Genomic DNA, 57,362 nt, shown 5'->3' on the forward strand with positions numbered 1-57,362 from the left:
ATATGGTGCCAGCCGCCGTCGTCGCGCTGAACGCGCTGCCGCTGACCCCCAACGGCAAGCTGGACCACCGCGCGCTGCCGGCTCCCGAGCTCCAGGCCGGCGGCGACCGGCGGCCGCCGCGCAGCGACGCCGAACGTATCCTGGCCGGACTGTACGCCGAGCTGCTGGGCCTGGACGAAGTCGGTCTGGACGACGGCTTCTTCGATCTCGGCGGCGACAGCATCGCCTCCATCCTGCTGGTCAGCCGCGCGCGGCGGCAAGGCTTGCTGCTGAGCCCGCGCGAGGTCTTCCTCCATCCTCGGGTAGAGGCGCTGGCCGCCGTCGCTCGGCCGGTCGCCGCCATCGCGGCCGAGGACACCGCGGAAGGCCCGCTGCCGGCGACGCCCATCATCCGCTGGTGGCTGGAGCGCGGCGGCCCGCAAGGCGGCTTTTACCAATCCATGCTGCTGCAAACCCCCGCCGGACTGGAACAAGCCCATCTGGCGAAGGCGCTGCAAGCCTTGCTGGATAAACACGACGCGCTGCGGATGCGGCTGGACGCCGACGGCGGCCTCAGCGTGCCACCGGTCGGCTCGACATCGGCGCAAGATTGCCTGCGCCGCATCGCGGCGGACGCGCATCTGGAGATCCCGCCGGCCGACATCGCCGCCGCGGCGCGGCAGTTGGACCCCGCCGCCGGCGCCATGCTGCGGGCGTTGTGGCTGGACGCCGGCCCGGACGCGCCGGGCCGGCTGTGGCTCGGCATCCATCACCTGGCGGTGGACGGCGTCTCCTGGCGCATTCTGCTGCCGGACCTGGCCTCCGCCTGGCGCGACGTCCAGGCCGGCCGGCCCATCCAGCTCGATCCGGTGGCCACCTCCTTCCGCCGCTGGGCGCTGCTGCTGAACGAGGACGCCGTCCGCGCCGCCCGCGCGGCCGAAACCCCGATGTGGGCCGCTATCCAAAGCCAGCCCGACCCGCTGTTGTCGCCCTGCCCGCTGGACCCGGCGCTGGACACGGCCGGCACCAGTCGGCGTCTGAGCGTGGGGCTGCCCGCCGCCGTCACCACCGAGCTGCTGACCCGGGTGCCGGCGCTGTTCCACGCCGGCATCAACGACGTGCTGCTCACCGGCTTCGCGCTGGCGGTGGCGCGCTGGCGGCAAGACCAGGGACGGAGCGACGGCACCGTCGTGCGCCTGGAGCTGGAAGGCCATGGCCGCGAAGAGCTGGGCGAGCATTGCGACCTCTCCCGCACCGTGGGCTGGTTCACCAGCCTGTTCCCGGTCTGCCTCGATCCCGGCGTCTCCGCCGCCGCGGCCCTGGACGACGCCGCCGTGCTGGGCGACGCACTGAAACGGGTCAAGGAGCAATTGCGCGCGCTGCCGGACCGGGGCCTGGGTTACGGCTTGCTGCGCTATCTCAATCCAGAGACCGCCGCCCGGCTGAGCGGCGCGCCGCCGGCTCAGCTCGGTTTCAACTACCTGGGACGCTTCGCCACGCCGGCGCGCGGCGACTGGATGCCGGCGCCGGAAGCGGCCGGGCTGGACGGGAACAGCGATCCTTCGGTGCCGCAGTCCCACGCCATCGAGCTCAACGCCGCCACCCACGACGGCCCGGACGGACCGGAACTGGTGGCCACCTGGCTGTGGGCCGGCCGCCTGTTCGACCGGCAGGAGATCGAGAGGCTGGCGGAGGACTGGTTCGACGCGCTGCGCGCCTTGGCCAGGCTGGGCCACGCGCCGGACGTCGGCGGCAGCACGCCGTCCGACCATCCCCTGGCCGGCGGGCTGTCGCAGGAGGAGATAGACCTGATCGAAGCCGGCTTCTAAGAGCCTGTTTACGATCTGCTGCGCGTCGGCGATACGGCGTTGAAACCCGCTTCGAAATGCTCATGTACCACCTGTACATTCCGCTTTCTCAGCGGTTTTCGCCTTGTCTCGCCTTAGCTCGCGAGATCGTAAATACGCTCTTAAGAACCGGTTCCAAATACTTTCCGGGCGGCCGCCAACGGCGACCGCCCATTGCGAGGTTCACGATGTCGAAGATCGCCGAAATCCTGCCGCTGTCGCCATTGCAGCAAGGATTGCTGTTTCACGCGCTGTACGACGAACGCGAGGTGGACGCCTACCATGTCCGCAACCGCTTCGAGCTGCGCGGCGTTCTGGACGCCGACCGGCTCAGGCGCGCGGCCGAGGCGCTGCTGCGTCGCCATCCCAATCTGCGCTCCGCCTTCGTCTACAAGGGGCTGGCGCAGCCGCGCCAGGTGGTGCCCCGCGAGTTTGAACTGGATTGGCGCGAGGAAGACCTGTCCGGCCAGAACGCCGCCGCGCTGGACGCGCTGCTGGAAGCCGACCTGCGCCGCCGCTTCGATCCGGGCAAGCCGCCGCTGCTGCGCTTCATCCTGGTCAAGCTGGACGCCGAGCGCCACCAACTGCTGTGGAGCTTCCACCACCTGCTGTTCGACGGCTGGTCCATGCCCATCCTGATGGACGAGTTGTTCGCGCTCTACCGCCAGGGAGAATCGGCCGCGCTGCCGCCCGCCGCGCCCTACCGCGACTATCTGGCCTGGCTGCAACAACAGGACAAGGCCGCCGCCGCCCGCGCCTGGGCCGCCAGCCTGGAGGCGCTGGACGAGCCGGCCAAACTGGCCGCCGCCGCCGCTGGGGAGCGCCAACTGACGCTGTCCCGGCAAACAGAAACCGCCCCGCTGCAGGCGCGGGCCCGCCAGTTGGGCGTTACCCTCAACACCCTGCTGCAAGCGGCCTGGGCCATCCTGCTCGCCCGCCTCAGCGCCTCAGACGACGTCGTCTTCGGCGTCACCGTCTCCGGACGCCCGCCGGAACTGCCCGGCGTCGAACGCATGGTCGGCCTGCTGATCAACACCGTTCCGCTGCGCCTGCGCCTGCGGCCCGAGGAAACCCTCGCTGCCCTGCTGCAACGCCTGCAGACCCAGCAGGCCGCGCTGATCGAGCATCAGCACCTCAGCCTCGCCGAGATTCAGCAGGCGGCGGGAAGAACGGAGCTGTTCGACACCCTGCTGGTTTTCGAAAGCTATCCGGCGCTGCCCGGCGCGGCCGACGGCAAGGTGGCCGACGGCCTGGCCTTGATTCCGCTCGGCGGCGACGGCGCCGACACCTCGCACTACCCGCTCAGCCTGTGCGCCGTCCCCGGACCCGCACTCGAGCTGCGCTTCGGCTACCGGCCCGACCTCTTCTCCGCCGATGCCGTCGACGGCATCGCCCGGCAACTGCTGGAACTGCTGCGACTGATCGCCGAGCAGCCCGAACTGCCCCTCTCACGCCTCCAGCCGGCCACCCCGGCCCAGCAAGACGCGCTGGCCGCCTGGAACCGCACCGACGCCCCGCTGCCCGCCGCCACCCTGACCCAGTTGCTGGAACGCCAGGCGGAACTCAGCCCCGACGCCGAGGCGCTGCGCTTCGACGACATCGCCCTCAGCTACCGCCAGCTGCATCAGCGCGCCAACCGCCTCGCCCGCCGCCTGCGCGCCGACGGCGTCGGACCCGAGACCCTGGTCGCCGTCGCGCTGCCCCGTTCCGTCGATCTGGTGGTGGCCCTGCTCGCCGTGCTCAAGGCCGGCGGCGCTTATCTGCCGCTCGATCTCGACTATCCGGCCGAGCGTCTCGCCTTCATGCTGGCCGACGCCCAGCCCGCCGTGGTCCTGTCCCGCTCCGAGCTGCTGGCCGGCCTGCCGGTCGAACGCGCGCTGTGCCTGGATCTGATCGACGACGCGCTCGAGACGCTGTCCGACGCGCCGCTGGACCTCCACGACGATGACAGACATCCGGCCTATGTCATCTACACCTCCGGCTCCACCGGCCGCCCCAAGGGCGCCGTCAACAGCCATCGCGCCATCGTCAACCGCCTGCTGTGGATGCAGCACGCCTACCCGCTGGCCGACGACGACGTGGTGCTGCAGAAGACGCCGTCCAGCTTCGATGTCTCGGTCTGGGAATTCTTCTGGCCGCTGCTCGCCGGCGCCTCGCTGCTGCTGGCCCGGCCCGACGGCCATCGCGACCCCGCCTATCTGGCCGAGCTGATCCGCCGCCGCGGCGTCACCACCCTGCATTTCGTGCCGTCCATGCTGGACGCCTTCCTGCTGGAGCCCGCCAGCGCCGGCTGCGCCAGCCTGCGCCGCGTGCTGTGCAGCGGCGAAGCCTTACCCGCGCCGCTGCTGGCCCGCGCCGCCCAAACGCTGCCCTGTCCGCTGCACAATCTCTACGGCCCCACCGAGGCCGCCGTCGACGTCACCGCCTGGACTTGCGACCCGGCGCGCGACAGCCGTTCGGTGCCGATCGGCCGCCCGATCTGGAACACCCAGCTCTTCGTGCTCGATTCCATGCTGCGGCCGCTGCCGCCCGGCATCCCCGGCGAGCTGTACCTCGGCGGCGTCGGCCTGGCGCGCGGCTATCTGCGCCGTCCGGCTCTGACTGCCGAGCGCTTCGTCGCCCATCCCTTCGCCGTCGGCCAGCGGCTGTACCGCACCGGCGACCGCGTCGTCCGCCGCGACGACGGCGCGCTGGAATACCTGGGCCGCCTCGACCACCAGGTCAAGCTGCGCGGCCTGCGCATCGAGCTGGGCGAGATCGAAGCCGCGCTGCTGGACCAGCCCGGCGTCGCCCAGGCCGTGGTGCTGATCCGCGAAGACGCGCCCGGACAGCGCCGGCTGGTCGCTTACGCGGTGCCCACCGCCGGCGCCCAAGCCGACATCTCGCGCTGGCGCGACGCGCTGGCCGCCCGCCTGCCCGACTACATGGTGCCCGCCGCCTGGGTAGCGCTGGACACGCTGCCGCTGACGCCCAACGGCAAGCTGGACCGCCGCGCCTTGCCGGCGCCGGAGCTGACGCTGGCCGAGCACCGCGAGCCGGTCACCGAGAAGGAAAAACTGCTGGCCGAGGCCTTCGCCCAGACCCTGGGCCTAGAACGCGTCGGCCTCGACGACAGCTTTTTCAACCTCGGCGGCGACTCGCTGCTGGCCTTACGGCTGAAGGGCCTGGCGCTCAAGGCCGGTATCTCCTTCGAGCTGGCCAGCCTGTTCGAACACCATAGCGTGGCGCTGCTGGCCGCCCATGCCGAACAGGCGGCGGCGGCCGCCGCCGCGCCGGCCGAACCGTTCTCCCTGCTGGCCCCCGCCGACCGCCGGCGGCTGCCGCCGGACGCGGTGGACGCCTACCCGCTCAGCCAATTGCAACAGGGCATGCTGTTCCACAGCGCCTTCCGCGACGGCTCGACGCTGTACCACAATATCGTCGGGCTGGAGGTGTCCCAGCCTTACGACGCGGCGGCGCTGCGCCGCGCGCTGGACGCACTGTGCCAACGGCACGAGCTGCTGCGCACCCGCTTCGCGCTGGACGGCTATCTGGAGCCCTTGCAACTGGTGTTGGCCGCGGCCGCCATTCCGCTGGGCGAAGGCGACCTCGGCCACTTGCCGCCCGCCGCGCAGCAAGAAAGCCTGGCCGCCTTCATCGCCGCCTGGTCCAAACAAGCCTTCGACCCCGCCGCCGCGCCGCTGCTGCACGCCCACGCCCACCGCTTGGGCGAGCGGCGCTTCCACCTGACGCTGCGCATCCACCACGCCATCCTCGACGGCTGGAGCGACTCGGTCTTCATCGTCGAACTGGCCCAGCTCTACCAGGCCGAGCTGGCCGGCCAGCCGTGCCGGCTGCCGGCGCTGTCCAGCCGCTACCGCGACTACATCGCGCTGGAACGCCAGGCGATGGCCTCGCCGGCCAGCCGGGACTTCTGGCGGGAACAGCTACGCGGCTACGAAGCCGCCCCCGCGCTGCTCGCCCGCGAAGAGAACGCCGCCGCGACGGCAGACGGCCCGCTGCAGATCAACGCCGACATCGCCATAGCCGCCCCGGTGTCGGCGGCGCTGAGCGCGCTGGCGCGCCGCTTGAACGCGCCGCTGAAATCGGTGTTGCTGGCCGCCCACCTGGCCGCGCTGGCCATGCTGACGGGCAAGAGCGGCGCCTGCACCGCGCTGGTCACCAACGGCCGGCCGGAAACCGCCGACGCGGAGCACATGGTGGGCCTGTTCCTGAACTCGGTGCCGCTGCGCATGGAGATCCGGCGCGAATCCTGGACCCGGTTGATAGGCCGCGTGATAGACGCGGAACGGGCGCTGCTGCCGCACCGGCGCTATCCGCTGGCCACCATGCTGCGCGACGCCGGCCTGCGCGACGTCGGCGAGGCCATCTTCAACTACACCCATTTCCAGGCGCTGGAAGCGCTGGCCGACTGGCGTCAGCAAGACAGCGCGATGGACAACAGCTTCGCGCTGCAAGTCAACTTCCGCCCCGACGGCGCGCGCATCGTCGGCAGCCTGAGCGCCCACCGCGACGCCCACGACGCCGACGCGCTGCGGCGCTACGCCGGCTGCTACGCCGCCGTGCTCGCGCAGCTGGCCGCCGAGCCCGACGGCCCGGTGCGCCGCCAAGACCTGCTGGACGAGGACGAGCGCCGTCTGCTGCTGGACGGCCGGGCCAGCGCCCGCGACATCGCGCCGCTGCCGCTGTGCGAGCTGTTCGAGCGCCAGGCCCGCCGCGCGCCGGACGCGCCGGCGCTGGACAGCGGCGGCGAAACCTTGAGCTACGCCGAGCTCAACCGCCGCGCCAACCGGCTGGGCCGGCGGCTGATCGCCGCCGGCGTCGGCCCCGGCCGGCTGGTGGCGGTCGCGCTGCCCAAATCGGCGGCGCTGCTCGTCGCGCAACTGGCGGTGCTGAAAGCCGGCGCCGCCTATCTGCCGCTGGACCTGAACTATCCGGCGGAGCGGCTGGCGCTGATGCTGGACGACGCCCGCCCCGCCCTGGTGCTGAGCGACGCCGGCTCCGCCGCCCGCCTGCCGCAAACCGCCGGGCCGGTGCTGGCGCCGGAGACCGACGACGACCGCCGCTTCCCTGACGGCGACATCGGCCGGCAAGAAAGACTGCGGCCGCTGACGACGGACGATCTGGCCTACGTGATCTACACCTCCGGTTCCACCGGCCGGCCAAAAGGCGTCGCGGTCAGCCACGCCGGGCTGGCCAGCCTGGCGCAGGACCTGAAAGAGCGCTGCGCGCTGGACGCGTCCGCGCGCGTGCTGCAGTTCTCCTCGCCGGGCTTCGACGCCTCGGTGCTGGAAATGCTGATGGCCTTCGCCGGCGGCGGCTGCCTGGTGCCGGCCAACGCCAGGCAGCTGGACGCCGACGGCCTGCTGGGCACGCTGCGCGCCGCGCGCATCAGCCACGCGCTGCTGCCGCCGGCGCTGTTGGCCTTGCTGGAGCCGGCGCCGGACCTGCTGCCCGGCGCTCTGTTGGTCGGCGCCGACGCCTGCCCCGCCGAGGTGGTGGCCAAATGGGCGCGCGGCCGCCGAATGATCAACGCCTACGGCCCTACCGAATCCACTATCTGCGCCACCCTGAGCGACCGCCTGGCCGACGGCGCGCCGCCCATAGGCCGACCGGTGCTCAACAGTCAGGTCTATCTGCTGGACGAAGCTTTGCAGCCAGTGCCCGTCGGCGTCGCCGGCGAGCTGTACGTAGCCGGCGCCGGCCTGGCGCGCGGCTATCTGGGCCGCCCCGCGCTCAGCGCCGAGCGCTTCGTCGCCAACCCCTTCGGCGCGCCCGGCAGCCGGCTCTACCGCAGCGGCGACAAGGCGCGCCGCCTGGCGGACGGCCAGCTGGAATTCCTCGGCCGTCTCGATCAGCAGATCAAGCTGCGCGGCTATCGCATCGAGCCCGGCGAGATCGAGGCCGCGCTGCGCTCGCAAACCGGCGTGGCCCAGGCCGTGATCTTGCCTGTCGACGACGACGGCCGCAAGCGCCTGGTCGCCTACGCCGTGCCGCTCGCGGGCGCCGGCCTGGACGGCGCGCGGCTGCGCGCCGGGCTGGCCGCCAGCCTGCCCGACTACATGCTGCCCGCCGCGGTGATGGTGTTGCCCGCGCTGCCGCTGAACGCCCACGGCAAGCTGGACCGCGGCGCGCTGCCGGCGCCGGTCTTCGCGGCCGCGCCGCAACGCTTGCCGGCCACCCCGCTTGAACAGACGCTGGCGGAGCTGTTCGCGGAAACGCTGCGGCTGCCGGCGGTGGACCTGGACGCCGGCTTCTTCGAGCTGGGCGGCGACTCCTTGCTGGCGATGCGGCTGGCCGCCCGCATCCGCGGCAAGCTGGGCGTCAAGCTGTCGATGGAACAGCTCTTCCTCGCCCCCAGCGTCGCCGAATTGGCGCGGCAGCTGGCGCTTGGCCGGCATGAGCCGCGCCCGCTCCAACTGAGCGTCCAGCAACAGGACGGCGCGCCGGTCTCGCTGCGCTACGAGGGGGAGCTGGACTTGCCGGCCTTGCGCCAGGCCCTGCGCGAACTAGGCCGCCGGCACGCCGCCCTCCACTCTCCAAGCGAAGCTGCCACGACGATCACAACCGCCAACGGCCTGGCCTTGCCCGCCGCGCTGCGCCAGGTCGCCGACAGCGATGCCGGCACGCCGATCGCGCCGCTGCTGCGGGAACTGGCCCAGGCCTACGCCGCCCGCGCCGACAGCGGCAAGCCCGCTTGGACGCCGCTACCGCGGCTATACGCCGACTACGCGGACTACGCCTCGTCGCAAGCAGGATTCAGCGAAGCGACGGCCCCGTCCGACGCGCCGGCTTCGTCCCGTTCCACCCCTTCTTCCCCGACATTGGAGCAAGCATGAGCACACCTCGTCCCGACGACGCCGTCTATCTGAAAAGCGGCGTCAAACTGGAACCCCTGTTCCACCGCTGGTACGCCTGGAGTCACCTGGTATCGCCGGTCCAGCAGGCGATCAATCTGGCCTTCCGCCAGATTCCGCTGCTGCGCTCCTTCATCGCCAACCCCAATGTGCATATCGCCGCCTCCAAGAACCCCCAGATGCTGGGCGGCCCCTTCCTGGAACTGCCGGCCAGCGATCTGCCCGCGGTGCGCCGCCTGCTGCAGGACACGCTGAAGGACGCCGCGCCGCTGCTCCGCTTCGCCGAAGACCTGCAAAAACTCAATCGCCAGCTGCAGCAAACCGCCAGCGGCCACAGCCTGGACGCGGTCTACGCCGAGTTGCCGCCCACGCTGGCCGGCCTGGTCGAAGTCAGCTACGACCTCAACCACCATCCCGGCCTCCGCGTGCTGGACCCATTATTGAGCTATCCGGCCGCCGCGGACGCGGACCGGCAGGCGCTGGCCTTCAGCACCGAACGCGACGAACAGCGCCATTTCTTCCTGAACACGCCCCGGCTGGACGGAGACGCCAGGCTGGTGCTCCCGCTGCCCTTCGCAGACCCCCATCACGAAGCGCTCGCCGCCAGCCGGATACGCGCCGTCCCTTACGCGGAACTGAAGCAGGCGCTGAAGGTGCCGGCGGAACAGGAAGCCCGCTTCCGCGGCTTCTTCGACACTGAAGCGCCGCAGCGCGACCAGCCCGAGTATCACGGCGGCGACGTGCGCATCCGTTATTTCGGCCACGCCTGCGTCTTGCTGCAAACGGCGTCCACCTCGGTGCTGATCGATCCCTTCGTCACCTGGGACCGGGACGGCGAACCGCAGCGGCTGACCTTCGACGACCTGCCCGACCATATCGATTACGTGTTCATCACCCACAACCATCAGGACCACTTCAGCCCGGAACTGCTGCTGCAATTGCGCGGCCGCATCGGCCGCCTGCTGGTTCCGCGCCACAACAGCCGCAGCCTGGCCGATCCGTCGATGAAGCTCACGCTGCGCGCGCTCGGTTTCCGCAACGTGTCCGAACTCGAGCCGATGGAAAGCGTGCGCTTCGACGACGGCGAAATCGTCAGCCTGCCGTTTTACGGCGAGCACGCCGACCTGGACATCGAAAGCAAGCACGGCATGTTCCTGCGGCTGAAAAACCGCCGCTTCCTGTTCCTGGCGGACTCGGACTGCAAGGACCGCGCGCTCTACCGCCGCATTGTGGAGCGTCTGGGCAAGGCGGACACGCTGTTCATCGGCATGGAGTGCGACGGGGCGCCTCTCAGCTGGCTGTACGGCCCCTACACCGGCAGCCCGCTCAGCCGGCGCGACGACGAATCCCGCACCTTGTCCGGTTCCGACTGCGAACACGCCTGGAGCATCGTCGAGGAGTTCGACTGTAAGAAGATCTACGTCTACGCGATGGGGCAAGAACCCTGGATGCGCTTCGTCACCGGCCTGGAGTACTCGGCCGACAGCAAGCAGATCGTCGAGTCGAACAAGTTTCTCGAGCGCTGCCGCGCCGCGGGCCTGAGCGCGGAACGGCTGTATGGCTGCAGCAGCTTCAGCTGCTAAGAACCTGTTTACGACCTGCTGTGCGTCGGCGATACGGCGTTAAAAACCAGCTCAAAATGCTCATGTACCGCTCGTACATTCCGCTTTTTCGCTAGTTTTCGCCTTGTCTCGCCTTAGCTCGCGAGATCGTAAACACGCTCTAAGAGCCTGTTCAATGTCTGCTTCGCAAGGCCGGAATGATCGCCATGCCGCGCGGCGGACCGGATGACGGAAGGCATCCGGCAAGCGGGCGCGCACGGTTTCCGCCGGCGTCGGGGAAGCCGATGTCCCCCGAGCCGCGCGGAGGCTTTCTCCTGTCGATTGATTGCGGATTCAAGGTATTCGCCATATGAAATTTTCACTCGATGCCGGCTACGGCTGGCTTGCGTCCTTTCAGCAGCAAGGGCTGTTCCGCCTTGACCAGCTGACGCCGGGCACGCCCTCATGTTCGTTTCCCATCGTGCTGCAGCTGAGCGGAGCGCTGGACGCCGCGGCATTGGAGACGGCCTTGGCCGTGGTCGTGGCCAAGCATGAGGCCTTGCGCACCACGCTGGCCTTCGACGGCGACGAGCTGCGTTGCTCGACGCGGCATGCCTGGCCCGGCCCCTTGCTCCAGCTGAAGCCCCTGGAACCGGCGAGCGGAGACAGCGCCGGCCTGGCCGCTGCCGTCCGGGAAATCATCGGCCGCCCCTTCGATCTGGCGACGGGGCCTTTATTCCGCTTTGTTCTCCTTCAGCCGGCGGATGAAAACGCGCGCCTGGTCATGGTGTTCCATCAGGCTGTTTTCGACGCCTGGTCGGCCGGCATTCTGGCGACGGACCTGGAAACGGCTTATGCCGCGGCCTTGAACGGCGGCGACGTCGAGCTCGCGCCCAATGCGCTCGATTACGCGGACTTCGCCCATTGGCAGCGTGAACAATGGCGTGCCGGCGCGCCCCGGCTTTCACTATTGAGCGCGGGCGGCCCGTTTCCGGCCAAGGTATTGACGGACGGCGCGGAGTTGACGCTCAAGCTCCCCGCCGTGCAGGAGCAACAGCTGCGCCAGCTTCAACAGGAAACGGGAGACGCCTTGCTGCTTGTTTTCTCATCCTTGCTCGGTCTTTTCCTGGGCGCGGAAAGCGGCCGGGATGAAATCCTCATCGACGCAGCCGTTCCGGGACGACTCCACGCGGAAGCCAATGAAATCATCGGCTTGTTCGAAACTCCGCTCCCGCTGCGCTTGAGGCTGGACGCCAAGCCTAATCTGCGGGAGATGCTGGGCCAGGTCCGTTCGCAGGCCGTGCAAGGATTCGGAAACCGGGACATGGCGCTTGAAACATCCGGCGTCTCAACGCCATGGTTTCAAGTCGCCGCGCGGGTGCGGAAACGCCCGCGCTGGCGTCTCGCCGGCCTGCGGCTGGCAGAGCAGGCGGCGCATACCGAAACCGCGAAGCGCGATTTGAGCTTTGTCCTGGACGAACGCGACGACGGCGTCTGGCTGGCGCTCGAGTACGCCGGCGCCTTGTTCGAAGCCTCAAGCGCCCGGCGGCTGTTGAACGGGCTGGTCCGGTTTGCCGCGCAATGCCTGGCCGATCCTTCCCGCCAGATGGACGCCTTGCCGGCGGCCGATGGGCAAGAACTCGCCAGCAGCGGGCAAGAGCGGGAAGCCGCCGCGCCGGACCCACGCCCGGCCGACGTGGAGCTCGGCCTGCTGTCCAGCAATCAGCAAAGCCTGTATTTCTTCGAGAAACTGGCCCCGGACCGCGCCTTGTACAATGTCCCTCTGCATCTGGAGATGCGCGGCCAGCTGGACCCCGCCCTCCTGGAGGCGGCCCTGGAACAGCTGCTGAAGCGTCATGAAGCTTTATGCACGCGCTTTGTGGAAACGCCGTCCGGCCTGCGTCAGGACATTGGCGCGCCGCCCACTCGCGTGCTCGAAACCGCGGATCTCCGCCAACAGCCGCTGGACAGCCGCGACGCCGGCTTCGCCAGCCTGGAACGGGATTTCAGCTCCACCGCCTTCGACCTTGCCTCCGGCCGGCTCTTCCGCTTTTGCCTAGTACGCCGCGACCGCGAGCACTGGGTGCTGTTGATGGTGTTTCACCACATGGTGTTTGACGGCCATTCCGCGCAGATATGGCTGCGCGAGCTGCGCACTCTTCTGCGAGGCGGCCTCTTGCCCGCCATGGGGCCGGCGACGACGGTGAGGGAGGCCGCCGCCGAGGAGCGAGCCTGGCAGCGCAGCCGCGACTACCAGAAGGAACTGAACCGCTGGCTAGACCGCCTGGCGGGAATCGCGACCCCGCTCAATCTCAGGCCGGACCGCCCGCGCCCCCTGAGACGCGGCTACGCGGGGGCGTTCCTGGAGCGCGCCTTGCCCCAGGCGCTGCTGGGCGAGCACATCCAGCGCGCCGCCCAACTTGGCGCTTCGCCGTTCATGGCCGTCGCCGCCCTGCTCGCCGCCTATCTGTCCGCGCGCGGCAATCAGGCCGACGTCTGCATGGGCTTCCCCCATGGCGGACGCGGCGAAGGCGCGATCGAAGACACCATAGGCAATTTCGTCAATTTACTCGCCATGCCGGTCCGAATCGAAACAGCCGACACCCCGCGCAACATCATCGAAAAAATCCGCCAAACCGCCCAGGCGAGTTACGCCGGCTATCGGGTGCCGTTCTCCTCCCTTGTCGATCAACTTGGCGTGGAGCGCGTTCCCGGCCAACACCCAGTCTTCCAGGTGGTGGTCACCGCCGATCAAGACTTCGCCGGCTGGACGCAGGACGGTCTGTCCGTGGCCTTGCTGCCGGGCACCAACCCTATCGCCAAGTTCGACCTGGCCTTCGGCTTCAACCTCGCGCGCAGTTGCGTCCGCATAGAGTACGCGACAGATATGTTCGACCCGGCGTCGATTGAAGCCATGGGCGCGGAGCTATCGGCCTTGCTGTCCCAGTGCGTGCGGGGCTTCGACGCGCCGCTGCGGCAAGCCGCCGGCGCGACCATCGCCGGGGAAGTGCCGCGCGCCGCGCCCAAGCCGCTGAGAAAACCCAAGCCGGCCGGCGCCGGAAACGCCGGCTTGGCGGCGGACGCGACTTGAGCGCCAAACCAAGGGCCGACCATTGACCAAGAGCCTGTTCACGATCTTGCGGGCGAGGCAAGGCGAAAACCGCAGAGAAAGCGGAATGCGCTCGTAACGCATCAGCGTTTCAAAGCAGCGCTGACCGTGCGTGTCTCACAGCGACAGCGGATCGTAAACAGGCTTCAACCGCCGGAGGGCGCGAGCGCCCCAGCCGGCAGAACATGAAAAACCAATGACTCATCCAGCAGAACTAAGCGCCTGCCAAACGCTTGCCGAGGCCTTCTCCCGCTCGGTTCAGAGCTTTCCCGATCGCATCGCCGTGCAATGCGCGGCGGCTTCGCTCAGCTACCAACAGCTGGATCAACGGGCGGACGCCCTAGCCCGCCGCCTCCGCGCCATGGGCGTGAACGCCGAAACCCTGGTGGGCTTGTCCGTGCGCAGATCGTCCAATCTGATCGTCGCCATGCTGGCCATCCTGAAAGCCGGCGGTGCCTACCTGCCGCTGGACCCGGAGTATCCGGCCGAGCGCTTGGACTATCTCATCGACGACGCCCGGCCCAAGCTCATCGTCGTGGATGCGGAATCGCGGGAACGGCTGGCCGCCGCCGCGTCCGCCAAGGGCATCCCGCAGCTTGATCTGGACGCCTTTCCATCGCGCGACGATCACGCAGAGATGCCCGCAGGCGGCGCGCCGAATCGCGACGGCCTGGCTTACGTCATCTATACCTCGGGTTCGACCGGAGGTCCGAAAGGCAGCCTGATCACTCATCGCAATGTGCTGCGGCTGTTTACCGAGTCCCAGCCCTATTACGACTTTGGGCCGGAGGATGTCTGGCCCTTGCTGCACTCCTACGCCTTCGATTTTTCGGTCTGGGAAATTTTCGGCGCGCTCTTGCATGGCGGAACCTTGCTGGTTCCTGACCTGGCCATCATTCGAGACCCTTCCGCGCTGTTGGCGTATTTGCGGCGGCATGGCGTGACGGTGCTCAATCAGACGCCGTCCTTCTTCTATCAGTTGGCTTTGTATCTGAGTGAACATCCGGAACAGCGCGAGGCCCTGGAGTCGCTGGCCTTCGTGGTGTTTGGCGGCGAGCGCCTGGACCTGACGCAGCTCAAGCCTTGGTTCAAGACCATGGGCGACGACGGCCCGGTGCTGGTCAATATGTACGGCATCACCGAAACCACCGTACACGTCACCCTGCACGTGGTCGACGCCGACGAGACGAAACACCGGAAGTCCGCGGGCATCGGCTCGGCCTTGCCGGACTTGTCGCTGTTCCTTCTCGACGAGGACTTGAAGCCGGTGGCGGCCGGCGATGTCGGCGAGCTGTATGTCGCCGGCCCGGGACTGGCGCGCGGTTATCACGGCCGGCCCGGCCTGACCGCCGAAACCTTCATTCCCTGCCCCTTTCCCGGCCACGAAGGCCAGCGGATGTACAAAACCCAGGATCTGGCGAAGATCGATCCGCACGGCGAGCTGGTTTACGAGTCTCGCAAGGGCGGCTACTTGAAGATCCGCGGTTTCCGGGTTTCGCTGGCGGAGATCGAGTCCGCGCTATGCGAGCTGGACGGTGTCGCCAACGCGGTGGTCCAAGCCTCGGCCGAGGACGGACGCGATCTGGTGTCGGCCTATCTCCGCTTCGCGGCCGCGCCGATGAGCTTGCGAGAACTCCGCCACGCGCTGGCGGAAAAACTGCCCGGTTTCATGATGCCGCACCACTTTCATTGCATCGACAGCCTGCCGCTGACCGCTCACGGCAAGATCGACCGCAGCCGGTTGCCGCACATGGCGCGGGCCCTGAGCGATGAACGCCCGCCGGACGCGCCGGCCTCGCCCGATGAAGCCGATATGATGGCGATCTGGAGCCAGGTGCTCGGCGTGGAGCGTCTTGGCCCGCACGATGACTTCTTCGCTCTGGGCGGGGACTCGATCCGCGCGGTGGAACTGATCATGGCGTTGAATCGCGCCGGCTGGAACGCCACGGTGGAAGACGTGTTTCACTCGCCGAATGTTCGGGACCTGAACGACCGCAGCCTGCGGGGCGAAACCGGTTTGCCGCCGCCCCCGGCGAAACTGGCAAACGCCGTGTCCGATATGCAGCGCCTCATGCTGGAGCAGTACCAGGCGGCTCCGGCGGGCCTGGGCGTCTATCACGTGCAACAGTGGTTCGACTGCGAAGACGCGGCGCTCGACATCGAGCGGTTGACGCAGGCTTTCCGCTTGGAGTTTTCCCGGCACCCCGTCTTCCGCACCCTCTTCGTCCGCGACGGCGATGCGATTTTCCGCGTCGACGCTGGGACGGAGCGAGCGCGTTTGGACGCCGTCGACCTCCGGCGCGACGCCCCATCGCGGCAGCGAACACGAATTGCCGAGTACGCGCGCGCCGACCTGCATGCGCCGTTCAAGCCGTTCGAGGCGGCAAGCGAAATGGCGCGGCTGCGCTTCTTCCAAACCACGGACAGCCGCTGCGTCGTTTTCCTGAGCATCCACCACGCGATAGACGACGGCTGGGGCCAGCAACGCTTCTTCGACGCGGTATTCCAGCGCTATCGGCGCCATGCCGCCGCCGCGTCGGCGGCGCGCGCGGATGTGTTTTCCGAATACGTCGCCCTCCAGCAGCAAATGGCCCGGGACCCGGCGGCGATTGAATACTGGCGACAGACGCCGTTTGCCGAAAAACAGACGGTTGAGCGATGGAGAGCGCCCCCGACCAGGATGATAGAACACAAAAAACGCATCGCGCCCCGGCTGGTGGTCCACGCCGGCCCTTGCGCGCGCGCGCGGCGAATCCAGACACGATCCTTGTATTTGGCCGCCGCAGGGCAGGCGATTGCGCGCGCGACCCGTGACCCTCGGGTCTTGATCGGGATGGTGGTCAACGGCCGGGTGCCGGAACTGAGCGATCCTCTGGAGGCGGTGGGCCTGTTCTGGAATTTGCAGCCGCTGTCGTTCCAGGCCTTGGAGTGTCCGCTGGAGACGGCTGACGCGATCCACCAGCGCCTGCTGCTGCAGGAGAAATACGCGCTCTACCCGCTCAGTGCGATTTTCGAGGCGCGCAGCCCCGGCCGGGAGTTCCTTTACACCTTCAACTTCACGAATTTCCGGGCGCTGGATTCGAAAACAGCGGATTTGCGGGACTGGGACGGCGTGGATCGCTTCCATTACCCCATCAATATCGCCGTCCATCTGGACGAGGGCTCGGACATCGCCGAATTTCGGCTCAGCGGCGATCCCGCCTATTGCGGCGAGGCCGCGGCGGAAGCGCTGTTCCAGGCTTTCGAAGAAACGCTGGGCATCGCCGTCGGGGCGCTGGCCGATATAGGCGCATGACGCGGCCTAAGGGCATGCCGAACGCCTCCGTTCCTTATGGCAAGACGACAAACCGTCCACGCCGCGCCATCGAAAGCGTGGCCGCGCGAGACCGTCTCTCCCGGCCTCAGCGCGACAGCAAGGCGGCCACGCGCCTGGCGACGGCCTTGGCCGACTGCGGGTTTTGTCCTGTCACCAGGCGGCCGTCCGCCACCACTTTGGAGATGAAGGGCAACCAGGCTTTCTCATACAGCGCGCCGCGCCGCCGCATCTCCTCCTCGGCGTTGTAAGGCACTTTGCCGGCTACGCCGGCCAGCGCCTCTTCCCGCCATGAAAAGCCGGTGAGCCGGCGCCCCGCCACCAGCAACGCGCCGTCGGACAACCGGGTGTTCAGCAGCCCGCAATAACCGTGGCATACAGAGGAAACCACCCCGCCGTGCTCGTAGATCTCTCGGGTGAGCCGCTGCAACCCGGCGTGATCCGGGAAATCCCACATCACCGCGTGGCCGCCGGTGAAATAGATCGCGTCGAAGGTCGCCGGGTCGACATCCTCCGGCCTGGCGGTCTCCGCCAACAAGGCCCGCTTGTCGGCGCTGGCCAGCCAGGCCCGTGCGGAGGCGTCGATGTTTGGCCATTTCAGCGAGCGCGGCTCCAACGGGGAGACGCCGCCCAGCGGGCTGACCAACTGCTGGTCCCAGCCTTGCGCGGCGAACAGCTCGTAAGCGTGGGTCAGCTCCGACAACCACAGGCCGGTGGCTTCCGACGGGTCGACGTAGTGAGCGACATTGCTCACCACATGCAGAATGCGCTTGCTCATGACGGCTTATCCTTGTCGAAGTGTCGCAGGGGTTTGGGAGCGGTTCACGCCGCGCGGCGGGATTGGACCGGCGCTTGACCTGTCGCAGCATAAGTTACAAGTCAAGTGGATGGTCAAGACATTTTCGCCTGTCCCATCCGGCGCTTAGAACCTGTTCATAGTCTGCTGCGCTTCGTGAAGCGTTGTACGGTGAGTACAAACTCAAAATGCTCATGTGCCACTTGTACATTCCGCTTTTTCGCTTGCTTTCGCCTTGTCTCGCTCTTGCTCGCGAGACTTTGAACAGACTCTTAAAACCTCAAAGTCTGCAGCGCGTCGATAGGATGCTCGGACAAGAGCGTTGAAACCGTCTTAAAACGCTCATGCCCCCTCTAGCGGCCTCGCCGCGCTCACAACGAGACGCTGAGCCGGCCGCCTCAAACGCCCTGAAGCGTGGTCAGAAAGCGCGCCAGCGCCGGATTGCCCGCGTCCAGGCGGCTGACGAAGGTCAGCGGCATCGGCAAGGACAGGTCCCGCAGCCGGAAGAAACGCGCCTGAGCCGGCGGCCGGCCCAGGTTGGCGGAGTTGACGATGGCGGCGCCGATGCCGGCGCAGACCAGGGACAGGATCGCCGTCTCGGTGCCCGCTTCCTGCGCCACCTTGAGATGCACGCCTTGTTGCTGACACGCGCCGATCAAGCGATCGTAATAGCCGGGATACGCTTCTCGCGGCAACATGACGAAGGGCCGGTCAGCCAGGCTGCTCAGCGCGACGGGGAGGTTTTCGTCGTGGCCGGTGTCCCAGCAACGCGGCAGCGCCAACACCACGTCGTGTTCCAGCAAGGGGATGCCGGCGACGCCTTCCGGCAAGGGCTCGTATTGGTAGATGAAGCCGCCGTCCAGCGCGCCCTCCGCCAATGCGCCCAGTTGCCGCGGCGTGTTCAACACACTCAGTTCCAGCGCCACCTCCGGCGCCTCCGCCTGGAAGCGGCTGAACGCCTGGGGCACCAATCCGTCCCAGCCGGCGTTCTCCACGCAGCCCAGCCGCAGCCGGCCCAACAGCCCGGCGGCCACGCGCCGCGCGCCCTCGGCCGCGTCGTCCAGAACGGCCATCGCTTTGCGCACGTCGCGCAGATAACTTGCGCCGGCGGCGGTCAGCTTGAGGCCGCGCGGCGCACGTTCAAACAAGGGCAAGCCCAATTCTTGTTCCAGGTCCTGGATTTGCCGCGACACCGCCGGCTGAGTGATGTGCAGGCGCTCTGAGGCCAGGCGCACGCTTTGGTGCTCGGCCACGGCGATGAAGTAACGGAGATGGCGCAATTCCATGCAGAGTCTTTCGGCTTGGCTATGCTTTAAAGTTATCATGAATTAATAATTCGGCATTGGAAAGCATTGATGATTTCCGCGATAGTGGCGGTCAAGCAGCCGACGACGCCGGCGTCCCCCCTACCCGCAGAGACCGATATGAGCACCATCAGCCCCACTTACCAGCTTGGCGACGCAAAAATCACCCGCGTGACGGACACGCTGCTGCACGGCCTGGCCCCCTCCTTCCTCTACCGCGACTGGAGCGACACGCTGCTGGAGCGGCGGCCCGGCCTGCGCGGCTTGCTGGATGCGGAAGGCGCGAGCCTCACCCTCAGCGTGCACAGCTGGGCGGTGGAATGGGCCGGCCAGGTGTTCTTGATCGACACCGGCATCGGCAATGACAAGGAGCGCGCGTTCAACCCGCTGTTCCACCGGCTGCAAACGCCCTTTCTGGAACGCCTGGCCCAACTGGGCATCCAGCCCGCGGATGTCGACCACGTGCTGCTGACCCATTTGCACGCGGACCACGTGGGCTGGAACACGCGGCTGATCAAGGACCAGTGGACGCCCACCTTCCCCAAGGCCCTCTATGCTTTGCCGCAGGGCGATCTGGACTTCTTCGCCACGCCGGAGGCGGACAGCCGGCGCATGGTGTTCGACGACAGCGTGGCGCCGGTAATCGCCTCCGGTCAGGCCCGCGTCATCGGCCGGGACGGCGGCGACTACCAGGACGGTTTCCGCTTCCACCCCACGCCCGGCCATTGCGCCGGCCACATGTCCATTTCACTGAGTTCCCGCGGCGAGACGGCGCTGTTCTGCGGCGATGTGATGCACACGCCGATGCAGGTCTACCGTCCGGAGTGGAATTCCGTCTTCTGCCGGGAGCAGGACGAGGCGCGTAAATCGAGGCGCTGGCTGCTGGACTTCGCCGCCGAGCGCAGCGCCCTCGTGTTCAGCGCGCATTTCTCGGGCTCCTCGGCCGGCCGGGTCACGCGCCGGGACGGCGGCGATTTTGACTGGCAATTCCTTTGAGAACGTGTTTACGATCTCGCGAGCTAAGTGGAGCGCCCTAGCCCGCGCAACTTTGATCCGTTGCCGACAAGCTGCTCTAATGCCTACTGTGCAGTGCGAGACCTTGCACGACCCCCAACCCCAGGAGCTTCCCATGCCCCTTCCCATCCTGGCGCCGCAGGCCGTGGCCGCCCAGGCCCAGGCCGCCGGCCTCAGCCTTGATCCCGAGCGCCTGGAGGCCGTTGCCGCCGCCCTGGCCTTCATCCGCGCGGAAATCGCTAAGCTGGACCAGCCCTGCCTTGCCGATGCGCGCTTTGCCCAACCCTTCGATCCAGACTGGAGGTCAGCGCCGTGCAAGCTTATCAATTGAACATCATGGACGCCGCCCGGCTGATTGAGAGCGGCCAGCTGTCTCCGGTGGAACTGACCCGCTCGGTGCTGGAACGGGCGCAACAGCGGGAAGACCAGTTGTCCACCTACGTCGCGCTCGCCGCGGACCAGGCCATGGCCGACGCGCGGCAGGCCGAACTGGACATCCGCCGCGGCGATTACCGCGGCGTTTTGCACGGCATCCCCTATACGCTGAAAGACTTGATAGACGCGGCCGGCCTGCCCACCACCGCCAGTTCGCGCGTGCGCCGGCATCACCTCGCCGCAGCCGACAGCGAAGTGGCTGCCCGGCTCAGGCAAGCCGGCATGATTTTGACCGGCAAGACGCACACTCATGAGTTCGCGTTTGGCCTGACCACGCCGCAAAGCAACAACCCCTGGGCGCCGGAGCGCTCCCCGGGCGGCTCCAGCGGCGGTTCTGCCTCCGCGGTCGCCTACGGCGGCGCGCTGGCGGCGCTGGGCACCGACACCGGCGGCTCAATCCGGGTGCCGGCGGCGCTGTGCGGACTGGTGGGCCTTAAACCCACTTACGATCTGGTGCCCCGCCAAGGCGTGGTGCCGCTGTCCGGATCGCTGGACCATGTCGGCCCCATCGCCCGCACCGTGGCCGACGCCGCGGCGCTTTTGGACGCCATCGCAACCCGGCAGCCCGCGTCGGCCGACAGCTACCGCCAGGGTCTGGACCAAGGGGTGGAGGGCCTGCGCGTCGGCGTGCCCGGCAATTATTTCAACGATCGCATCGCGCCGGAAATCCAAACCTCGCTGCGGGAGCAGCAAGCCGAGTTGCTTGCGGCCGGCGCGGTGCTGGTGGATGTCGACATCCCGCTGGCCGACCTCATCATGCCCACCCAATGGGGCCTGGTGGCGCCGGAAGCCGCCGCCAATCACAGGGACGAGCTACGACGCGTTCCGCAGTTGTACGACGAGGAAGTTAGGACGCTGCTGGAAGCCTGCTCGCTGGTGCCGGACAGCGATTACGTCCAGGCCCGGCGCGCCCGGATCGCGCTGCAGACCGCTTGGCGGCGAATGTTCGCCGACATCGACCTGCTGCTGGCTCCCACGGTGCCGCACACCGCGCCGCTGCACGGACAAGACAGCTTCGTCTGGCCGGACGGCGTCGAGGAGAGCGTGGTTTCCGCCTATATTCGGCTGAGCACGCCCGCCAATGTGCTGGGCCTGCCGGCGCTGACGGTGCCGGTGGGCCTGGACCAGGCCGGACTACCGTTTGGCGCGCAACTGATAGGCCGGCCTTTTGACGAACGCGCAGTGCTGCGCGCCGGCCAGGTGTTAGAGGACCGCTGCCACACCCGGTTTGACCTGCCGCGGGCCTAACAACCTGTTTACGATCTGCCGCGTGTCGTGAAACGTGGCTCGGCGAGTGCAACTTCGAAATGCTCATGTACCGTATGCACGCTCAGCTTTCTCAGCTGTTTTCGCCTTGTCTCGCCTTCGCTCGAGAGATCGTAAACACGCTCTAAAAGCCTATTCTCGCTCTGCCTCGCACCGGCTCACAAACCGCCCAGCGAGCCGTCGCTCAGGCTCTTGGCCATGGTTTTAGACGTGTGCAGAAAAGCCGCCACCGCCGGGCTGACGTGCTTCCGGCTGGGCACCGCCAGACCCACCGCGCGCCTCACCTTCGGCGCCAGCGGCTTTTTCACCACCCCGGGACACAAGGCCAGCAAGGGCGCCGGCACCGCGAGATCGGCGACGATGGACACCCCGGCCCCGTTTTCCACCATTTTGACGATGGTGATGATCTGGGCGTAGCGGTGCTTGACCATGGGCCGCAGGCCGGCGTTTTCAAACAGTCTCTCAATCAACGTGGTGTTGCCCGCCAGGGTCATGATGAAAGGCATGTCGCACAAATCCGCCAGTTCCACAGCCGGCTGGCCGGCCAGCGGATGGCCGGACGGAATCAGGGCCACAAATTGGTCCTCCACCAGCGGCAAGGTGTCGAAACGCTCGTCCGGCAGCACCACAAAGCCCACATCCACCCGGCGCTCGCTAACCCACTGCGCCACTTCGTCGTCCTCGCCCTCTTCCACGAACACGTCGATTTCCGGATAAGCAGCGCGGAACTGTTCGAGAATGCGCGGCAACAACAGCAGCGACGATGTCGTGCCGAAGGAACCGATGCGCAGCACGCCGCGGTTCAAGCCCCGCGCCGCCGACGCTTCCTGACGGATCGCCTCGGCCACGCCCAGCAGCTCGCGCACGCGCAACAACAGGCTGTTTCCGGCCTCGGTGGCTTCTATGCCGGCCTGGCCGCGCGTCAGCAGCGTCAGCCCCCACTCCTTCTCCAACTGCTTGATCGCGTGCGATACCGCCGATTGGCTAATGCCCAATTTGTCCGCCGCCGCTGTGAAGCCGCCCAGCTCCGCCACCAGCGCAAAAATTTCCAACTGCGTAAAGGTCATGACCGTCTCGCCCACTCATGAGCAAAAGCTCATTTTTCCATGAATTGAAACAATCAATAGTATATACGCACCCACATAGCATCAGGAGGCCGGACCTCTTGCCCGGCGCCCACCATGACTCACCCAAGCTCCATCGCCATCGCCGCGCAGCCGGCGCGCGCGCACGCCGCTCTCAGGCCGGCCCTGACTTTCAAACTGGCGCTGACCGCGCTGTTCTGGGGAGGCACCTTCATCGCCGGCAGAGTGTTGGCGCAGTCCATGCCCTTGATGACCGCCGCCTTCGGCCGCTTTCTGGTGGCCGCTCTGCTGCTGGTGCTGGTGGCCTGTCGGTTGGAAGGCGGGCTGCCGCGGCTGAACCGCTCTCAGATCGCCGTCACCGCGTTTTTGGGCTTCACCGGCATCTTTCTCTACAACGTCTGTTTTTTCGGGGCGCTGGCGCGCATACCCGCCGGCCGCACCGCCTTGTTCGTCAGCCTCAACCCCATCATGACCGCGCTGGCCGCCAGCCTGATTTTCCGGGAACGTCTGGGCCTGCGCCGCTGGACCGGCATCGGCGTGGCCTTGCTCGGCGCCATGGTGGTCATCACCCGCGGCGATCTTGCCGGCACAGTCCACGATTTCAGCCAATCCTTCGGCGCCGGCGAAGCCCTGATGAGCCTGGCGGTGCTGAGCTGGGCGGCCTACACGCTGGGTTCGCGCAAAGCGATGGAAACCCTGAGCCCCATAGCGGCCACCACCTACGCCACCCTGTGGGGGCTGGCCTTCCTGTCCCTGGGCGCGGCCGGCGAAATCGGCTCCGTTCCGTGGGCCTCCTTTGGATGGCGGATCTGGCTGTCCATGCTTTACTTGGGGGCCATAGGCACCGTGGTGGGTTTCATCTGGTATTACCAGGGCATCCGGGAAATCGGCCCGTCGCGCGCAGCCGTGTTCACCAATCTGGTGCCCGCCTTCGGCGTGATCTTGTCCGCGGGGCTGCTGGGGGAACCCATCTTGGCGTCCATGTTGGCGGGCGGCGCGCTGGCGGCGGCGGGCGTATCCTTGACCAATCGAAAATGAGCGCCCGGCCGCCTCCGTTCATGCCGGGCGCGGCCATCGGGCAAATCCTTAGTACGAATACCTAAACCAAGGCATTTGATTTGCAAAACGAATAAAATCGCATTGACAGTCAAAGTCGCGCTGCTAGGCTTCAATTCCCAAACCCCTTAGGGAGAAGCCCCATGGCCAGCCCGCTCACCCTGCTGATGCCGGTCGTCCCCGGCACCAGCTTGCAAGCCATCGCCGCCACCTTGGCGGAATACCAGCCGAAGTTGCATGAGGCGCTGACCTCCATCGGCACAGTCCATTACGCGCGCACTCTGCTGCTGGACCGCTCCGCCGCCAATTTGCAGCCCACCGGCCAAGCCGGCGACAACTACGTCATCGCGGTGATCACCGAGTACGACGGCAGCTTCAACGCCTACATCAACGACTTCGTCGCCCAGGTGGGCAACGTCTTCGACGCCTTGCTGCAATTCGTGGTGGGCGGCAAAGCGCTGATTCCGGTGGCCAATAATGTGGCGGCCTTCCAGGCCTTCGTCACCAAGAACGACGCCTCCCAGCAACCACCCAACAACGGCGACGGCACTCAGAACGACAACGGTTTGTACCAGGCCTACCCATACACTGTGCAGACCATACTCGCCGCGCTCGGATAACCCACCTTCGCCAGGCGCAGGCGGCCCCCGCTTGCGCCGCGCGCGGCCCGGTCCACGCCCGCCCTTGCTGAAAGGCCCGCCATGAACAGCCCCGTTCTCCAATACGACGATATACAAGGCACGATTTTGCGCGGCTACCGCGTGGACCTGGCACGGCACTTCGTCCTGAGCATTCGCGATCCGGCCGCCGCCGGCCGCTTCATCCGCAAACTCGTGACCGGGCAGGACGGCCTGCCGCGCGTCACCACCGCGGAACGCTGGCTGAAAAAACCCGGCTGCTTTCTGAACATCGGCTTCACCTGTCCCGGGCTGGCCGCGCTGGGCGTCAACGCGGAACAGTTGGCCAGCTTCGATCCGGCCTTCCAGTTGGGCGCCACCAGCGCGGCCTCCGCCAGCGCCGTCGGCGACGTGGGCGACAGCGCGCCGGCACAGTGGATAGGAGGCCTGGCCGATGGCGGCCGGGTGCATGTTTTGCTAAGCCTGTGGGTGGCCAAGGACCCGGCGCTGCTGGAAAGCCTCAGCGCGCGCCTGCGCCAGAGCTTCGCCGACGGTTTCAGCGAGCTGTCCGCCCACGACGCGCAAGCGCTGCCGGACAACCAGGTGCACTTCGGCTATCGCGACAGCATTGCCCAGCCCACCATTGCCGGCGCGCCGGCACGCAAACGCCAAGCGCCGGATGATCAGGAGGTCGTCGCCACCGGGGAGTTTCTGCTGGGCTACCTCAACCAAAGCGGCGGCGTGTACTCGGTCAAGCCCGAACAGCTCAGCCGCAACGGCAGCTACGCCGCCTTCCGCATCCTGGAACAGGACGTGGCCGGCTTCGACGCGTTTCTGAACGAGTACGCGGCCAAGACGGGCATAGACCCCGAGCTGCTGGCGGCCAAGGTCTGCGGACGCTGGCGCAACGGCAACCCGCTGACGCTGCGGCCGGATGAGGCCGGCGCCACCTTGCCCGCCGACCAATTAAACGACTTCAACTACGTCAACAGCCAACCGTCCCAGGACGACACCCTGGGCCTGAAATGCCCGATAGGCTCGCATATCCGCCGCAACAACCCTCGCAACGGCGCGGTGGTGGGCACAGACAGCTCGCATCACCGCATCGTGCGCAGGGCCATGCCTTACGGCCCGGCTTACGACCCGCTCCGCCCCACCCAGGCGGCGCGCGGGCTGATCGGCTACTTCATCAACGCCAGCCTGAGGAATCAGTTCGAATTTCTCAGCAGCCAGTGGAATCTGCTCAGCGACTTCGTCAAATCCGCAACCGAACCGGGCAACCCTGACGCCGGCAACGCGGTGTTCAATATCAGCGGGGAAGATGTGTTCCTAGGCGTCAACAGCGCCGCGGACAGCAGCTTCACACTGGCCGCGCCCGGCCGCATGGGCAAGAACAACACCGTGCTGAAGGGCTTCTCGCGGATGATCACCACCCGCGGCGGCGCGTATTGCTTCTTCCCCGGCATCGGCGGCCTGAGCTACTTGGCGGACCTGGCCGCGCCTTGAGCTTAGGCCGGCCTGCCGTATTGCTCGCGGATAAAGTCCGTCATATGCGCGGCCAGGATCTGGTGCACCTCCTGGCTGGGGTGCACCTCGTCGTGGAACAGGTGGCGGTGCGAGCTGTCCAGCGGCCGTGTGTCCCCGGCGAAACCGAACACGCGCGGCAGGTCGATATAGCCCTCGTGCTTATTGTGCATTGTGTCGTAATCCACTTTTTCCGCCAGCGACATCAGATAGTCCAGCTTGGCGCCGATATCGAAGAAACGAATGGTCAGCCCGACGTCCTGGTAGCGGGCTTGCAAGGCCTCCACCGCCTGGCTCAGTTGCCGGTTATGTCGCTGCGACAAGTCTTTCAGCTTGGCGGCCTCCTCCGGCGGCTGCTTTCGCGCGTTCACGGTTTTCGACAAATCCGGCGCGCCGGCCACCAGAATGTTCTTCACTCCCTTGGCCACCAGCTTGTCTATCTGCCGTTCGTAGGTCCGGATTACCTTGTCCACGTCGGTCTTGCCAAAAGTCATGTAGTCGTTGGAGCCCAGGGCCAACACCGCCATATCCCCGGCTTGGAAATCATGTTTATTGATCTGGCGCTCCATATGGGAAATGAACATGAAAGCGGGGTTCCACTTGGAGTACTTGCCGGCCACCGCGCCACCCTCTGCGTAATTGACCACCTGCTTGCCCAAAAAAGCCTTGGACGCCAAGAAATCCGGCCAGGCGAAGCCATTGGTGAAACGCCCTTCATAGTACTGACGCGAAGACGGCATCACTCCCAGGCTCTTGCTCAGCATGCGGCCCTCCGAATCCGACAGGCTGTCGCCTATCACCACCAGGCGCTGGATATGGTTCAGACTCTTGCCTTCCCCCGCCGCCGAGACCGGCGCCTTGCCCTGCACCGCCTGGTTCTTCAACGCCAGCGCGAACAGCGCCTTCTTGTCGAAGTCAAGCGAGCTCACGGAATCCGACTGCGACAGCGTGGCGGGATCATGCCGCAATTGACGCAACCTCATGATCAGCCTGGACGCCTCCGCCAGGCGGGCCTCCTCGCGCTGGACGCAGTGCCTGGGCACTAGCAGTTTTCCGGGTACGAGTTTGCAAGTCATCGGCATGGCGTAAGCTCCTGTGCGTGATCCGTGGCGCGATCGATTGGTTTTCAATGAGCCGCAGCATGCCTAAACGCAAGAACGCAAGCTTGCTTAAAACGATCACGCCGCCGGCCGCGCGCGCAAAAAAGCCCTGGCGTCGCAGGGCTATTTCTGGACTCGAACCGTTCCCGGCCCGGTCAGCGGCTCCTATCCCGTTGAAACGCCAGATGTTCGCTGGCGTAACGTCGCTGCTCCCTCAAGAACCCCTGGATGCCCTGCCGCATCGCCACCGCCATGTCCGGCCGCTTTTCCGGCTTGCAGATATAGGTCCATAGGAAATCCTCCTGCGTGTCCGGCTGAATGTCCTCCATCTTGGCATGCTCAAACTCGGTTTCGCGTGGTTCGCCCTTTACATCGAAAACCACCGTCATCGGCATCATGATCAGTCGCTGCCTGCAATGGATCTCGTACAAAGACTGGCTGTAGGCATAACCCGCCATCGGTTTGCCCGCCTCGAATCTGGGCGCGCACAGCGTCCAGAATTTGGTAGTGCCGTGAGGCGATTGCGCGATGCTGTCGGTATCGATCAACAGCCCGCCCTCGCTGGGGTTGAAATAAGTGAAATCCCAGCTGGAGGCGCTGGCCATGGAGGAGCACAAGACAAAAACGCAGACGATGACTTTCAACATTCTGATTCCCAATATTTTTCCAATCAATACGCGCAATGCAGCTGCGGCGGGCATGATAACAGCCCTGGTTTTTCCTTGTGAATGGCGGGGCACTCCGCCAAGTCTTGAGTGGGTCGCGAACCAGGATTGTTTTCTTAGAACCTGTTCAAAGTCTTTTGAGTAAGAGCCCCAAGAAGGCCAGATGGATGAACTGCAAGCTGGTATTGAGCTTCCGCTCGCAGTTCTTCCACAGCCTTCTGCTCTTTTCCAACCAAGCGAAGCTGCGCTCAACAACCCAGCGTTTGGGCATCACCTTGAAGGTGTGCAGCTCGCTCCGTTTGGCAATCTGCACCGTCACGTCCGCCCCCAGAATCTCGCTCACGCCTTGAGCAAAGGGTTTGCCAACATAGCCACTATCCGCCAGCAGGCTCTGAGCCCCAATCAATCTGGATTTACATTGCCGTAGCGCCTGTAGCGCCCCTCTGCGATCCGTTACCTCCGCTGTAGTCACGGCCACCGCATGTGGCAGGCCCTGCGTGTCCACCACAATATGGCGCTTGATACCCGAGACCTTCTTACCTGCGTCGTAGCCTTTTAATCCTGCGGTATCAGTGTTCTTCACGCTCTGCGCGTCCACGATCAAGAACCTGCTGCAAGCGCTCCGCCCCAGTTTCTCTCGGGCCGCGCCAACCTGATTTTTTTAGCGCCTGCTCCAGCAGGCTGCCCCCTTCACGCGGCTCACTCCACATGGTGAAGTACGAATGGACGGTACGCCATTTGGGAAACGCTTCAGGAAGCATTCGCCATTGGCAGCCGCTTCGGAGCAGGTACAGCACGGCACAAAATACTTCATACAAGTCCACTCGACGGGGGCTTGTTCTTTTACGCGCACTTTCCAGAAGTGGTCTGATCACTTCAAATTGTTCGCGACTGATATCACTTGGGTAGCTTTTTCTCACCTCTGGATTTTCTCACACTACGCTACTACTCAGAGACTTTGAACAGGTTCTTAGAACCTGCTCAAGGTCTGCCGCGCTTCGGCGATACTGCGTTGAAACCCGCTTCGAAATGCTCATACCCGCTTTCTCAAGTGGTTTTCGCCCTGCTTCGCTCTTGCTCGCGAGACTTTGAGCAGGCTTTGACTTATCCAACTGCGGATCGGAATGGCGATAGTTGGTTTGACCGGCTTCTGGAAAAACCCGCGCCGACTCGTCGCGAAACAGGAAACGGACAATAGCGGCCAGACCGCATAGCCTAAGCCCGCCGAATGCCGCCAGTCCCATTTGCCAGTTCCCGCCTCTTTCCTCGCAAAAACCCACATGGCATTTTATGCGTTTTCCCGGCTCGCGCCGCCCTACCTCTGTCTACCGGAGAACGTTTTGAAACGCACACTCTCGATGCTGGCGCTGGCCGGTGCCGGCTGGCTGGCCTGCGCCGGCGCATCCTGGGCGCAGGCCTCCCCCGCCGGCAGCGCTCCTAGACTGGCGGCGCGGCTGGCGGTCTGCGCCGCGCCGTGGAAGGCCGCCACGCCCTACCCGGCCGGCAGCGTGGCTAGCCATCACGGCGTCAACTTCACCGCGGTTTATTGGACCCAAGGCAACACGCCGGACGCCAGCAGCGGCGCGGCGGAAATCGGCCAACCCTGGACCGCCGGAGCGCGCTGCACGCCGGCCAGCAGGAACAAGGCGGCCAACCCGGACGCCAACTTCTCTCCCAGCACGCTGAAATTCCTGAAAGCCAACACTGGGCTGGACGGCGAGCAGTGGAACAACATCATGAAACTGGTGAACAAGCCGGAGCAGGACTCTCTGGACTGGCCCAAGTTTTACGGCTATTGCGAGGACATCGACGACGAGCGCGGCTTCACCATCGGCATTTTCGGCGCCACCACCGGCGGCCCCCGCGATCAGGGGCCGGACGGCCCAACACTGTTCAAGGAGTTTGACGCCGCCAGCGGCGCCGGCAATCCCTCCATCGCCGGCGGGCTGGCGCGCGCCGGGGTGCGCGGCGGCATGCAAGGGCCGGTGCTCAAGATCAGCGATAGCGAGAAGGTGTTCTGCGGCAAGATAGCCGCGCTGCAAAACAACGCGGCCTGGCGCGAAGCGATGTGGCAAACCTTTTACAAAGTCTACATCCAGTACAGCGTGCGGCAGGCGCGCCAACGCGGCTTTAGCAGCGCGCTGACGATAGGCTCCTTCGTGGACACCGCGCTGAACCAGGGCGCCAGCGGCGGCGGCGACACGCTGCAGGGGCTGCTGTCTCGCTCCGGCGACGGCGACGAGAAAACCTTCATGACTCGTTTTCACGCCGAGCGCAGCAAGGTGGTGGACACCAATGAATACAATCAACCGCCCAATGGAAAGAATCGCGTCAAACAGTGGAGCGGCTTGCTGAGCCAGGGAGAAACCGACTTGAAAGACGCCGACGCCGCGGTGTTGAAAGCCACCAACTGGAAAATGAAGTAGCCGGCTGTCGCGCGCCTCAGGCCTTGTCCGCCGGCGCCGAGGCCTCCCGCGCGCGGCGTAGCCAGCCCAGCACTCGCTCATGATCCACCCGCGGAATGCCGGCCTCAGTGAGCAGCGGCAAACGCTCCCGCGCATCGCCGAAAGGGCCGGGGTTCTGCTGGATGATCTCGATGAAATCCGGCCCAACCCGGCTGACGATGGCGACATGGCCGTAACGATTGAAGGTCCAGGGCGCGAACACGATCAGATCCTCTTCCCGCGGCGCGTCGCCGACGCCGTTGCGGTACTGCAGCAGGCCGCGCTCGGGATTGAGCGCCCCATTGTCCAGAAGGGGCAGGAAGAAGTCCCGAGCATGGCCCTTGTCTTGCGGCATTTTGTGGCCAAAGCGCTGGTAGTAATAGCGTTTGACGAACTCCACGCACTGATAGCGCAAGCCCAGGTTGTAGCCATCCGGCGTCAGGTTGCGCCCTTCCACGTTCTGCACGCCGCCGTTGTAATACACGGCGACGCCGTTGAACGCGTCCACCTGCTCGCCCACTACGCGGTCCCAATTGCTATTGAAATGAGTAGCCGCCCAGTAAACGCCGCCCAGCAACGCAAACAGCGATAGCGCCGCCTTGCCTTTGCTCAACTTCACCGCGGCTCCACCCCTGGCGCGGCTTGCTCGTCCAGCCAATCGTCCAGATGACAGGACTCGCCGGAGCGGATCGCGTCGATTCCCTCCACCCGCAAGGCCGGCTTACCGTCCCGCTCCTCAAACTCGCCCAAGATCCGCGCCGAGGTTCTGGCCCTATCGTCCAGCGCCTGCGGCGACACGCCCGGCCATTCCGTCAACGGCCGGCCTTCCCGGCTCAGCAGCAGATAGACCGGCTTGCCTATGCTGCAACGAGTCAAGCGCATGGCTCCCTCGTTCATGCTCAACATGCCGATATAGATATCCGCCGCCATCGCGGCAAACGGCGTCAGCGCGCCCAAAACCACCAGCATCAACTTTCGCGAAAACATGCTTGTCTCCTTGCTGCCGCCATCGGGATCAACGGCCAAAAAATCGATCGGCATGTTAACAGTTGCCTCGCGAATGGACCAGCCTCTCCTGGAGCGCGGCTAGCCGTCGCCGCCCGCTCTTGCTATATTGGCGGCCTTCCGTCCTAAGCCCAAACGCCGCCCATGACCCTCCCCGCCCGTTTCCTCTTCGCCAGCTTGGCGCTGGCCCTGACTGCCGGCTGCAAGCCGCAAGCGATGCAGGCCAGCTACCACTGCGCCGACGCTACCCGCTTCCACTTCAGCCGCCAGAGCCAAACGGTGGAATTGATCCGCGGCGAACAGCGCTTTCAGGGCTATATGGACGAACGCGGACTACTGACCTGGCCGCGCGGCGCCACCGGTTTGCCGCTGCCGGACAGCTTCTTCGTCACCCGCAAGCAGCCGGACCAAATGAAGCTTTACGGCGGCTTCGCCGGCACCGGCCTCGCCTGCGAACTGGATAAAGGCCGCTGACACCCTGCCGCCTCTCTCAGAACCTGTTTACAATCTGCTACGCGTCGGCGATACGGCGTTGAAAGCGGCTTCACAATGCTCATATCCGGTGTGTACACTCCGCTTTTTCAACCATTTTCGCCTTGTATCGCTCTTGCTCGCGAGATCGTGAACAGATTCTCAGAGCTCCCTCCTCCAACCGTACCGAAAGGCCAGCAGCCGAATTCTCCAGCGCCAACTTTAATGAGATAAGCATATTCTTCGTGCCGCCAATACGGCGTTGAATCTGCTGTCTCTCACTTTCATTTGGAGATCCACCATGGCTTGGACCGGTACTGTCGCTGCGAACAATCCCAACGGGGAGCCCACCACCATCACTTACAACCCCGGCGATGTGATCACCATCGTCGCGTCCGGCTGGGCCGGTTACGGCCCGCAACCCAATTGGGGCCCGCAGGGCGACAAGAGCCACCCCAATCAGGGCCTGATCTGCGGAGACGCCTACTGCGGCGCGCTGGTGATGAAAATCGGCGCCAGCGGCTTCATCCCGGTGAACACCGGCCTGTTCCGCTGGAAAGCGCCGGCCAACGCGCAAGGCCAGATCACGCTGTACTACAACGATGTGCCCAACACCTACGGCAACAACTCCGGTTCTTTCCAGGTAAGCATCGGCAAAGACGCGGTCTGATCGCGCTCTCCCGCTCGCAAGCAGCCCCTTCAGGGGCTGCTTTTCCCCGATCTCGACAGGGCGAGAGTTGTCCTGTTTCTGGACAAGCTCGCCGGCGACGCGACGGCTCAAACCTCAGCCCCGGTCCAAAATACGTGGCCCCGGCCCCTGTGCGCCCAATGCATCGGCTGGATTACGCAACGGACATTCCTCCAGGCTCAAACAGCCACAACCAATACAACTGTCCAGTTCATCCCGCAAGCGCGTCAGTTTCACAATCCGCAGATCCAGGCTAGTACGCCATGTCTGAGACAGTTGTTGCCACTGCTTGCGGCTCAGCGGTTGGCTGGTGTCGATGTCGCGAAACACTTCGGCGATTTCCGCCAACGGGATTCCAGTACGCTGCGCCACTTTGATGACCGCGATATAACGTAGCACCGCAGAAGTGAAGCGTCGTTGGCCTCCCGCGCTGCGCGTACTCCGTATCAGACCCTTGCCTTCGTAAAAATGAAGGGTGGATACCGCCACTCCGCTACGACTAGCCACCTCACCCACCGTCAGCAATCTGGAAAAATCAATGGCTCGACCTTGCGACATTGGCATTGACCTCAAGTTAACTCGAGCCATTATAGTGGCCACGCCTGGCCTGCTCACAGTCGCGGCGGCCCGGCATATCCATACCGGCATCGCGGATGGTTAACAGGCCCGCCAAAAGGAGAGCGAAATGCAAGCACGTATTGACCGGATTTTGAGCAGCCCTGCGCTATGGCTGGCTGCCCGCTTGTTTCTGGCCGTGGTTTTTGTCAGCGGCGGCTTGGCCAAGGTCATTGATATCGAAGGCAGCCTGGCGGAAACTCGGGCCGCCGGACTTGAACCCGCCGGGCTGTTCAATGCTGCGGCAGCAATAGCGCTATTGTTCGGATCGCTCTTGCTGTTGCTGGACCGGGCATTATTCTTGGGCGCCCTGATTCTGACCGGTTTTCTAGCGCTCACTATCCTGTTAGTGCATAGCTTCTGGCAGCAGACCGGCCCTCAAGCGCAAATATCGCTGTACTTCGCGCTGGAGCATATCTCCTTGGTTGGAGGCTTGCTGCTAGCCGCCATAGTCAGCACCATGCGACGTCGGCTCCTGCCGGGATAAAACGACAGGCTTCGCATTTAGCGGTTTCTCAATGCTGCGCCGCCAACCAGGCCAGAGCAGCCTCCCTATCGTCGAACACGCGAAACTGCCGGCCCCGGCGCGCTTCGTGCAGGTATTCGCCAAACCGCTCGCCATAAGCGGCGCCGTCTACGAACACCCCAGCCACGGCAAGACGGTAGTTGACCAGTTTCTGGATGAACTCCCCGGCAAAACGGCTGCTCAAGTCAAAAAACGCCGGCGGCAAGGCTTCCTCCGCCAGCAGCACGCACGGCGCGTCGTGCTCCGCGCACAGCGCCACCAGTTCCAGCGCCTGATCCAGGCTTTCCACGCCGGCTAGGCATTCAATCAACCTCGCCTGTTTGACGGTTATCACTTGAGCTTGCATTTTCGCTGCCTCGCTTGCCGGAAAAGACAAATGATGCCAAATCAATACGCAGTGCGACAAGCGCCACTAGATCATTCATGCGAATTTTCAATATCGTGGTAGTACCTATATCGGCAGTCTGATCCTTAAACCATATTGATGTCTGCCCGACCGAAAAAAGGAACGGGCCGGCGGCCTCCCCACCAGGCCCGCCGCGGCGCGCACTCAATGCCAGCAAGGGGTCCTGCTCATGAATCATCTCAGCCATATCATCATGCCGGTACTGCGGGATTTGCCCGCCTCCCACCTCAAACGCGAGCTGCTGCAAGCCTTTGAACGGCACGGCCGCCACTTTGAAGCAATCGAAGCCGGCTTTGCGCGCCTGACCGCTCAGCGGCAAAGTCTTGAAACGTTGCGCCGTTTTTTTCAAAGCTGGAGCCAGACCAACAATAGCGCGATGACGGTGGCCGGCATCAGCAACCGGATGACCTTGCTCATTCACACCGGCCGCCCGGTGGAGGACCCCGAAGCTTTATTGGCCGCCATGGTCTGCTTGAACCGCATCGTGGACGAGGATTTGGCGGTCACGCACAAAATTCTGCACGCCCAGATGTATTACAACATGGCCACGGGCATTGTCGGAGATGACCAGTGGCTGTCCCATGCCTACCTCCACCCCAGCGCCAAGGCCTTCAAGAGCTGGAAGGACCATCAGTCGCTGCGCGAGCCGGACCTGGCCATTGCGCTGCTGACCACGCTGACGCACGAGATTTACACTCACGGCGAAGTGGAGTTCATCCTGCCTTTGTTCCGCCGCTGGCTGATTCAAACCCTGGGTTTCACCGAGCGCGACGCCACTCGTACGCTGGGCTGGATCAGCGTGCACTGCGGGCCCACCGAGAAAAACCACTTCTTTCACGCCATGAACGCTATCCGCCACTACGCGCGGGCCATGGCGCTGGACTTGGAGCGCTATAGTCTGGACGGCATCGTCGGCGCTTACCTGGAACAAAAGGCGGCGGTGCTGGAAACGGTGGCGCTGGACGTCACGGCGGAAGCGCTGTGAGCGGAACCGAACCGCCGCTCTTGCGGCTGGCGGACCAGGCCGCCGCCGCGCCGCCCGCCTGGCCGCCGGGCACGCCGCCACTGTTCGCCCCGGAGCAGCTGGCGCGCGCCCGCGTGGAGGTGTCCGCCGGCTATCTGAGCAGCCTGCATCGTCTGAGCGCGCTGCTGGACGCCGCGTTCCGGGCCATCGTCGGCCGCTATTTCCTGGACCCGCGCATCCGGGCGCTTTATCAGTTGCCCAAAGCGATGGAGGCGCTGCTGCTGCATGCGCACGGCCGGCCTTACAGCGTGGGATTTTACCGCCCGGACTTCATTTACGACCGCGGGGGCCTGCCGCGTATCTGCGAGGTGGGCGCGCGCTATCCAATGAACGGCTGGATGATCAGCCACTGGCTGGGCCAGGCTGAGGGAGACGACGCCTTCTTGAAAACGCTGCGTCAATGGCACCCGCCCGGCTGCGTGGTGGCGCTGGCGCACGCCCGCGAGCCCGGCACCGAGATTTTTCTGCTGGCGGAAACGCTGCGGCGCGACGGCGCTCACTTTCTGTCCGCCCGGCCGGAAGCGCTCAGCGTCCGCAACGGCAAACTGTGGCTGGACGGCCGCGCAGTGGACCGCTGCATTCTGGAAATGGACCGTAGCGAACTGCCGCTGTTGCCGGACAAAGTGCTGGACCAGTTGCTGGACGGCGGCGCTTATTTCAACGATATCCGCACGCTGATCCTGGTACACGACAAGCGCTCTCTGGCGGTCCTGAACCGCGAGGACATCATGCGGGACTGCCTGGACGCCGACGATTACGCCGCCCTCCGCCCCTTCCTGATCCCCTCCTTCGCGCCGGCCTCGCGGGAAGAGGCCGAAGCCCTGTTGGCGCTTCCTGGCGACTTCATCGCCAAGCCCAGCAGCGGCGGACGCGGCCTGGGCTCGCTAGTGCGCTCCGCCTGCGGCGAAGCCGCCTGGCGCAAGCTGGTGCGGGAGCAATGGCCGCGGTACATGTTTCAAAACTATATTGAACAAAGCGAATTCGAGGACCCGGAAAGCCGACAGCTCATCCGGCTGGTGGGCATGCAGCTATGCCGCGACGCGGAAAGTTACGGCCCCGGCGTGTTTCGCGGTTCGGACGAGTTGATCATCAATCTGCACCAACGCCGCGGCAAGCTGTACTCCGCCGCCGCCGCGGCCTGAACCGGTTTGCACAGGGGGCTTCATGCGGCATTCCGTCATTATTCCGCTGTACAACAAACGCGCCTACATCGGCGAAACCATCGCCTCGCTGGCGGCGCAGGAGAAAGCGCCGCACGAGATCATCATCGTCGACGACGCCAGCACCGACGACAGCGCCGAGGCGGCGGAACACGCCTTGCGCCACCACGCTCAGGATTTAAGCCATACCCGCAGCGTGCTGCTGCGGCTGCCGCGCAACAGCGGCCCCGGCGCGGCGCGCAACGCCGGGCTGGCGCGGGCCGGCGGCGAACTAGTGAGCTTTTTGGACGCGGACGACTGCTACCGCCCGGACTGCCTGCGCTTGCTGGAGCAAAAAATGAGCGAGCACCGGCTGGACCTGGCGGTGCTAGGCTATGACAGCGCGCCGCCGGAGGAGCGCTTCCCGCAACTGGGCGCGCTGCGTGCCGAGTGGGAGCCCCTGGAGGACGAAGTTTTCCTGCTTCCGCGCCCGCTGCGCACCGCCGGCCATCCTGACTTTTTCATGGGCCGGGCCAGCAATGTGGCCGCGCGGCGGCAATGGCTGCTGACGCAGCGCTACGTGGCCGGCGCGCGCTTGAACGAGGGCATCGATTTCTGGTATCGGGTGTTGAAGGAGATCGTCGCGCACGGCGGGCGCGCCGGGGTGCTGTCCGCTCCGCTGATTCGCTTCCGCATTCTGGCGGACAGCCTGTCACACCGGCCGTGCCGGGATTGGCGGCTGCTGGCCACCCCGCCCACCGTGCTGCGTTATGCCGGCAGCCAGGACGCGGACGAGCTGCGCCTGGCTCGCATGCTGGCGCAGCGCTGGCTGGATTACGCGCAGGAGTCGCTGCCGGACGCGGCGCAGCGGCGCGCCTTCCTGGCCCGCCATCGCCCGCTGCTGATCCAGCTGGGGCTGCCGCAAACAGACGCGGCGAGGCTGCCGGCATGAACGCGCCGCTGACCCAGCCTTCCGCGCCGGCCCGTCAGCAAGCCTTGTTGCGAGAGTGTTTCGAGCTTGCCCGCGCCCATCCCTTCTATCAGACGCTCTACCGCGGCGTAGACTGCGCCGACGCCGCGCAGCCGCTGGAAAAAGCGGTTCTGCAAGCCGCGCTGGCGTCGTTTGCGCCGGAACGGGAGGCTTCCGGCCTCTATCTGGTGCGCTCCGGCGGCAGCACCCAGGCAGCGCTGATCTTCCCGGTGGATATCGCGGAAAACCTGGCCCAACGACAGGCGCTGGCGGACCGGCTGCGCGCCGACGGGATGTTCGGCCCCGCCAGCATCGCCCTGAATCTGTTTGGCTACGCCAACCTCTACCGCACCGCCGCCATCGTCGACGATGTGCTGGAGCGCTGCCAGGCCACCACCCTGCCGATGAGCGCCCACGCCGCCGACGCCGACATCCTCGCCGCGGCGCTGCAGTTCCGCCCCAGCCATATATTGGGCACCCCGTCGCGGCTGGCGCTGTTCGCCGCCCACCTGGAGGCCGCGGATGAGCGTTTGGAGATTCCGCAACTGCTGTACGCCGGTGAAACCCTGCACGCATCCACTCTCGCACGGCTGCGCGCCGCTTTGGGCGCGGGTCAGGTCTGGTCACTGTACGGCGGCGCGGAAACCGGCATCTGGGCCTGGAGCGACGCCAGCCGCCGCCCCGGCCTGTTTCGGGTGCTGCCGCGGGTGGCGGTGGAGATCCTGCAGCCGGACGACGCCGGTTACGGCCGCATTGCAGTCAGCAACGCCTGGCGGCGGCGCTTTCCGGTGTTTCGCTACTGCGTGGGCGACATCGGCCGCTGGGTGGAACGCGACGGTGAACGCTGGCTGGAATTGCGCGGTCGCGACGGCCGCTCCTTCCGCCTCAATGAAACCACTTACGAACTGGACGACTTCGCGAAGCTGGCCGGCGCGGAAGACGGCTTCCAGATCCAACTGGACCGCGACCCAAGCGGCCGCGAGCGGCTGACCCTGCTGCTGGCCGGGCCGCTGACCACCCCCGCGGAGGCGGCCTTGCGCTCGCGCCTAACGGCCTTGCTCGGCCAGGCGGACGCCTGCGCCGTCGCGCTCATACCGGCGGCGCGAGCACAATGGCGGCTGGACCCCATCACCAGCAAAACCCAGCCAATCGTGGACCTGCGGGCCTGAACGCCTGTTCAACATCCACTGACTTCGAACAAGCTGCCCCCGGCGGACCGCCATCCCGGCCGTCCGCTGTCCTCGCCCGCCCGCTCACAAGGTCTGGAAATAGAAGCGGTAATCGCCCTGCCCGAACAGCATCGACATACTGGTCAGATTACTGTTGGCCGGCGTGCCCACCAGGGTCAGGATGGGAATGGAGTCGTGACCATATTGATACGCCTGGGTCTGCGGGTTGTAGCCGAACTGGTAGAAGGTGTCCACGCTGCCCACCTTGAAGGCGTACAAGCGATAGGTGCTGCCGTCGAACAACATCGACCAACGGTGAAAATCCGTATCCCCCGGCGCGCCGGTGACGTTCAAGGCGGGAATGGAGTTGTAGCCGTACTCATAGTGGTTGGTGGAACGGTTGAAGCCAAACTGGTACAGCACCGTGGGCGCGCCCAAACGCCGCAAATACAGCCGATATGTGCTGGTGCTGCCATCGTAGAGCATGGACACGCTGCTGGCGTCCGCGTCCGGCGGCGCGCCGGTGATCTTCAACTCCGGGATGGAGTGGAAGCCGAACTCGTACTTGGACGTGGCCGGATTGAACGCGGCCTGATACAGGGTATCCGCACTGCTGCCCTTGAAGAAATACATCCGGTAGTACTCGCCGTCGTTGAGCATGGTCCAACGCGCCCAATTGGTGTCGTTGGGCATATTGGCGATTGCCATATTGGGAATGGACCCGCCATAGGCGAATTTGTAGGTGCTGGTATTGGGCACATAAGCAAACTGATTGACTGATGGCATGACGCTTTCCTCCGAAAGGTAAGTCAGCTGCCCCAACGCCGACGCGAAGCCGGCGTCTTCCATACGGCAACAGCAGCTGGCAAAACCTGCGAAAACGACAAGGCGCCGCGCCGCCTCCGGACGCGGGCTTGCACGTTCAAGCGGGTTTTGCCAGCGGTTCTACCCCTTGCTCAGCATGATGATCGAGCGATGGCGCATGAATCTCTCCTCCCCCGCGCAGCGGCGCGCGGCGAAGCGGACGAACAAACAGCCACTAAGTCGTCAATCAGGGGCGGGCGCCTTGGCGCGGACGAGGCGGGGCCGATAATGGCGGCGATAGGGACTTCAACTAGCCAGTAATAGCACCTCAAAAACCGGATGCGCCTGTACTTTCGGACTAGTCCGACCTAATCGGTTACAGCCGTTACAGATTGCGCGCTATGCCGCCGGCCTCCGCCGCCCATAAAATGCATGCCATCGACAGCGCCGACGATGCGCAGCCTCACCCAAGGGAAGCACGATCAATGAGAACAAAGGGATTCATCAGCCTGGCCCTGACCGCCCTGCCGGCCGCGAGCCAGGCCGCCATGCCCATCGCCCAACTTAATCAGCACGCCGAGCGCATCTTCAAAGACAGCCAGGCGGTGGGCATGGTGATGGTGGTGATAGACAAACAAGGCGGCCTGCAACGTTTTTACGGAGAAACCCGCCCCGGCAGCCGCCAGACGCCGGACGCCAACTCACTGCTCCGCATCGCCAGCCTGAGCAAACTGATGACCAGCGAAGTGCTGGCGGCCATGGTGCTGGATCAGCGGCTCAAACTGGACGACCCGCTGCAAAAGTTCGCGCCGGCCGGCTCCCGGCCAGCCAAGGCCTTGGGCGGCCAGCCCATCACCCTGCTGCACCTGGCCACCCACACCAGCGGCTTGCCCCGCGAGTTGCCGGGCGTCAAACCGCGCGACACGCCCGTATTCGTCTGGCCCAATCAGCAGCAGCGCTGGCGCTGGCTGGCCAAGACCAAGACCCGATTCGCGCCGGGACAGAGCGCTCAATACTCCAACCTGGCTTACGATTACCTAGCCGACGCGCTGGCGGTCGCCGCCGGCAAGCCCTATCCGACCTTGCTGCGCGACACCGTCACCGGGCCGCTGGCCATGCGCGACACTACATTCAACCCCAGCCCCGCCCAATGCGCGCGCCTGCTTCGCGGCGTGGAAACAAGCCCCTGCGTCAACACCAGCGCGGCCATAGGCAGCGGCGGCGTCTATTCCACCGCCGCCGACATGCAACGCTGGCTGCAAGACTTGGTGCGGCCGCAGAGCGAGCAACGCAAACGTCTGTATCAGCAAACCTTCCAGATGCGTTATCAGCGCGCCGAGTTGCGCAGCCTTACCGGCATGGACGTGCCCGGCAAGGCCGATGCGTTGGGCTTGGGCTGGGTGGCTTTACGCGAACAGCCGAACGCCCAACTTTTCCTGCAAAAGACCGCGGGCGGCGGCGGTTTCTTCAGCTATGTCGCCATCGATCCCCAGCGGCAGACGGCGGTATGGGTGGCGCTGACCCGCGGCAAACAAACCCGCTACCAGGCCATGAGCGACGGCGTCAATCAATTGCTGCTGGCGCTGAACCGCTCCTGACAACCTGTTTACGATCTACTGCGCGTCGGCGATACAACATTGAAAACACCCTGACTCGCGAGATCGTAAACAGCCCCCATGGCCCAGGCGAGCCGGAACGGCAGAGGCGGCGACAGCAGCCCTGCCTCCACCGCGCCCGGCATGCCGCCCTTTCTCTTCCCACATCCTCATCGACAAGGAGGCAACGTCATGCCCTTAATGAATCGCCGCGTCCTGCCGCTGCTCTGCGCCGCACTATCCGCTCACGCTCTGGCCGCCACACCCTCGCCCCAGGCCGCCGTGGATGCGGAGATCCCGGCGCTGATGCGCAAAAACGGCATTCCCGGCATGGCGGTGGGCCTCGCCGTCAACGGCGGCGTCCAAGTCTACAACTACGGCGTCGCTTCCAAAACCGACCAAAGGCCGGTGACGCGCGCCACGCTGTTCGAGATCGGCTCGCTCAGCAAAACCTTCACCGCCACTCTGGCCAGCTACGCTCAGACCGAAGGCCGGCTCTCGCTGGCCGACCCCGTGACCCAGCACCTTCCGGCGCTGACCGGCGGCGGCCTGGAGCGGGCCACGCTGCTGAACCTGGGCACTCAGACCTCCGGCCTACCCTTGTTCGTGCCGGACAACGTCGACAACGCCGGCCAGTTGCGGCAATTCATACGGCGTTGGCGCCCCAGACAGCCGGTGGGCAGCCAGCGGATCTATTCCAATATCGGCATCGGAGTCCTGGGCCAGATCGCCGCCGCCAGCATGCGCATGCCCTACGCGGCCGCGGTGGAAGGCAGGCTCTTCGCCAAGCTGGGCATGGACAACAGCTTCGTCAACGTTCCCTCCCAGAGAATGCGCGACTACGCTCAGGGCTACGACAAGAACGACCGGCCCGCGCGGCTGACTCCGGCCGTGTTGGCGGACGAAGCCTACGGCGTCAAGTCCAGCGCGGCAGACTTGGCCCGCTTCCTCAACGCCAATATGGGCTTGTTGCCCATGGCGCCCAAGTTGCAGGCCGCGCTCGAGGACACTCATATCGGCTACTACCGCGCCGGGGAATTGACCCAAAGCCTGATCTGGGAACAATACCCGTATCCGGTGGCCCTGCCCCGCTTGCTGAGCGGAAACTCCCCCGCCTACATCTATCAAGGCATGCCGGCGCAGCGCCTGGATCCGCCGCTAGCGCCGCAAGCGCGGGCCTTCATCAACAAGACCGGGTCCACCAACGGCTTTTCGGCTTACGTCGCCTATATCCCGGAAAAGCGGCTGGGCATCGTGCTATTGGCCAACAAGTCCTATCCGCTGGCCGAACGAGTGAGCGCAGCCTACCGCATTCTGGCTCGGCTGGACGACGAGCTGACGTCGGGCGCCCAACCATGAGCGTGCGCTAGCCGGCGGTCTTGAGCGCGACGATGGATGCAACTAGCAGCGACAAATAGGCAAGCTTCTTGTAGCTCTTTTTATCGCCCCAAAACAAGATGCCGGTCACCACCGTGCCCACCACGCCAATCCCGGTATACGCGGCATAGGCAATCGACATATCTATGGTTTTCATCGCCAGATAGAGAAGGAACAAGGAGCTGATCAGGCCCAGCGCATACAGCGCGCAGCCCCTGGCATAGCGTCTCAAAGCAATGTCCCGGATACCCACCACCACCAGGATTTCAAGCACGCCCGCCGTCAACAGATAAAACCAATCCATATCAATCTTTCACTTGCTTGAGTTGCACCACTGAAAACAAGATCGCCGCGATCGCCAGCATCGCGGCCAGACTAACCGGCTTGCCGAACAGGGCGACATCCAGCAAATAAGTGCCCACGGTGCCAAAGATCACGAAAAACACATAAGCGGTCGACGCGCCCATTCTTTTGGTGGCCAGCACCAGGAGGGCGAAGCTGCCGACGATGCAGACGATGGTCGCCAACCACTCCAATACGCTGTCCGAACGCTTCAAGCCCGCGGCCCACAACACCTCAAGCCCGCTGGCGAGCAACAACAACACCCAACTAAGCATCTTTAATCGCCCTTCTCCATTTCAACCGTGAAACTCCGCAAGCCGTCTCGGCGCTTGTCTAAAGTCTCGCAAACAGGGCGAGACTGCGAGCAAGCGCTCAGCTCCCCGCCCATTGCTCAATGTCATGGAACGCGTCTTGCCACTCCTGCTCGCTCATATCCGCCAGGCCGAAATAACGCAGCATGAAAGCCCCTTCCACAGCCAGGTAGGCCATACGCGCGCGACGGCCCTCCTCGGTGGACGCGTCCAGCTTGCCCAGGCGCTCGGCATGCCAGGCCCGCACCCACTCCTTCTGGTCCTTGGACTCAAGCATGGCGCTGAGATGGCAGGCGGCTCGGGCGATCAAGGCCTCTTCCCTTGCGGTGATGCGGACATGGACTTTGACTTGCTCAATACTGGACAACTGATCCGCGCCTACGCCCGCCGTTTTCTCGAAACACGCGTCATAGTGCTTGCCCCAGCGCTCCAGCATGGCGTTGACCAGGTTGTGCTTTGCACCAAAACAGGATTGGACGCCGCCCTTGCTAATCCCCACTGCTTTGGCCACGGCATCGATGGTGAGGGCGGCCGCCCCGCTGCGTTCGATGATGTCTTCCGCGGCGTCCAACACTTGATTGCGATCGATCGATCTGGGTTTGCCCACTCGTTCTCTCCTCAAATGAATACATACGTATGTATTTTATTAATTCGAACAAACGGCGTCAATCGCGCGGCGGGCAAGGCCGCGCGTTCACGCGGGCGCTCAAGCCGGCGCCAGCTCTTGGGTGAACAGCGTTTGGCCGGCCGCGTCCTTCAGCCTCACCATCATCGCGCGGCTGCGGGCGTCTATGTCCACCTGCCCAAAAAACTGCATGCCTGCCAAGGGTGACAAGTTCTGCGTCTCCGGCGCTTTCTGATACACCACCTTGGGGCCGAACGTCATGTCCAGCGGATTGGGACCGAAGGTGCCGGCGTTCAGCGGGCCGGAAACAAACTCCCAGAACGGATCGAAATCCTGGAAAGCCGCACGCTCAGGGTGGTAGTGATGGGCGGCGGTGTAATGCACGTCGGCCGTGAACCACACAACATTGCGGATATCGCGGCGTTTGATTTCGCGAAGCAGCCAGGCCAGCTCCAGTTCGCGCCCCAAGGGTTGGCCGTGGTCGCCGTTGGCCATCGCCTCCCAGCGCGCGCTGCCGTCCGCGTTTTTGCCGTCGGCCACCTGCAGGCCCAGCGGCATGTCCGCCATGATAGCCTTCCAGGTTCCCTTGGCTGTCTGCAGCCCGTCCAGCAGCCATCGCAGTTGCTCCCGCCCCATGAAATCCGCACCCGGCTCGCCATCCTTTTGAAGATTGGCGCCGTTGGCGCCGCGATAGCTGCGCATGTCCACTACAAACACATCCAGCAGCGGCCCCTGCGGCAGATGGCGATACACCCGTTCATCCTCTCGATTGCCGTGAAGCCGCAACGGCGCGTACTCCAGAAAGGCGCGAGTGGCGCGCGCCTGCAGCACGCCGATATTCTTCTCGCGGTAGCGCGGATCGGCGGACAAGTCCTTGCCGTCGGACCAGTTGTTGACCACTTCGTGATCGTCCCATTGCCAGATTTGCGGCACCTCGGCGGCAAAACGCCGCACATTGGCGTCCATCAGGTTGTAACGATAGCGCCCGCGGTATTCGTCCAGCGTCTCCGCCACCTTGCTCACCTCCGGCGTCAACAGATTGCGCCAGATTTTGCCCCCCTCCACCACGGTTTCCGCCGCCATCGGGCCGTCGGCATAGATAGTGTCGCCGCAATGCACAAAGAAATCCGGCCGCTGCCTGCGCATGGTTTCATAGATGCGCATGCCGCCCCAGTCCGGATTGATACCGTAACCCTGGCCGGCGGTGTCGCCGGACCAGACAAAGCGCAGATCGCGCGCGGTTTCCGCCACGGTGCGGAATCGGCCCGTCGCCGGCTCGGACCAGGCCCGTGGATGGGCCGCGTCTTCAAAGCGCGCCCTCACATACAACTGCTCCCCGGCCGGCAAACCTCTCAAATCCACCCGCGCGGTGAAATCGCCGGCCTCGGTCGCCCATGGACCGCGCACCTCGCGCGGGCTGGCGAAGCGCTCGCTGCGGTCCCATTCCACCACCAGCCGCGCGGTCCGGTCCGAACGCGCCCAGACGATGGCGCGGTCCGCGCCCGCGTCGCCGATCTGGATGCCGGAGCTCATCAGCGGGCGCAGCCGGTCCGAAGTGACGACGGCCGGCGCGGCCAGCACCGGCCCGGCCAACAACAGGCCTCCGCCGGCAAGCGAGGTTTTTAAAAAACGGCGGCGATCCATAAGCGTTCTCCGGCTTTATCAATAACGATCGAAAGACTGATTTTGCCGCGACAAGATGACGAAAGAATGTCCCGCTAACGGATATTACGTATTTCATTCAATAGCTTGATCGCATATACCTCAAACACCCCGCCCCGAGGCCCTCCCAGCCGGCCTGCAGTCAACGGGCTCCGCCAACTGGTTCAAAGGAAAACACATGCTCTGGGACCCCGGGCCGCCCCCGTCTTTCTCCTCCTTGTTCGAGCGCGCTCCACTGGCCAGCTATCAGGCTCTCCCAGCCAAATTCCGCTTGGAATGGGGGCCCATCTACTACAGAGGCCGCCTGGACGGCAGCGCCAAAGTGCTGATCGTGGGACAGGACCCGTCCGCCGATGAAAACCTGGTGCGCCGCGCCATGGTCGGCACCGCCGGTCAACGGGTACAGGGGTTTCTACGCAAGCTGGGCCTGGATCGCTCCTACGTCATCGTCAACGCCAGCCTGTACAGCATCTACGGCCAGTTCGACGGCGAGATGGCCGGCTTCATGGACCAGGCCGCGGTGCGGGCCTGGCGCAATCAGCTGCTGGACCAACTCAAACACCCCGGCCTGCAGGCGGTGATCGGCTTTGGCAAGGCGGCGGCCAAGGTGCTGGACGATTGGCCCGGCGCAGCCTCCTTCAAAGCCGTGCAGCGGCTGTTTCAGCCGCAGCACCCCACTGCGCGCGCGCCAAACGCGTTGCTCAAATCCTGGAACCAAACACTGGCCGCGCTGGCCCCGCTGCTGAACCCGGACCCCGGCGTCGCGCCGGACCCCTCGCCCTACGAGCTTACGGGCTTTCGCGATCAGGATCTGGCGCGGATTCCGGCCTTGGACCTGCCCTTCGGCATGCCGGCCTGGCTGGGCCGGGGCGACATGGCCACGCGGGTGATCAAAGGTCAGGCCAAATTGAAGGCCCCGGCCGCCAACGCCTCCATCCTGTGGACGGCACAGGCGGACCAGGGCTGAAGCGGAGGAAGAACAGAATGAAAAGCTTGGGATGGCTGCTGTGCGCCGCGCTGTTTCCGGCCTATGCCGGGGTGACGGTGACGCCGGGCGACGGCGAGCATCTGGTCATCCGCGGTCGCCTGGTGCTGGCGGAACAAGAGAGCGACGGCCGGCTGGTGCTGGCCGGCGATCGCATCGTCTGCGCCGGCGCGGACTGCGTCGAACCCGCCGGAGCCACGGTGCTGGAAGTGAGCGAGGGCTACGTCTTTCCCGGTTTCATCGACGCCCACAATCACGTGGCCTACAACGCCCTGCCCAAATGGACACCGCCCAAGCTCTACCAAAACCGCGGGCAATGGCAGCGCTCCGCCTCTTACAAAGCGTTCAAACGGCCCTACGATCAATTGAAGAAACGCGGCCTGATCTGCGAAATGGTGAAATATGGCGAGGCCAAGGCCCTGATCAGCGGCGTAACCACCATCCAGGGATCGCCCGCCAGCCGCTGCCTGCAAGGGCTGGTTCGCAACGCGGAGAACCCTCAATCCGGCCTGCTCGTCTCCTCCGCGCACGTCCGCACCTTCATCCTGGACGTCGGCGGCGCGCCCAAGATCGACTGGAACGAAACCAGCGCCTTCCTGATCCACGTCGCCGAAGGCGTGGACGCCGACGCGCTGGCGGAATTCGCCACACTCAAGGCCAAGGGCCTGCTCTCCCCCGGCACCGCCGTCATCCATGGCACCGCCTTCGGCGACGAGGAGTTCCGTCAGATGGGCGCGGCAGGCAGTAAGCTGATCTGGTCCCCGCAAAGCAATCTGGCCTTGTACGGCCGCACCACCCGCGTCGACCTCGCCCTGCGCCACGGCGTGCCGGTTTCGCTGGGCCTGGACTGGAACCCCACCGGCAGCGACAATCTGTTCGACGAACTGCGCGTGGCGGAACGCGTCAATCAGCAGCAGTTTCAGGGCGCGATACTGGATCGGGACTGGGTGGCCATGATCACCAGTCACCCGGCGCAGGCCTTGGCCTTGGACGACTACATCGGCGAGCTGCGCGCCGGCCTGAAGGCCGACGTCGTCATCCTGTCCAGCCGCGCCGCCACCTCCGGCCAGTCCCTACTGGACGCCAGGCTGCGCGACGTGGCCGCGGTGCTGGTGGGCGGCCAATTGCTGTATGGCGACAACGACGCGATGGCTGCGGCCGGCCGCGCCGATTGCGATGCTCTGACCGTGGACGGCGCGCCCAAGCGGCTCTGCGCGCAAACTCCAAAGACGCCCAAGGGCGAGCAAAGGCTGGACGACATTCGCGCCGCGCTGCTCAAGGTATACGCCGGCGTGGCGCCGCTAGCACCTTGAGCATCTCCCCATCGCCCCCTTCCTCACACGCTGTTCAAGCCCTCCGCGCTTCGCGGCAACATCGGTGCGGTGACGCGCTCACATCCCCTCCGCAGCCAACTTGAATCTATCCGCCACTTGGACACCCGAGGCTGGGCAATGGACATTCCATCCCTTCCTGCGAGTCCTTATGCTATAAAACAGCAAAATATGATTGCTTCATAAACACGGAATCCGCGGATGGATGGAGCTTCGACATATGCAGCAAACGCCCGCCTCCGGCAACGACGCATTCGAATTTCTATCCACGCTGCCGCCCAGCCCGGCGCAGCGCCGGATGGCGCTGGCCGCCATCCTGGTGTCCATGCTGGTGTTCATCTGCGCCCTGCCTTTCGCCAAAGTGCCCCTGCCCAAAGTGCCCGCCTTCATTCCCGCGTATCAGGCGGCGATGGCGGTGTGCGATCTGGTCACCGCGGCGCTATTGTTCGGCCAATACGCGATCTTGCGCGCCCGCGCATTGTTGGCCCTGGCCACGGCCTATTTATTCACCGCGCTGATGGCAATGGCTCACGCGCTCACCTTTCCCGGCGTGTTCGCACCGGGCGGCCTATTGGGGGCTGGGCCGCAAACCACGGCCTGGATGTATATGTTCTGGCACGGCGGCTTTCCGCTGATGGTGCTGGCTTACGCGCTGCTGGCTCAACGCAACGACGGCCCAAAACGCTTTACCAGCGCGCTGCCCGCGGTGCTGGGCTGCATCGCCGGCTCGCTGGCGCTGATGGTAGCGTTGACGGCCTTGGCCACGCTGGGCCACCCCTGGTTCCCCCCTATCATGCAGGGCAGCCGCTACACGCCCATCATGTTCGGCGTGGTGTCCGCCGTTTGGGGCTTCAGCGCGCTGGCCTTGCTGCTGCTGTTGCGGCGCTGGAAGCGCACCTTGCTGGACGTCTGGCTGGCGGTCGTGATGACGGCCTGGCTGTGCGACATCGCCTTGTCCGCCATGCTCAACGCCAGCCGCTTCGACCTGGGCTTTTACGCCGGCCGCGGCTATGGCCTGCTGTCCGCCAGCTTTGTGCTGATCATCCTTCTGCTGGAAAACGGCCTACTCTACGCGCGCCTGGCGGACAGCGCCGGGCAATTGCGCGTGGCCAAGCAACAGGCTGAGGACGCCACCCAGGCCAAGTCGATGTTCTTGGCCAATATGAGCCATGAAATCCGCACGCCGATGAACGCCATCATAGGCATGTCCTATCTGGCGCTGAAAACCAAGCTGACCGGGCAGCAACGCGACTACGTCAGCAAAATCCACAACGCAGGCACCTCTCTGCTGGGCATCATCAACGACATTCTGGATTTTTCCAAAGTGGAAGCCGGCAAGCTGGAAATGGAAGCAGAACCGTTCTGGCTAGACGATGTGTTGGAGGCGGTGTCCTCGCTGGTGGCGCAAAAAGCAACCGACAAATCTCTGGAATTGCTGTTCGAAGTGAGCTCGGATGTACCCAAAGGCCTTGTGGGCGACGCCTTGCGGCTCAGCCAAGTGCTGATCAATTTGAGCAACAACGCGATCAAGTTCACGGAAAAGGGCCAAGTGGCCATCATCATCAGCCGGCTGGAACAAGTGGGCGACAAGGTCCATCTGCGTTTTTGCGTGCACGACACCGGCATCGGCATGAGCGAGGAACAAGCTGCGCGGCTATTCCAGCCGTTCAGCCAGGCGGACGGCTCCACCACACGCCGCTTTGGCGGCACCGGCCTGGGCCTGACCATCGCCAAGCGGCTGGTGGAACTGATGGGAGGCTCGATCCGAGTGGAGTCCGCCCCCGGATGGGGCAGCCTGTTCATGTTCAACGCCTGGCTGGGCGTGTCCTCCGTCGTGGACACCCGCCGCCAGAGCTTGCCCGGAGAGATCAAGGGCTTGCGCGTGCTAGTGGTGGACGACAACGCGTCGGCGCGAGACATCCTGTCCGACCAACTGCGCTCGCTGGGCTTTTTCGCTCACGCCTGCGCCTCCGGGCCGGAGGCCGTGGCCGCGATCGCTCAGGCCAATCTGGACCGGCCGTTCGACGCGGTTTTCGTAGACTGGATGATGCCGGGCATGAACGGGGTGGAAACCATCTCACAGATTCGCAGCATCAGCCACAGCATCAAGGTTGTCCTGGCCACCGCCTTTGGCCGCGACGACGTTCGCGCCCAAGGCGAGCTAAGCGGCTGCGACGCGGTTCTGATCAAACCCGTCAGCCTGTCTTCGCTCTACGACGTGGTGCTGGCGATGTTCGGACCTCAGCGTGATCACGGCATAGTGGCGCTCACAGAAGAATTGCCGCGCTTGGACGGCGTGCGCCTGCTGCTGGTGGAAGACAACCTGGTGAATCAGCAAATCGCCGTAGAACTGCTGGGCGACGCCGGCGCGCTGGTAACCTTGGCCAATCACGGCGGCGAAGCGCTGGCCCGCCTGGCCGCGATGGGGCCGCAGGGCTTCGACGCGGTGCTGATGGACGTTCAAATGCCGGTGCTGGACGGCATATCCGCCACCCGGCAAATCAAGGCCGATCCGCGGTTTTCCTCCTTGCCGGTGCTGGCGATGACGGCAGACGCGCTGTCGGAAGAGCGGGAAGACTGCATGAACGCCGGCATGGACGACTACATCGCCAAGCCGATTGACCCGCATGCGATGTTCCAGACCCTGCTGCGTTGGGTCAAACCGATACCGCCGGGTGCGGAGCTCCGGCACGCCGCCTCGTCCGCGCTCGCGCTGCCGGACATCCCCGGCCTGGATCAACAAGCCGGCTTGAAACGCGTGGCCGGAAAACGCGAGTTATACTTGCATCTGCTGCGCCAATTCGTCACAGAAGAGGCAGACGCCGCCGCGCGCCTGTCGGCTGCACTGGAAATAGGCGACTTTGTCCAGGCCGAGCGCACCGTGCATACGCTAAAAGGCGTCAGCGGCAATGTGGGTTGCGTACAACTTCAGGATGCCGCCGCAGCGCTAGAGCGGGATTTGCGCTCGCGCGGCGCCGTCCGTCTGGCCCCGCTGGAACAAGCGCTGGAACAGGTGATGACGGCGCTGCGCGCCGGCCTGGAAGCGGAAGACCGTTTATCCGGCGTCGGCGCGCCAAATGCGGACGCTCAGGCCGATCCTGCGCTGCTGCTGCGGCTGGCGGCGCTACTGGCAGCCAGCGACGGCGACGCGCTGGAGCTCTTCCTGCAACAAGCGTCGTCCCTGCGCGCCTTGCTCGCCCCAAATGAATTCGCCGATTTCGAAAAAGCGCTGAACCAGTTCGACTTCGTCAGCGCTCTGACCTTGCTGCGCCACGCCGCGGCTGCCCAGCGCATCCCTTTGCCGGAGAATACAAGATGACGGACTCCGCCCCGGCCGCGCCGCGCCAGACCGTTCTAATCGTGGACGATACGCCGGAAAACCTCACTTTGCTTTACGGTTTGCTCAAAGACCACTACCGAACCCAAATCGCCAACAGCGGCGAACGCGCCCTGGAGCTTTTGGAGGGAGAAACACTCCCGGACCTGCTATTGCTGGATGTCATGATGCCCGGCATCGGCGGCTTTGAGACCTGCCGCCAGGTCAAAGCCAATCCGCGCACCGCGCGGATCCCGGTGATCTTTCTCACCTCGATGGGCGAAAACGAAAATGAACAGGCCGGCTTCGACGCCGGCGCGGTGGATTACATCATCAAACCTATCTCGCCCCCCATCGTGCTGGCCCGGGTCAAAACCCATTTGCGGCTCAAAGCCGCCGCAGACTTTCTGGAAGACAAGGCCGCTTTCCTGCAAAGCGAAGTGGAACGCCGCACCCACGAAGTGCAAGTCGTCCAGGACGTCACCATTCTCGCGCTGGCTTCTCTGGCGGAAACCCGCGACCATGAAACGGGCAACCATCTGCGCCGGACGCAACACTACGTTCTCGCCTTGTGTACTCAATTGCGCAGCCACCCGCGCTTTCAAGCCGCGCTGGAAGAGGAGACCATTCAAGAGCTGTTCAAATCCGCGCCCTTGCACGATATCGGCAAGGTGGGCATTCCGGACCATATCCTGCTCAAACCGGGCAAGTTGACGCCGGAAGAGTTCGAAATCATGAAAACCCACACCACGCTGGGGCGCGATACCATCGCCTCGGCGGAGAAGCTACTGAACTCTCCCAGCAGTTTTTTGCGTCATGCCAAGGAGATCGCGTACAGCCATCAGGAGAAATGGGACGGCAGCGGCTACCCTCAGGGTCTTGCCGGCGACGACATCCCCATCTCCGCCCGGCTCATGGCGGTGGCGGACGTATACGACGCCTTGATATCCCGCCGCGTCTACAAGCCTCCCTTCCCCCATGAACAGGCCGTCTCCATCATCCGCGAAGGCTGCGGCAATCATTTCGACCCGGACATCGTCGCCGCCTTCCTGACCATCACGGAGACCTTCCGCGCCATTGCCGAGCGCTATACCGACTAAGACCCGCTAACAAAACCCCTGATCCTGTGTTGCGCCTCCTTATCGTACTACGGGTACTGCCTGCGTCGGCGCCCCTTGGCTCAGGTTCTCTGCGAGGTTTTGTTAGCGGTTCTAAGAACGCCTAGCGAGCTAGCAAAAACTCGCCACCATTCACCCGACAATAAGAAAACAGTCCGCATCGAATAAACGACAAGGACTGTTATACATTCAAACCAAAGCGCCATGGCCGCCATCAGCGCTTTTTCATTTACGGAAACGCCGCTTAGGAAAGCAGGGATTTAACGGTGCTGCTGGTTTTATGCTCAACCAGCAAGGGCTCCATGCTGTCTCTTTTAGTCACGTCCAGATCATGCTTGGAAATGATTTCCTTCAATTGACAAGCCAATTCCGACATGCTGTACGAACCTGCCTCAATATCGATCAACAGACCATCCACCCGGCTGCGGCTCAAGCGGTTGCTTTTCCACTTGCGCTCAAAGCCCCCGGCGGCGGCCAAGCTGGACAAGGCCGCAGCGATTGAAGTCAGCACTGTGGAATAACCCTTGAGATCATGCCCTTGCACCTGCAGCAAGCCCCCCACCACCACGCTGCAAAGAATCGATCCGAAAATGGCCGTATGATGGGCGAAGCTCCAAAGCCGCTGACCTTTGCTAAACCAGTTTCGCCATCTCATGGCTTCCTGCCTGAGCGCCTCTTTATCCATCATATTTCCTCCTCGCTGAGAAGTACGCATTTGCGGCCAGTCATGAAGTCAACATAGTCAATCCAACTGAAGTTGCAAATGTTCACGCGTAAAAAGCCCATTAATTTGAAATTGGCCCATCCGCACTCAGCGCCTGATGGAAAAAAACTTAAACACTAAAATTTTCGGAAAGCTCACTTCGCCCATGAAAATAGGATAATCGAAACCCGGAGCGTCACACTCCATTGCGCATCAATAAAACTACTACTCTAGACCACGGTCTTCATTTCCGACAGCCTGACTTCGTCCTCTCCTTAAGACCGCGGCTTGCACAAGAGAAGCACTCAATCTGTTTCAAACAGAGCCATATGACAAGCATCATCCCTAGCCGATCCCGCCCTCCAGCCCTCCCGACAACGGTTGAATTCGTACAAAAAAGGCCGCGGAACTAGCCTTGGGCTCGCATTGTCTATATAATCTGGATTCTTATCTGGGGGCGACCTGGTTTCGACGAGGGTTGCGAAGCAGATGAGGGCATACCGGGATTTCAGTCACCCCGTAAAACACTGAGTTTATTTAGTCGCAAACGACGAAACTTACGCTCTGGCAGCCTAAGGGCTAGCTAGACACTACAACGGTTCGCAGATGGGCCGGGGGCGTCAAAACCCTGTAGTGTCACTTTACATCTGCTAGTGCTATGTCGGGTTACTTGGCATAGTGCGAAACAATAGGTAGCTCGCCAAAGTCCAGCCTGTCCGTCGGCGTGGCAGCGGTTAAATTCAAATGACACGACTAAGTATGTAGAACTCACTGTAGAGGACTTTCGGACGCGGGTTCGATTCCCGCCGCCTCCACCACCAATTCCTAGCAAAATCAATTGCTTACGAAACAAAGCCCCGTTCACACGGGGCTTTTTTTTGGGCTATTTGGGGTGGGTTGGTCAGCCTTTTGGTCAGCTTTCTTAGAGCCCTTTTCTCCCTAGCTTTCCACCGTCCCCAGATGCATATCAATGGGCGGCGCACAGCCGCTATCAGCATCGCATGCCATTCCATCCGGGACAAGTGCCTCCATCGACCAGCCCCGCCGGGTAAACCTTCAGTACTCGGTTGACATCCAACATCCATCGTGTAATTTGAATTTGTACGCATTCAAATTTCACGACCATGATTTCACATCCACCCAGCCGTCCATCTGCCGGCGGCATGCTGCTGCCCGTCGCCGCCGCCCCGGTGCGCGCCGGCTTCCCCTCCCCGGCTGATGACTACCTCGACGACGCCATCAGCCTAGACGGCTATCTGATCAGCGACCCTGCCGCGACGTTCCTCGTCCGCGTCCGCGGCGACTCCATGCGCGGCGCCGGCATCGATGAAGGGGATCTGCTGGTAGTGGACAAAGGGCTGACGGCAAATCACGGTGACATCGTGATCGCCGTGCTCGACGGCGAGTTCACCGTCAAGCGCCTGCACCGCGTGCGCGGCCGCTGCGCGCTGATCGCCGAGAACCCGGCCTACCCTCCGATCCGACTGGCCGATGGCCAGGAACTTGAGGTCTGGGGTGTGGTGCGCGGCTGCGTGAAGAGGTTCCGCTGATGTTCGCCCTGGTGGATGGCAATTCCTTCTATGCCTCATGCGAGCGGGTGTTTCGCCCCGACCTTGCCGGCCGGCCCATCGTCGTGCTGAGCAACAACGACGGCTGCGTCGTCGCCGCCAGCGCGGAGGCCAAGGCGCTGGGCCTGAAAATGTTCGGACCCTTCTTCGAGGTCGCCGGGCTCTGCCGGCGGCACAAGGTGGCGGTGTTCAGTTCGAACTACGCGCTCTACGGCGACATGAGCCACCGCATGATGCGCGTGCTGTCCGAGTTCGCCGCGGATCAAGAGGTCTATTCAATCGACGAGTGCTTCCTGGGCATGGACGGCATGCCGGACCTAGACAGCCATGGGCACCGCATCCGGCAAGCCGTGCTGCAACGAGTCGGCATCCCGACATGCGTCGGGTTCGGCACGTCCAAGACGATGGCGAAGCTGGCAAACCGCGTGGCGAAGAAGCGCGCCGAATGGGGCGGCGTGTTCGCTTGGGACTGGCTGAGTCCGGTCGAGGCCGATGCGCTGATGGGGCAGATCCCTGTCGGAGACGTTTGGGGCATCGGCGGCCGGCTGACTGAAAAGCTCGGCGCGATGGGCATCACCACCGCGCTGCAGCTCAAGCGCGCCGACCCGCGCCGGATCAAGCGGCAGTTCAGCGTCGTGGTTGAGCGGACAGTGCAGGAACTGAACGGCGTCAGCTGCCTGGCGCTGGAGGACGTGGCGCCGGCCAAACAGCAGATCATCGCCTCGCGCTCCTTCAGCGAGAAAGTCACCGACCTGCCCACCCTCGCCGCCTCCGTCGCTCACCACGCCGCGCGCGGCGCCGAGAAGCTGCGCCAGCAGCACAGCGTGGCCAAACTCGTGGCGGTGCAGATCATGACCAGCCCGTTTTCGGATGAGCCGCAATACCGGCCCTATATCGTCGTGCCGCTTGTCCAGCCCAGCAACGACACGCTGCTGATCACGCGCGCGGCACTGGCCGGCCTGCGCCACGTCTACCGCCCAGGCTTCCGCTATCACAAAGCGGGGGTAATGCTGCTGGAGATCGGCGACCAGGCCGTTCAGCAATCGGATCTGTTCGCCGCGCCGCCGGACCCTCGCCGCGCGCGGTTGATGGCGGCCATGGACAAGATCAATCGGGACTGGGGGCGCGGCACGCTGCGCACCGCCGCGGAGCAGCTGACGGCGGACTGGCACATGCGCCAGGATTTGAGGTCCAACAGATATACAACCAGTTGGAAGGAGCTATTGACAGTTTCTTAATGGCATTTGTAATGCCCCCCTATTAAAACTGTTGCCACCAAAGCGATGATCCAAAAACACAATGTGACAAACGTTCTAAGCTTATTCCTTGTCTCAGCACTATGAAAGTGTTCCCAACCCGTCGCGTACTGATTTTGAGAGGCCATCTCAGCCTCAATTTTTTTTATGTAAGTACTCAAACGGCGTAAATGCTGCCCTATGGTGTAACACCTGAGCCCGCTGAAAAAAATAATTATCGTAGGCACAAACCACGCCAACGATATGACTGGGGAGCTAAGTTTGGTAGTCGATAACCAAGAGTAAATTATGGCGGAGGCAAACAAAGCCTGTCGCTCTACGTTTGACAGTTCGGCAACAGCGGTTTCAACTTCCTTGCGAAGGGTTAGATACTCCTCTTTCATGAAGTCTAATTTATCCATTGCCTCTCTCCTCTCCATTTGCTCCGGTCATCCGTTGCGCCGGCTCTGCGCACATTAATTCAGCGGGAAACGGCGCCAGCATCGCCCGAGCCAGTTCCGGCTCGCGGCACGCCAGCCAATCTCCGTACAGCTCGCGCGGCAGGATCACCAGTGAGCGTTTCTCGTCTCCTGGCTTGTGCATGCGCTTCATCAGCGGATGCTCGTCTGCGTTGATCGTGATCTGCGTGAACGCATGAGAGACGCCGCCATCCGGCGCCTGCCACTCGCGCCACATGCCGGCCACCGCGAAGGGCTCTCCGTCGGCCCGGCCAATGCGGGTGCGCACAGCTTTGCCAGACTCATAGCACGGTTCGAAAAACGCCTGCATCGGCACGAGGCAAAGCTGGCACCGGCGCCACGCGCCTTTGTAAGTCGGCTTCTCCCCAATCGTCTCGGCGCGAGCGTTCATGGTTGTGAAGCGAACGCCAGGCGGCAGATGGCGCTTAGGCACGAAGCCATAGGATGCCAGCAACAAGCCGCCGGCGGTGATGACGGGCGCGGTGTAGTCCTGCCAGGTTTCGGCGCGCCACTCCAGGCCGGTGGTGTCCAGGCCGAAGCCTTCCAGCAATTGGCGGTGGGTGGGTGGGGTGAAGTTGACGCACATGACATTAGGCTAGATCATTGTTCAATTTCCGCAAATTAGAGAATGATATGAGTCATTGGGACAGCGACCTACTCAACAGAAAAGAAGATGCCCAGCACATCTACGATGTCGCGCTGAAAATACATGATGATGGTGTGGTGACAGGTCGAACGGGGGTAGTGATGGCAATTGATGCCCCGTGGGGCGAGGGTAAGAGCTACCTAATTGAAGGGCTGTGCAAAGACATAAAAGAAAAAGGCCACCCTGTTATTCATTTTAACTCATGGGAAAATGACTTTTCTAACGACCCGATCGTTTCTTTTTTGAGCGAAATGTCCGAGGGGTTGCGAAATGAATTCCCCTGCCACAAAGCCATTATAGACAAGGTAACAGATGCCTCCTTAAAAGTAGCGAAAAAGGTTGGCGTCACTATTATGGCCGGCCTAGTAAAAAAAACTGTCGGCTTAAGCGTTGACGAACTTACAAGCGCATGGACCGACAATCCGCCCAAAGGAGGTGATTCATTTTCAGTAGACATCAATAAGGACATATTTAATTCACATATTGAAAAAAAGGATGCTCTTGAAAAATTCAAGGCCCGTATGTCTGAATTGGTTCAGGCCATTCAAAAGCAAGAACATCAAAAAAGACTTCCAATATTTGTTGTCATTGATGAGCTAGATCGATGTCGGCCAGATTTTTCCATAGCGCTTCTGGAAGGGGTTAAGCACCTATTTTCACTAGATGGCGTGATATTCCTTATTGCTGCAAACAAAGCGGAGCTAAGCAACTCGATTAAAGTGCTATACGGCGCCAACTTTGACTCCACAATGTATTTGAAGCGTTTCTTTGATATTGACTATCAATTAATAACCCCCTCCATGTCGGCCATATGGCGATCTGAGCTAAATCGATACAAAATAAATGAGTCAACTTTGTTTATCCCCTTTAGAGGCAGCATGGACCAATTGATAGATGGCATGTCTGTATATCTCAAATTATCAATAAGGGACATCAAGCAACTTGCATTCAAGCTGTATTTGATTTATGACGCAGTAAAGGAAAATAACGGGAATATACACATCCTGTACTTGTTAATATTGCTAATAATTGATTTTAAGGACAATCGCATCGATCACGACAAATCAATAGAAGACCAACTCGGCCGCATAGAGGTTCGTTGTGAAGAGGTATATATTGACAATGTCAATTTTAAAAACTATTCAGTTCATACGGCATATGCTGCATACAAAACAACAGAAAACCATCACTACCCAAGGAATCGTAAAATACACTCACAAGAAGATGCAATAAAGATGGAAATATACGAAAACACAAAGAACGATGTGCTTGCAAAATACATTACGGCCCTATATGGGTT

47 protein-coding genes and 1 other RNA gene (2 of these 48 cut by a window edge) are annotated in these 57,362 nt (G+C 63.9%); 29 read left to right on the plus strand and 19 right to left on the minus strand.

The genetic code is table 11. The features are described 5' to 3' along the window. From GYH29_RS12830 to GYH29_RS12850, 5 genes are all read left to right on the plus strand, one after another. On the plus strand, window positions 1–1,808 hold the 3' end of the coding sequence (locus GYH29_RS12830; RefSeq protein ID WP_161523876.1) for a non-ribosomal peptide synthetase. Its footprint begins 7,750 nt before the window's first position; the window shows 1,808 of its 9,558 coding nt (coding positions 7,751–9,558); its start codon lies off the left edge, out of view; the stop codon is at window positions 1,806–1,808. A gap of 206 nt (window positions 1,809–2,014) precedes the next feature. Beyond that, complete coding sequence (locus GYH29_RS12835; protein WP_161523877.1) at window positions 2,015–8,665, plus strand: non-ribosomal peptide synthetase; 6,651 nt, start codon at window positions 2,015–2,017, stop codon at window positions 8,663–8,665. Beyond that, a complete protein-coding gene (locus tag GYH29_RS12840; RefSeq protein ID WP_107732647.1) occupies window positions 8,662–10,266 on the plus strand; it encodes an MBL fold metallo-hydrolase in 1,605 nt (534 codons plus the stop codon). Before GYH29_RS12835 ends, GYH29_RS12840 begins: the two co-directional genes overlap by 4 nt. Before the next feature lie 328 nt (window positions 10,267–10,594). After that, window positions 10,595–13,315 carry a condensation domain-containing protein gene (locus GYH29_RS12845; RefSeq protein ID WP_161523878.1) on the plus strand — a complete coding sequence of 907 codons (2,721 nt, stop codon included), beginning with the start codon at window positions 10,595–10,597 and terminating at the stop codon, window positions 13,313–13,315. A 214-nt stretch (window positions 13,316–13,529) separates the two neighbouring features. Next, window positions 13,530–16,628, plus strand: coding sequence for an amino acid adenylation domain-containing protein (locus tag GYH29_RS12850; protein WP_161523879.1), 3,099 nt, complete (start codon window positions 13,530–13,532; stop codon window positions 16,626–16,628). 106 nt (window positions 16,629–16,734) lie between these two features. On the opposite strand, the gene GYH29_RS12855 is transcribed toward GYH29_RS12850, so the two are convergent. Both GYH29_RS12855 and GYH29_RS12860 read right to left on the minus strand, forming a co-directional pair. Further along, entirely contained in the window at window positions 16,735–17,424 is a 690-nt protein-coding gene (locus GYH29_RS12855; RefSeq protein ID WP_019102495.1) for a type 1 glutamine amidotransferase domain-containing protein, read from the minus strand. Between the two features lie 416 nt (window positions 17,425–17,840). Then, on the minus strand, window positions 17,841–18,728 hold the full coding sequence (locus GYH29_RS12860) for a LysR family transcriptional regulator (protein WP_019102496.1): 888 nt from the start codon (window positions 18,726–18,728) through the stop codon (window positions 17,841–17,843). Window positions 18,729–18,797: 69 nt separating this feature from the next. Here GYH29_RS12860 and GYH29_RS12865 point away from each other — a divergent pair, with 69 nt between their 5' ends. From GYH29_RS12865 to GYH29_RS12875, 3 genes are all read left to right on the plus strand, one after another. After that, a complete protein-coding gene (locus GYH29_RS12865) occupies window positions 18,798–19,742 on the plus strand; it encodes an MBL fold metallo-hydrolase (protein ID WP_198001578.1) in 945 nt (314 codons plus the stop codon). Window positions 19,743–19,875: 133 nt separating this feature from the next. Continuing rightward, window positions 19,876–20,091 carry a hypothetical protein gene (locus tag GYH29_RS12870; protein WP_019102498.1) on the plus strand — a complete coding sequence of 72 codons (216 nt, stop codon included), beginning with the start codon at window positions 19,876–19,878 and terminating at the stop codon, window positions 20,089–20,091. Then, window positions 20,073–21,443, plus strand: coding sequence for an amidase (locus tag GYH29_RS12875; protein ID WP_161523880.1), 1,371 nt, complete (start codon window positions 20,073–20,075; stop codon window positions 21,441–21,443). The genes GYH29_RS12870 and GYH29_RS12875 overlap by 19 nt, the downstream gene beginning before the upstream one ends. 176 nt (window positions 21,444–21,619) lie before the next feature. Here the strand turns inward: GYH29_RS12875 and GYH29_RS12880 are convergent, their stop codons facing one another. Beyond that, window positions 21,620–22,528, minus strand: coding sequence for a LysR family transcriptional regulator (locus GYH29_RS12880; protein ID WP_081575615.1), 909 nt, complete (start codon window positions 22,526–22,528; stop codon window positions 21,620–21,622). 114 nt (window positions 22,529–22,642) lie between these two features. On the opposite strand from GYH29_RS12880, the gene GYH29_RS12885 reads away from it, so the two are divergent. From GYH29_RS12885 to GYH29_RS12895, 3 genes are all read left to right on the plus strand, one after another. Continuing rightward, window positions 22,643–23,584: a DMT family transporter gene (locus tag GYH29_RS12885; RefSeq protein WP_019102501.1), complete on the plus strand. Its 942-nt coding sequence runs from the start codon at window positions 22,643–22,645 to the stop codon at window positions 23,582–23,584. A 161-nt stretch (window positions 23,585–23,745) separates the two neighbouring features. Then, complete coding sequence (locus tag GYH29_RS12890) at window positions 23,746–24,222, plus strand: hypothetical protein (protein WP_019102502.1); 477 nt, start codon at window positions 23,746–23,748, stop codon at window positions 24,220–24,222. An 81-nt stretch (window positions 24,223–24,303) separates the two neighbouring features. Next, complete coding sequence (locus tag GYH29_RS12895; RefSeq protein WP_161523881.1) at window positions 24,304–25,725, plus strand: Dyp-type peroxidase; 1,422 nt, start codon at window positions 24,304–24,306, stop codon at window positions 25,723–25,725. A 2-nt stretch (window positions 25,726–25,727) separates the two neighbouring features. On the opposite strand, the gene GYH29_RS12900 is transcribed toward GYH29_RS12895, so the two are convergent. The 3 genes from GYH29_RS12900 to GYH29_RS12910 form a co-directional block, all read right to left on the minus strand. Next, window positions 25,728–26,825: an SGNH/GDSL hydrolase family protein gene (locus GYH29_RS12900; protein ID WP_232060395.1), complete on the minus strand. Its 1,098-nt coding sequence runs from the start codon at window positions 26,823–26,825 to the stop codon at window positions 25,728–25,730. Between the two features lie 173 nt (window positions 26,826–26,998). Continuing rightward, window positions 26,999–27,490 carry a surface-adhesin E family protein gene (locus GYH29_RS12905; RefSeq protein WP_019102505.1) on the minus strand — a complete coding sequence of 164 codons (492 nt, stop codon included), beginning with the start codon at window positions 27,488–27,490 and terminating at the stop codon, window positions 26,999–27,001. A 145-nt stretch (window positions 27,491–27,635) separates the two neighbouring features. Next, window positions 27,636–28,428, minus strand: a protein-coding gene (locus GYH29_RS12910; protein WP_118267881.1) for an IS5 family transposase whose coding sequence is annotated in 2 segments (ribosomal slippage) — window positions 27,636–28,170 and window positions 28,169–28,428 — 795 coding nt in all. Because the reading frame shifts where the segments join, the coding sequence is not laid out codon by codon here. A 420-nt stretch (window positions 28,429–28,848) separates the two neighbouring features. On the opposite strand from GYH29_RS12910, the gene GYH29_RS12915 reads away from it, so the two are divergent. Continuing rightward, window positions 28,849–29,934, plus strand: coding sequence for a chitosanase (locus GYH29_RS12915; protein WP_232060396.1), 1,086 nt, complete (start codon window positions 28,849–28,851; stop codon window positions 29,932–29,934). A 16-nt stretch (window positions 29,935–29,950) separates the two neighbouring features. Here GYH29_RS12915 and GYH29_RS12920 read toward each other — a convergent pair whose 3' ends face one another. Together GYH29_RS12920 and GYH29_RS12925 are read right to left on the minus strand one after the other, a co-directional pair. Beyond that, complete coding sequence (locus GYH29_RS12920) at window positions 29,951–30,571, minus strand: CHAP domain-containing protein (RefSeq protein WP_019100809.1); 621 nt, start codon at window positions 30,569–30,571, stop codon at window positions 29,951–29,953. Continuing rightward, window positions 30,568–30,939 (minus strand): hypothetical protein, encoded by a 372-nt coding sequence (locus GYH29_RS12925; protein WP_141113227.1) that lies wholly within the window; start codon window positions 30,937–30,939, stop codon window positions 30,568–30,570. Before GYH29_RS12925 ends, GYH29_RS12920 begins: the two co-directional genes overlap by 4 nt. 162 nt (window positions 30,940–31,101) lie before the next feature. Between GYH29_RS12925 and GYH29_RS12930 the strand changes: the two genes are divergently transcribed. Together GYH29_RS12930 and GYH29_RS12935 are read left to right on the plus strand one after the other, a co-directional pair. Continuing rightward, window positions 31,102–31,431 carry a hypothetical protein gene (locus tag GYH29_RS12930; RefSeq protein ID WP_019100807.1) on the plus strand — a complete coding sequence of 110 codons (330 nt, stop codon included), beginning with the start codon at window positions 31,102–31,104 and terminating at the stop codon, window positions 31,429–31,431. 298 nt (window positions 31,432–31,729) lie between these two features. Further along, on the plus strand, window positions 31,730–32,098 hold the full coding sequence (locus tag GYH29_RS12935) for a LecA/PA-IL family lectin (protein WP_019100806.1): 369 nt from the start codon (window positions 31,730–31,732) through the stop codon (window positions 32,096–32,098). A gap of 114 nt (window positions 32,099–32,212) precedes the next feature. On the opposite strand, the gene soxR is transcribed toward GYH29_RS12935, so the two are convergent. Continuing rightward, entirely contained in the window at window positions 32,213–32,674 is a 462-nt protein-coding gene (soxR, locus tag GYH29_RS12940) for a redox-sensitive transcriptional activator SoxR (protein WP_039754197.1), read from the minus strand. A 127-nt stretch (window positions 32,675–32,801) separates the two neighbouring features. On the opposite strand from soxR, the gene GYH29_RS12945 reads away from it, so the two are divergent. Then, window positions 32,802–33,218 (plus strand): DoxX family protein, encoded by a 417-nt coding sequence (locus GYH29_RS12945; protein ID WP_019100803.1) that lies wholly within the window; start codon window positions 32,802–32,804, stop codon window positions 33,216–33,218. 28 nt (window positions 33,219–33,246) lie between these two features. Here the strand turns inward: GYH29_RS12945 and GYH29_RS12950 are convergent, their stop codons facing one another. Continuing rightward, a complete protein-coding gene (locus GYH29_RS12950; protein ID WP_157222014.1) occupies window positions 33,247–33,567 on the minus strand; it encodes a DUF4180 domain-containing protein in 321 nt (106 codons plus the stop codon). Next, a complete protein-coding gene (locus tag GYH29_RS12955; protein WP_161523882.1) occupies window positions 33,560–34,084 on the minus strand; it encodes a hypothetical protein in 525 nt (174 codons plus the stop codon). Before GYH29_RS12955 ends, GYH29_RS12950 begins: the two co-directional genes overlap by 8 nt. On the opposite strand from GYH29_RS12955, the gene GYH29_RS12960 reads away from it, so the two are divergent. The 4 genes from GYH29_RS12960 to GYH29_RS12975 are packed head-to-tail and all read left to right on the plus strand — an operon-like array spanning window position 34,067 to window position 37,965. Then, window positions 34,067–34,648, plus strand: a complete 582-nt coding sequence (locus tag GYH29_RS12960; protein WP_161523883.1) for a hypothetical protein — start codon at window positions 34,067–34,069, stop codon at window positions 34,646–34,648. The genes GYH29_RS12955 and GYH29_RS12960 overlap by 18 nt on opposite strands. Beyond that, window positions 34,645–35,829, plus strand: coding sequence for a hypothetical protein (locus tag GYH29_RS12965; RefSeq protein ID WP_161523884.1), 1,185 nt, complete (start codon window positions 34,645–34,647; stop codon window positions 35,827–35,829). Before GYH29_RS12960 ends, GYH29_RS12965 begins: the two co-directional genes overlap by 4 nt. 22 nt (window positions 35,830–35,851) lie before the next feature. Next, entirely contained in the window at window positions 35,852–36,778 is a 927-nt protein-coding gene (locus tag GYH29_RS12970) for a glycosyltransferase family 2 protein (RefSeq protein ID WP_081575618.1), read from the plus strand. Then, entirely contained in the window at window positions 36,775–37,965 is a 1,191-nt protein-coding gene (locus GYH29_RS12975) for a phenylacetate--CoA ligase family protein (protein ID WP_161523885.1), read from the plus strand. The genes GYH29_RS12970 and GYH29_RS12975 overlap by 4 nt, the downstream gene beginning before the upstream one ends. 84 nt (window positions 37,966–38,049) lie before the next feature. On the opposite strand, the gene GYH29_RS12980 is transcribed toward GYH29_RS12975, so the two are convergent. Continuing rightward, a complete protein-coding gene (locus GYH29_RS12980; RefSeq protein ID WP_039756898.1) occupies window positions 38,050–38,751 on the minus strand; it encodes a hypothetical protein in 702 nt (233 codons plus the stop codon). Window positions 38,752–39,254: 503 nt separating this feature from the next. Between GYH29_RS12980 and ampH the strand changes: the two genes are divergently transcribed. Both ampH and ampC read left to right on the plus strand, forming a co-directional pair. Continuing rightward, entirely contained in the window at window positions 39,255–40,367 is a 1,113-nt protein-coding gene (gene ampH / locus GYH29_RS12985; protein ID WP_019104614.1) for a D-alanyl-D-alanine-carboxypeptidase/endopeptidase AmpH, read from the plus strand. Between the two features lie 189 nt (window positions 40,368–40,556). After that, window positions 40,557–41,723, plus strand: a complete 1,167-nt coding sequence (gene ampC / locus GYH29_RS12990) for a class C beta-lactamase (RefSeq protein ID WP_198001580.1) — start codon at window positions 40,557–40,559, stop codon at window positions 41,721–41,723. A 7-nt stretch (window positions 41,724–41,730) separates the two neighbouring features. Here the strand turns inward: ampC and GYH29_RS12995 are convergent, their stop codons facing one another. The 4 genes from GYH29_RS12995 to GYH29_RS13010 all read right to left on the minus strand — a co-directional run bounded on the left by GYH29_RS12995 (window position 41,731) and on the right by GYH29_RS13010 (window position 44,663). After that, entirely contained in the window at window positions 41,731–42,045 is a 315-nt protein-coding gene (locus GYH29_RS12995) for a DMT family transporter (RefSeq protein ID WP_107732473.1), read from the minus strand. A gap of 1 nt (window position 42,046) precedes the next feature. Then, window positions 42,047–42,358, minus strand: coding sequence for a DMT family transporter (locus GYH29_RS13000; protein WP_081575622.1), 312 nt, complete (start codon window positions 42,356–42,358; stop codon window positions 42,047–42,049). A 97-nt stretch (window positions 42,359–42,455) separates the two neighbouring features. Then, on the minus strand, window positions 42,456–43,001 hold the full coding sequence (locus tag GYH29_RS13005; RefSeq protein ID WP_019104618.1) for a TetR/AcrR family transcriptional regulator: 546 nt from the start codon (window positions 42,999–43,001) through the stop codon (window positions 42,456–42,458). Between the two features lie 99 nt (window positions 43,002–43,100). After that, entirely contained in the window at window positions 43,101–44,663 is a 1,563-nt protein-coding gene (locus tag GYH29_RS13010; protein ID WP_043593031.1) for an alkaline phosphatase D family protein, read from the minus strand. A gap of 196 nt (window positions 44,664–44,859) precedes the next feature. On the opposite strand from GYH29_RS13010, the gene GYH29_RS13015 reads away from it, so the two are divergent. The 4 genes from GYH29_RS13015 (at window position 44,860) to GYH29_RS13030 (ending at window position 51,413) form a co-directional block, all read left to right on the plus strand. Next, window positions 44,860–45,648 (plus strand): uracil-DNA glycosylase family protein, encoded by a 789-nt coding sequence (locus GYH29_RS13015; RefSeq protein ID WP_161523886.1) that lies wholly within the window; start codon window positions 44,860–44,862, stop codon window positions 45,646–45,648. Between the two features lie 17 nt (window positions 45,649–45,665). Next, the gene (locus GYH29_RS13020; protein WP_043593029.1) at window positions 45,666–46,979 is read left to right on the plus strand and encodes an amidohydrolase family protein; all 1,314 of its coding nucleotides are present in this window, start codon (window positions 45,666–45,668) and stop codon (window positions 46,977–46,979) included. 238 nt (window positions 46,980–47,217) lie between these two features. Then, window positions 47,218–50,316, plus strand: a complete 3,099-nt coding sequence (locus GYH29_RS13025; RefSeq protein ID WP_161523887.1) for a response regulator — start codon at window positions 47,218–47,220, stop codon at window positions 50,314–50,316. Then, window positions 50,313–51,413, plus strand: a complete 1,101-nt coding sequence (locus GYH29_RS13030) for a response regulator (protein ID WP_081575626.1) — start codon at window positions 50,313–50,315, stop codon at window positions 51,411–51,413. Before GYH29_RS13025 ends, GYH29_RS13030 begins: the two co-directional genes overlap by 4 nt. A 262-nt stretch (window positions 51,414–51,675) precedes the next feature. On the opposite strand, the gene GYH29_RS13035 is transcribed toward GYH29_RS13030, so the two are convergent. After that, window positions 51,676–52,119, minus strand: a complete 444-nt coding sequence (locus GYH29_RS13035; RefSeq protein WP_146176120.1) for a hypothetical protein — start codon at window positions 52,117–52,119, stop codon at window positions 51,676–51,678. 468 nt (window positions 52,120–52,587) lie between these two features. Between GYH29_RS13035 and ssrA the strand changes: the two genes are divergently transcribed. The 3 genes from ssrA (at window position 52,588) to GYH29_RS13050 (ending at window position 54,940) form a co-directional block, all read left to right on the plus strand. Next, window positions 52,588–52,952, plus strand: a transfer-messenger RNA (tmRNA) gene (ssrA, locus tag GYH29_RS13040). Window positions 52,953–53,297: 345 nt separating this feature from the next. Then, window positions 53,298–53,684, plus strand: a complete 387-nt coding sequence (locus tag GYH29_RS13045; RefSeq protein ID WP_161523888.1) for a LexA family protein — start codon at window positions 53,298–53,300, stop codon at window positions 53,682–53,684. After that, window positions 53,684–54,940: a Y-family DNA polymerase gene (locus GYH29_RS13050; RefSeq protein ID WP_161523889.1), complete on the plus strand. Its 1,257-nt coding sequence runs from the start codon at window positions 53,684–53,686 to the stop codon at window positions 54,938–54,940. Before GYH29_RS13045 ends, GYH29_RS13050 begins: the two co-directional genes overlap by 1 nt. On the opposite strand, the gene GYH29_RS13055 is transcribed toward GYH29_RS13050, so the two are convergent. Continuing rightward, entirely contained in the window at window positions 54,937–55,359 is a 423-nt protein-coding gene (locus tag GYH29_RS13055; RefSeq protein WP_161523890.1) for a hypothetical protein, read from the minus strand. The genes GYH29_RS13050 and GYH29_RS13055 overlap by 4 nt on opposite strands. Then, window positions 55,352–56,002, minus strand: a complete 651-nt coding sequence (locus GYH29_RS13060; protein WP_161523891.1) for an SOS response-associated peptidase — start codon at window positions 56,000–56,002, stop codon at window positions 55,352–55,354. The genes GYH29_RS13055 and GYH29_RS13060 overlap by 8 nt, the downstream gene beginning before the upstream one ends. 47 nt (window positions 56,003–56,049) lie before the next feature. On the opposite strand from GYH29_RS13060, the gene GYH29_RS13065 reads away from it, so the two are divergent. After that, window positions 56,050–57,362, plus strand: the 5' portion of a protein-coding gene (locus GYH29_RS13065; protein WP_161523892.1) for a KAP family P-loop NTPase fold protein. The gene runs 19 nt beyond the window's last position; 1,313 of the gene's 1,332 nt are visible here — the first part of the coding sequence; the start codon lies at window positions 56,050–56,052; the stop codon falls past the right edge of the window.

It is taken from the genome of Chromobacterium haemolyticum, assembly GCF_009936155.1.
GTDB classification, from domain to species: Bacteria; Pseudomonadota; Gammaproteobacteria; order Burkholderiales; family Chromobacteriaceae; genus Chromobacterium; species Chromobacterium haemolyticum.

What these genes read in the sequence shown, in the direction of transcription:
- GYH29_RS12835 (WP_161523877.1), top strand. Translation starts at nt 2,015, where the DNA reads ATGTCGAAGATCGCCGAAATCCTGCCGCTGTCGCCATTGCAGCAAGGA.
- GYH29_RS12840 (WP_107732647.1), top strand. Translation starts at nt 8,662, where the DNA reads ATGAGCACACCTCGTCCCGACGACGCCGTCTATCTGAAAAGCGGCGTC.
- GYH29_RS12845 (WP_161523878.1), top strand. Translation starts at nt 10,595, where the DNA reads ATGAAATTTTCACTCGATGCCGGCTACGGCTGGCTTGCGTCCTTTCAG.
- GYH29_RS12850 (WP_161523879.1), top strand. Translation starts at nt 13,530, where the DNA reads ATGACTCATCCAGCAGAACTAAGCGCCTGCCAAACGCTTGCCGAGGCC.
- GYH29_RS12855 (WP_019102495.1), bottom strand. Translation starts at nt 17,424, where the DNA reads ATGAGCAAGCGCATTCTGCATGTGGTGAGCAATGTCGCTCACTACGTC.
- GYH29_RS12860 (WP_019102496.1), bottom strand. Translation starts at nt 18,728, where the DNA reads ATGGAATTGCGCCATCTCCGTTACTTCATCGCCGTGGCCGAGCACCAA.
- GYH29_RS12865 (WP_198001578.1), top strand. Translation starts at nt 18,798, where the DNA reads ATGATTTCCGCGATAGTGGCGGTCAAGCAGCCGACGACGCCGGCGTCC.
- GYH29_RS12870 (WP_019102498.1), top strand. Translation starts at nt 19,876, where the DNA reads ATGCCCCTTCCCATCCTGGCGCCGCAGGCCGTGGCCGCCCAGGCCCAG.
- GYH29_RS12880 (WP_081575615.1), bottom strand. Translation starts at nt 22,528, where the DNA reads ATGACCTTTACGCAGTTGGAAATTTTTGCGCTGGTGGCGGAGCTGGGC.
- GYH29_RS12885 (WP_019102501.1), top strand. Translation starts at nt 22,643, where the DNA reads ATGACTCACCCAAGCTCCATCGCCATCGCCGCGCAGCCGGCGCGCGCG.
- GYH29_RS12890 (WP_019102502.1), top strand. Translation starts at nt 23,746, where the DNA reads ATGGCCAGCCCGCTCACCCTGCTGATGCCGGTCGTCCCCGGCACCAGC.
- GYH29_RS12895 (WP_161523881.1), top strand. Translation starts at nt 24,304, where the DNA reads ATGAACAGCCCCGTTCTCCAATACGACGATATACAAGGCACGATTTTG.
- GYH29_RS12900 (WP_232060395.1), bottom strand. Translation starts at nt 26,825, where the DNA reads ATGCCGATGACTTGCAAACTCGTACCCGGAAAACTGCTAGTGCCCAGG.
- GYH29_RS12905 (WP_019102505.1), bottom strand. Translation starts at nt 27,490, where the DNA reads ATGTTGAAAGTCATCGTCTGCGTTTTTGTCTTGTGCTCCTCCATGGCC.
- GYH29_RS12925 (WP_141113227.1), bottom strand. Translation starts at nt 30,939, where the DNA reads ATGTTTTCGCGAAAGTTGATGCTGGTGGTTTTGGGCGCGCTGACGCCG.
- GYH29_RS12930 (WP_019100807.1), top strand. Translation starts at nt 31,102, where the DNA reads ATGACCCTCCCCGCCCGTTTCCTCTTCGCCAGCTTGGCGCTGGCCCTG.
- GYH29_RS12935 (WP_019100806.1), top strand. Translation starts at nt 31,730, where the DNA reads ATGGCTTGGACCGGTACTGTCGCTGCGAACAATCCCAACGGGGAGCCC.
- soxR (WP_039754197.1), bottom strand. Translation starts at nt 32,674, where the DNA reads ATGTCGCAAGGTCGAGCCATTGATTTTTCCAGATTGCTGACGGTGGGT.
- GYH29_RS12945 (WP_019100803.1), top strand. Translation starts at nt 32,802, where the DNA reads ATGCAAGCACGTATTGACCGGATTTTGAGCAGCCCTGCGCTATGGCTG.
- GYH29_RS12960 (WP_161523883.1), top strand. Translation starts at nt 34,067, where the DNA reads ATGACCTTGCTCATTCACACCGGCCGCCCGGTGGAGGACCCCGAAGCT.
- GYH29_RS12970 (WP_081575618.1), top strand. Translation starts at nt 35,852, where the DNA reads ATGCGGCATTCCGTCATTATTCCGCTGTACAACAAACGCGCCTACATC.
- GYH29_RS12975 (WP_161523885.1), top strand. Translation starts at nt 36,775, where the DNA reads ATGAACGCGCCGCTGACCCAGCCTTCCGCGCCGGCCCGTCAGCAAGCC.
- GYH29_RS12980 (WP_039756898.1), bottom strand. Translation starts at nt 38,751, where the DNA reads ATGCCATCAGTCAATCAGTTTGCTTATGTGCCCAATACCAGCACCTAC.
- ampH (WP_019104614.1), top strand. Translation starts at nt 39,255, where the DNA reads ATGAGAACAAAGGGATTCATCAGCCTGGCCCTGACCGCCCTGCCGGCC.
- ampC (WP_198001580.1), top strand. Translation starts at nt 40,557, where the DNA reads ATGCCCTTAATGAATCGCCGCGTCCTGCCGCTGCTCTGCGCCGCACTA.
- GYH29_RS12995 (WP_107732473.1), bottom strand. Translation starts at nt 42,045, where the DNA reads ATGGATTGGTTTTATCTGTTGACGGCGGGCGTGCTTGAAATCCTGGTG.
- GYH29_RS13000 (WP_081575622.1), bottom strand. Translation starts at nt 42,358, where the DNA reads ATGCTTAGTTGGGTGTTGTTGTTGCTCGCCAGCGGGCTTGAGGTGTTG.
- GYH29_RS13010 (WP_043593031.1), bottom strand. Translation starts at nt 44,663, where the DNA reads ATGGATCGCCGCCGTTTTTTAAAAACCTCGCTTGCCGGCGGAGGCCTG.
- GYH29_RS13015 (WP_161523886.1), top strand. Translation starts at nt 44,860, where the DNA reads ATGCTCTGGGACCCCGGGCCGCCCCCGTCTTTCTCCTCCTTGTTCGAG.
- GYH29_RS13020 (WP_043593029.1), top strand. Translation starts at nt 45,666, where the DNA reads ATGAAAAGCTTGGGATGGCTGCTGTGCGCCGCGCTGTTTCCGGCCTAT.
- GYH29_RS13025 (WP_161523887.1), top strand. Translation starts at nt 47,218, where the DNA reads ATGCAGCAAACGCCCGCCTCCGGCAACGACGCATTCGAATTTCTATCC.
- GYH29_RS13030 (WP_081575626.1), top strand. Translation starts at nt 50,313, where the DNA reads ATGACGGACTCCGCCCCGGCCGCGCCGCGCCAGACCGTTCTAATCGTG.
- GYH29_RS13035 (WP_146176120.1), bottom strand. Translation starts at nt 52,119, where the DNA reads ATGATGGATAAAGAGGCGCTCAGGCAGGAAGCCATGAGATGGCGAAAC.
- GYH29_RS13045 (WP_161523888.1), top strand. Translation starts at nt 53,298, where the DNA reads ATGCTGCTGCCCGTCGCCGCCGCCCCGGTGCGCGCCGGCTTCCCCTCC.
- GYH29_RS13050 (WP_161523889.1), top strand. Translation starts at nt 53,684, where the DNA reads ATGTTCGCCCTGGTGGATGGCAATTCCTTCTATGCCTCATGCGAGCGG.
- GYH29_RS13055 (WP_161523890.1), bottom strand. Translation starts at nt 55,359, where the DNA reads ATGGATAAATTAGACTTCATGAAAGAGGAGTATCTAACCCTTCGCAAG.
- GYH29_RS13060 (WP_161523891.1), bottom strand. Translation starts at nt 56,002, where the DNA reads ATGTGCGTCAACTTCACCCCACCCACCCACCGCCAATTGCTGGAAGGC.